Genomic DNA, 57319 nt, shown 5'->3' with positions numbered 1-57319 from the left:
CTCCTACATTTGTTGCAACGTGGCCATGCCTGATAGGCCATGGTTGTAAGCCTTGAGCGCTCGATGCGATGTTTCGGCAAGCATTGCCGCCGCCCCACCTGTCTCAAGCCTTGCGCCAAGGCAGGCAGCCATGGCCTGATAGGTTCGGTACGTTGCAAAAAATGTAGGAGCGGATTCATCCGCGATGCGCCGCGCGGGCGGCGCTCGGTTTTCGCTACTACACAAAACTGATGCCTTGCACCCTGACCCTTCTTTATCGTGTGAACATCCGTTCACCCAGCTTCCTCTCTCCCGTACACTGCGCGATTGCGACACTGTTTGTCGCATTGCCGAAAACCGCGTGAAAACTCGGTTTGGCGCTGTAACAAGTTGTCGCCTGGCAGCAAGGACAGGCGCCGATCAGTCCTTACAATCCCTTCATCGCTCGCCACTTCCAGGCCAGCGTTCCTCTTCAGGAGACTCAGATGTCCGTTGAGCAAGCCCCGGTGCAACGTGCCGATTTCGACCAGGTCATGGTCCCCAACTACTCCCCGGCGGCCTTCATTCCTGTGCGAGGCGAGGGCTCCCGAGTATGGGACCAGTCCGGGCGCGAGCTGATCGACTTTGCTGGCGGCATCGCGGTCAACGCCCTGGGTCACTGCCATCCGGCGCTGGTCAAGGCGCTGACCGAGCAGGCCAATACCCTCTGGCATGTCTCCAACGTGTTCACCAACGAGCCGGCTCTGCGCCTGGCGCACAAGCTGGTGGACGCGACCTTTGCCGAGCGCGCGTTCTTCTGCAACTCCGGCGCCGAAGCCAACGAGGCCGCCTTCAAGCTGGCCCGCCGTGTCGCCCATGACCGCTTCGGTCCCGAGAAGCACGAAATCATCGCCACTGTGAACAGCTTCCACGGTCGCACCCTGTTCACCGTCAGCGTTGGTGGCCAGCCCAAGTACTCCGACGGCTTCGGGCCGAAGATCACCGGCATCAGCCACGTGCCGTACAACGACCTGGAAGCGTTGAGGGCGCAGATCTCCGACAAGACCTGCGCCGTGGTCATCGAGCCGATCCAGGGCGAGAGCGGTGTGGTGCCGGCCGACAAGGCCTACCTGGAAGGCGCGCGCAAGCTGTGCGACGAACACAACGCGCTGCTGATCTTCGATGAAGTGCAGACCGGCGTCGGTCGCACCGGCTCGCTGTATGCCTATCAGCACTACGGCGTCACCCCGGATATTCTGACCAGTGCCAAGAGCCTGGGCGGTGGCTTCCCGATCGGAGCCATGCTGACCACCAGCGACCTGGCCAAGCACCTGGCCGTCGGCACCCACGGCACCACCTACGGCGGCAACCCGCTGGGCTGTGCCGTGGCCTGCGCCGTGCTGGATGTGATCAATACCCCGCAGACGCTGGCCGGCATCAAGGCCAAGCACGAACGCTTCAAGACCCGCCTGGAGAAGATCGGCCAGGAAACCGGCCTGTTCACCCTGGTGCGCGGTGTCGGCCTGCTGATCGGCTGTGTGCTCAGTGACGCCTGGAAGGGCAAGGCCAAGGACATCCTCAACGCCGCCGAGAAGGAAGGCGTGATGGTCCTGCAGGCAGGTCCCGATGTCGTGCGCTTCGCCCCGAGCCTGGTGGTCGAGGATCGCGATATCGATGAAGGCCTGGAGCGCTTCGAGCGCGCTGTGCGCAAACTGACCCAGGGCTGATCCTGCGGTGCTGTTGCCGGCCTCGAGCGAGGCCGGTGATACCTGATTCCAGTGCGGGCACCTGCTTGCAGGTAGTGGCGCGTGCCCGCCGTTTTTTCGTGCCGAGGTGATCGGCCCGCTTTCCCGAAAGGAGTGACACCATGCTGGTGATGCGCCCCGCGCAAATGGCTGATCTGAACGAAGTGCAGCGCATGGCTGCCGACAGCCCCATTGGTGTCACCTCGCTGCCGGACGACGCTGGGCGTCTGGGCGACAAGATCGCCGCGTCGGAAACCTCTTTCGCCGCCGAGGTCAGCTTCAACGGCGAGGAGAGCTACTTCTTCGTGCTCGAGGACAGCGCCACCGGCAAGCTGGTCGGCTGCTCGGCCATTGTCGCCTCGGCCGGCTACTCCGAGCCGTTCTACAGCTTTCGCAACGAGACCTTCGTACACGCCTCCCGCGAGCTGAAGATCCACAACAAGATCCACGTCCTGTCGCTGTGCCACGACCTTACCGGCAACAGCCTGTTGACCAGTTTCTACGTGGTGCCGGAGCTGGTGACCAGCGCCTTCGCCGAGCTCAACTCGCGTGGCCGCCTGCTGTTCATGGCCTCGCACCCGGAGCGCTTCGCCGAGTCGGTGGTGACCGAGATCGTCGGTTACAGCGACGAGCAGGGCGAGTCACCGTTCTGGGACGCCATCGGCCGCAACTTCTTCGACCTCAATTACGCCGATGCCGAGCGCCTGTGTGGCCTGAAGAGCCGCACTTTCCTCGCAGAACTGATGCCGCACTACCCGATCTATGTGCCGCTGTTGCCGGACGCCGCGCAGGAAGCCATGGGCCAGGTGCACCCGCGGGCGCAGATCACCTTCGACATCCTCATGCGCGAAGGCTTCGAGACCGAGCACTACATCGACATCTTTGACGGCGGCCCGACCCTGCATGCCCGGGCCTCGGGCATACGCTCCATCGCCCAGAGCCGGGTGGTGCCGGTCAAGCTCGACGAGTCGCCGGTCAAGGGCGGCCGTCCGTACCTGGTGTGCAACGGCCAGTTGCAGGATTACCGCGCCGTGCTGCTGGAACTGGACTGGGTTCCGGGTAAGCCGGTCAACCTCAGCGGCGAAGCCGCCGAGGCCCTGGGTGTCGGCGAAGGCGCCAGCGTGCGCCTGGTCGCGGTCTGAAACGCCGCAACAGAGAGTTTCGCGGCAGGCACAGACCGCCGCACAAGGAGATAGCATGATCGTTCGTCCTGTACGCAGCAGCGATTTACCCGCGCTGATCGAGTTGGCCCGCAGCACCGGCACCACCGGGCTGACCACCCTGCCTGCCAACGAGGATCGCCTCGGCCAGCGGGTCGGCTGGGCGGAAAAGAGCTTCCGCGGCGAAGCCGAGCGCGGCGATACCGACTACTTGTTCGTGCTGGAGAACGACGAGGGCCTGGTGGTCGGCATCAGCGCCATCGCCGGCGCCGTCGGCCTGCGCGAGCCCTGGTACAACTACCGGGTCGGCCTGACCGTCAGTGCCTCTCAGGAATTGAACATCTACCGCGAGATCCCCACGCTGTTCCTGGCCAACGACCTGACCGGCAACTCCGAGTTGTGTTCGCTGTTCCTGCGCAGTGATTACCGCAGCGGGCTCAATGGCCGTCTACTGTCCAAGGCGCGCATGCTGTTCATCGCCGAGTTCCCGCAGCTGTTCGGCAACAAGATCATCGCCGAGATGCGCGGCATGTCCGATGAAGTAGGTCGTTCGCCATTCTGGGAAAGCCTGGGCCGGCACTTCTTCAAGATGGAGTTCAGCCAGGCCGATTACCTCACCGGCGTGGGCAACAAGTCGTTCATCGCCGAGCTGATGCCCAAGTTCCCGCTGTACACGTGCTTCCTCTCGGAAGCGGCGCGCAACGTCATCGGCCGCGTGCACACCGACACCGAGCCGGCGCTGGCCATGCTCAAGCGCGAAGGCTTCAACTACCAGGGCTACGTCGACATCTTCGACGCAGGCCCCGCCATCGAGTGCGAGACCTCGAAGATCCGCGCCGTGCGTGACAGCGAGACCCTGGTGCTGGCCGTTGGTACACCAGGCGACGACGCCACCCCTTTCATCATCCACAACCGCAAGCGCGAAGACTGCCGCATCACGGCCGCGCCGGCGCGCCTGGCCGCAGGCACCCTGGTGGTCGATCCGCAGACCGCCAAACGCCTGCGCCTGGGCGCCGGTGACAACGTGCGCGCCGTGCCACTGTCCGCCGGTCGGGAGGCCCAGTAAATGAAGACGCACTACATTGCCGGCCAATGGCTGGCTGGCCAGGGCGAAGCCCTGCAGTCGCTCAACCCCGTCACCCAGGCGGTGATCTGGCAAGGGCAGGGCGCCGATGCTGCACAGGTAGACAATGCCGTGCAGGCTGCCCGTCAGGCGTTCCCCAGCTGGGCGTCGCTGAGCCTGGATGCGCGTATTGGCGTGCTGGAGGCCTTCGCCGAGAAGCTCAAGGCCAATGCCGAGGCGCTGTCGCGCTGCATTGGCGAAGAAACCGGCAAGCCGCTATGGGAATCGGCCACCGAAGTGACCAGCATGGTCAACAAAGTCGCCATTTCGGTGCAGAGCTACCGTGAGCGTACCGGCGAGAAGAGCGGCCCGCTGGCCGACGCCACTGCCGTGCTGCGCCACAAGCCCCATGGCGTGGTGGCGGTGTTTGGCCCGTACAACTTCCCCGGTCACTTGCCCAACGGCCATATCGTTCCGGCGCTGCTGGCCGGCAACTGCGTGGTGTTCAAACCCAGCGAGCTGACCCCCAAGGTTGCCGAGCTGACGGTCAAGTGCTGGATTGAGGCTGGGTTGCCGGCTGGCGTGCTCAACCTGATCCAGGGCGCCCGTGAAACTGGCGCGGCGCTGGCCGGAAATCCTGGTATCGACGGTCTGTTCTTCACCGGCTCCAGCCATACCGGCAACCTGCTGCACCAGCAGTTCGCCGGCCGCCCGGACAAGATCCTGGCCCTGGAGATGGGCGGCAACAACCCGCTGCTGGTCGACGAGGTCAAGGACTTGGACGCGGCGGTGTACACCATCATCCAGTCGGCCTTCATCTCCGCCGGCCAGCGTTGCACCTGTGCCCGCCGCCTGTTGGTGCCGCAGGGCGCCTGGGGCGACGCGCTGATCCAGCGCCTGGTCGAGGTGAGCCGCAGCATCAGTGTCGGCGCATTCGACCAGCAGCCCGCGCCGTTCATGGGTTCGGTGATTTCGCTGCAGGCGGCTCGCGCCCTGCTGGCGGCCCAGGCCGAACTGCTCGGCAAGGGCGCAGTGGCGCTGCTGGAGATGACTCAGCCGCAGGCTGACGCCGCCTTGCTTACCCCCGGCATCATCGATGTCACTGCGGTGGCCGGGCGCCCGGACGAGGAGTTCTTCGGCCCATTGCTGCAGGTGATCCGTTACACCGATTTCGATGCGGCAATCGAGGAAGCCAACAATACCCAGTACGGCCTGGCTGCTGGCCTGTTATCGGATTCCAACGCCCGCTACCAGCACTTCTGGCTGCGCAGTCGCGCCGGCATCGTCAACTGGAACAAGCAACTGACCGGCGCCGCCAGCAGCGCGCCGTTCGGTGGCGTCGGTGCCAGCGGCAACCACCGCGCCAGCGCCTACTACGCGGCGGACTACTGCGCCTACCCCGTGGCTTCGCTGGAGACCGCGAATCTCGTACTGCCGGCGACCCTGACGCCGGGCGTCACCCTATAACAACAGGTCTCGGAGCCTTGCCGATGAAATCCTTTGAAGTGAATTTTGATGGCCTGGTGGGGCCGACCCACAACTACGGTGGCCTGTCTTACGGCAACGTGGCCTCGCAGAGCAACAGCCAGCAGGGTTCCAACCCGCGCGAGGCGGCGCGCCAGGGCCTGGCGAAGATGAAGGCGCTGATGGAAATGGGCTTCAAGCAGGGCGTGCTGGCCCCGCAGGAGCGCCCGGATGTGGCCGCATTGCGCCGCCTGGGTTTCACCGGCAATGATGCCGAAGTGATCCAGCGTGCCGCCAAGGAAGCCATGCCCCTGCTGGTCGCCAGCTGCTCGGCGTCGAGCATGTGGGTGGCCAACGCCGCCACTGTCAGCCCTAGTGCCGACACTGCGGACGGTCGTGTGCACTTCACCGCCGCCAACCTGAACTGCAAGTACCATCGCAGCATCGAGCACCCGACCACCAGCCGGGTGCTGGGCGCCATGTTCAACGATGACAAGCACTTCGCTCACCACCCGGCCTTGCCGGCCGTGGCGCAGTTCGGTGACGAAGGCGCAGCGAACCATACGCGGTTCTGCCGTGCCTATGGCGAAGCGGGTGTCGAGTTCTTCGTCTACGGCCGTAGCGCCTTCGACAGCCGCTACCCAGCGCCGCAGAAGTACCCGGCGCGCCAGACCCTGGAGGCTTCCCAGGCTGTCGCCCGCCTGCATGAGCTGAGCGATGATGGCGTGGTCTACGCTCAACAGAATCCGGCAGTGATCGACCAGGGCGTGTTCCACAACGACGTGATCTCGGTAGGCAATGGCGAGGTGCTGTTCTACCACGAGGACGCCTTCCTCGAGACCGATGCGGTGCTTGGCCAGCTGCAGGCTAAACTGGCCAGCAAGGGTGGCCGCTTCCAGGGCATCTGCGTGCCGCGTGCGGCGGTGACGGTGGAGGACGCGGTGCGTTCCTACCTGTTCAACAGTCAGTTGCTCAGCCGCGAAGACGGCTCGATGCTGCTGGTGGTGCCGGAAGAGTGCCGCAACAACGAGCGGGTCTGGGCGTACCTGGGGCAATTGACCAGCCAGGGCGGCCCGGTGAAGGAGGTCAAGGTGTTCGACCTCAAGCAGAGCATGCAGAACGGCGGTGGCCCGGCTTGCCTGCGGCTGCGCGTGGCGTTGAAGGAAAACGAACTGGCGGCGGTCAACCAAGGCGTTATCATGACCGCCCCGCTGTACGACACCCTGGTGCAATGGGTCGACAAGCACTACCGCGATCGCCTCGGCGAGGCGGACCTGGCCGACCCGCAGTTGCTGGTGGAATGCCGCACGGCACTGGATGAACTGACCCAGATCCTCAAGCTGGGTTCGGTCTATCCGTTCCAACGCCAACCTTGAAGAGAGAAATTGCAATGTCCGACGCCCTGCGCCTGATCCTGGAAGATGAAGACGGCACCCAGCTGGAAACCTCGTGCACCCGTTTTGCCGTGGTCTGGCAAGGCAAGGAAGTGTGGATCCAGCAGGACGGCCGCGGCCAGCTGCTGATCGGCGTCGATGTCGAGGAAGACGACACCGAGTACGCTAACCTGCTGCTGCGCCCGATGGCCACCAACCTGGTCAGCCTGCAACTGGAAATGGAACCGGCCGATGTCGCCGGTGACGACGACCACGTCCATGGCCCGGACTGCGGCCACCACCACTAAGGAAGCGCCTATGCTCGCCCTTGGCAAACTGCTTGAGCTGACCCTGACCGATCACGAACCGGCCGAGAAGACCCAAGTGACCACCCGGGGCGTGCGTTTGCGCTGGCTGGGGGAGGGTGCGCTGGAAGTGCGCCCGCCCGAAGGTGAGGATTGCGGGCTCGACCTGCTGCTGTCGGCCGGTATCCATGGCAACGAGACAGCGCCGATCGAGTTGCTCGAAAGGCTGCTGCACGGCGTGGCCAACGGCAAGATCAAGCCGCGTGCGCGGGTGCTGTTCCTGTTCGGCAACCCGGCGGCGATCCGCAAGGGTGAGCGCTTCATCGAGCAGGACATCAACCGCCTGTTCAATGGCCGCCACGAACTCTCCAGTGGCTTCGAGGCATTGCGGGCCGCGGAGCTGGAGCAGTTTGCCCGGGTGTTCTTCAGCAAGCCCGAACGCACCCGCCTGCACTACGACCTGCATACCGCCATTCGTGGGTCCAAGATCGAGCAGTTCGCGCTGTACCCCTACAAGGAGGGGCGCCTGCACTCTCGTCGAGAGCTGGCGCGTCTGGCAGCGGCCGGCATGCAGGCGGTACTGCTGCAGAGCAAGTCGTCGATCACCTTCAGCGCCTTCACCTATGAGCAGCTCGATGCCGAAGCCTTTACCCTGGAGCTCGGCAAGGCACGGCCGTTCGGGCAGAACGAGGAGGTCAATCTCGACAGGCTCGAAGCGCGTCTGATCCAGCTCATCGAAGATACCGAACCGGTAACCGAGCAGTCCCTGGATGGCCTCAAGCTGTTCAGTGTCGCCCGCGAGATCATCAAGCACAGCGACAGTTTCCGCCTGCACCTGCCGGCGGACATCGAGAACTTCTCCGAGCTGAAAAAGGGCGATCTGCTGGCCGAGGACCTGGCCGAGACGCGTTGGGTGGTGGAGGAGGAGGGCGCACGAATCATCTTCCCCAACCCCAAGGTGAAGAACGGGCTGCGCGCCGGCATTCTGATCGTCCCGGATTCGGGGCAACGCCTGGCCTGATTCCCTTAGGCGCGGGGCAAGCCCGCGCCTGCGATTTTGGATCCCTTCGGTGATGAAATTCTTTTAATTCACCAACCTGTTAATTTTCCCTGTCCCGGGACCGTAATTGGCTTGCCAGTAGCGAAACGCTGGCGATAGCATCGCGGTCATGCCGTTTTCAATTGCTTTAGCCCTGCAAGCCGTCCAATCGACGGTTTCTATCGCATAAACACACTGCACCGAGACTGCAGGACCGATATAATGCGGCCCTTTGCCGTCGTTTCGTCGATTCGACGTGTGGCCGCCGTTTCCGTGGAAGAACCTATGAAAAGCGCAGAAATCCGTGAAGCCTTCCTCCGCTTCTTCGAAGAGCAGGGACATACTCGCGTTGCCTCCAGCTCCCTGATCCCGGGCAATGACCCGACCCTGCTGTTCACCAACGCCGGCATGAACCAGTTCAAGGACTGCTTCCTCGGCCAGGAAAAGCGCGCCTACACCCGCGCCGTGAGCAGCCAGAAGTGCGTGCGCGCCGGTGGCAAGCACAACGACCTGGAAAACGTCGGCTACACCGCCCGCCACCATACGTTCTTCGAGATGCTGGGCAACTTCAGCTTCGGCGACTATTTCAAGCGCGATGCCATCACCTTCGCCTGGACCTTCCTGACCTCGGACAAGTGGCTGAACCTGCCCAAGGAAAAGCTGTGGGTCACCGTCTACGCCAGCGACGACGAAGCCTACGACATCTGGACCAAGGAAGTCGGCGTCCCCGCCGAGCGCATGGTGCGCATCGGCGACAACAAGGGCGCCCCATACGCTTCCGACAATTTCTGGACCATGGGCGATACCGGCCCGTGCGGCCCGTGCACCGAGATCTTCTACGACCACGGCGCTGATATCTGGGGCGGCCCACCCGGCTCGCCGGAAGAAGACGGCGATCGCTACATCGAGATCTGGAACAACGTCTTCATGCAGTTCAACCGCACCGCCGATGGTGTGCTGCACCCGCTGCCCGCCCCGTCGGTAGATACTGGCATGGGCCTGGAACGCATCAGTGCGGTGATGCAGCACGTGCACTCGAACTACGAGATCGACCTGTTCCAGAGCCTGCTGGCCGCCGCCGCCGAAGCCATCGGCTGCAGCAACGACGACCAACCGTCGCTGAAGGTGGTCGCCGACCATATCCGCTCCTGCGGCTTCCTGATTGCCGACGGTGTGTTGCCGTCCAACGAAGGCCGTGGCTATGTGCTGCGCCGCATCATTCGCCGGGCCTGCCGCCACGGCAACAAGCTGGGCGCCAAGGGCAGCTTCTTCCACAAGATCGTCGCCGCTCTGGTCGCCGAGATGGGCGAAGCTTTCGCTGAGCTGAAGAGCCAGCAGGCACACATCGAGCGCGTGCTCAAGACCGAGGAAGAGCAGTTCGCCAAGACCCTCGAGCAGGGCCTGCGCATCCTCGAGCAGGACCTGGCCCAACTGCAGGGCAAGGTCGTCCCGGGCGACGTGGTGTTCAAGCTGTACGACACCTACGGCTTCCCCATGGACCTCACCGCCGACATCGCCCGCGAGCGCGAGCTGACCATCGACGAAGCCGGCTTCGAGCGTGAAATGGAAGCCCAGCGCGAGCGTGCCCGTTCCGCCAGCGCCTTCGGCATGGACTACAACAGCCTGGTCAAGGTCGACACCGCCACCGACTTCCTCGGCTACGACACCACCGAAGGGCAGGGCAAGATCGTCGCCCTGTACAAGGATGGCCAGTCGGTCGACCAGTTGGGCGAAGGCGAGGAGGGTGTGGTCGTGCTCGACCGCACGCCGTTCTATGCCGAGTCTGGCGGCCAGGTCGGCGACAGCGGCTACCTGCAGGCCGGCGCCGCGCGCTTCGACGTGCGCGATACCACCAAGACCGGTGGTGCTTTCCTGCACCACGGCGTGGTCGCCAGCGGTGCTTTGGTCATCGGCTCGCCGGTCGAGGCCAAGGTCGATGCCGAGGTGCAGCACGCCACCTCGCTGAACCACTCGGCCACTCACCTGTTGCACGAAGCGTTGCGCCAGGTGCTGGGCGATCACGTGCAGCAGAAGGGCTCGCTGGTCGACAGCCAGCGCCTGCGTTTCGACTTCAGCCACTTCGAGGCGGTCAAGCCAGAGCAGATCAAGGCCCTGGAAGACATCGTCAACCGCGAAGTGCGCAGGAACACCCCGGTCGAGACCGAGCTGACCGATATCGAAACTGCCAAGGCCAAGGGCGCCATGGCGCTGTTCGGTGAGAAATATGGCGACACCGTGCGCGTGCTGAGCATGGGCGGTGATTTCTCCGTCGAGCTGTGCGGCGGCATCCATGCCAAGCGCACTGGCGATATCAGCCTGTTCAAGATTGTCAGCGAAGGCGGCGTGGCCTCTGGCGTGCGCCGTATCGAAGCGGTCACCGGCGCCGCCGCGCTGGCCTACCTGAACGCTGCCGAAGAGCAGGTCAAGGAAGCTGCGCAGCTGGTCAAGGGCAACCGCGACAACCTGATCGACAAGCTGTCGGCTGTGCTCGAGCGCAACCGCCAGCTGGAAAAGCAGCTCGAGCAGCTGCAGGCCAAGGCCGCCAGCGCCGCCGGGGACGATCTCTCCAACGCGGCCGTTGAGGTCAAGGGTGCCAAGGTCCTCGCCGCCCGCCTGGATGGGCAGGATGGCAAGGTCCTGCTGGCGCTCGTCGATCAGCTGAAGAACAAGCTCGGCCATGCAGTGATCCTGCTGGGCAGCGAGCATGAGGGCAAGGTCGTGCTGGTGGCTGGCGTGACCAAGGACCTCTCCAGCCAACTCAAGGCTGGCGATCTGATGAAACAAGCCGCTGCGGCGGTCGGTGGCAAGGGCGGTGGTCGCCCTGACATGGCCCAGGGTGGTGGCGTCGACGTCGCCGCGCTGGACAAGGCCCTGGCCCTGGCAGTGCCGTTCGCCGAGCAGGGACTTTGAGATGAGGCGGCCGGCGGTCTATTCGCCGGCCGTTTCATGTTGGATTGTTTTTTGGGGCCCTTTAGGGCTGAGGCACCTTTGAAATGGCGTTGATCGTACAGAAATTTGGCGGTACCTCTGTCGGTTCCATCGAGCGGATCGAGCAGGTTGCCGACAAGGTCAAGAAATTCCGCGAGCAAGGCACCGACCTGGTGGTCGTGCTGTCGGCGATGAGCGGGGAAACCAATCGCCTGATCGACCTGGCGAAGCAGATCACCGACAAGCCCGAACCCCGCGAGCTGGACGTGATCGTCTCGACCGGCGAGCAGGTCACCATCGCCCTGTTGTCCATGGCCCTGATGAAGCGCGGCGTGCCGGCGGTGTCCTACACCGGCAACCAGGTGCGCATCCTCACCGACAGCGCCCACAACAAGGCGCGCATCCTGCAGATCGACGACCAGAAGATCCGCGCCGACCTCAAGGCCGGCCGTGTCGTGGTGGTCGCCGGCTTCCAGGGTGTCGATGAGCACGGCAACATCACCACCCTCGGTCGTGGCGGTTCCGACACCACCGGCGTGGCCCTGGCGGCGGCCCTGAAGGCCGACGAGTGCCAGATCTATACCGATGTCGACGGCGTCTACACCACCGACCCGCGTGTCGTGCCCCAGGCCCAGCGTCTGGAGAAGATCACCTTCGAGGAGATGCTGGAAATGGCCAGCCTCGGCTCCAAGGTGCTGCAGATCCGCTCGGTGGAGTTCGCCGGCAAGTACAACGTCCCGCTGCGCGTGCTGCACAGCTTCAAGGAGGGTCCGGGTACCCTCATTACCATCGATGAAGAGGAATCCATGGAACAGCCGATCATTTCCGGTATCGCCTTCAACCGTGATGAGGCCAAGCTGACCATTCGTGGCGTCCCGGACACCCCAGGCGTTGCCTTCAAGATCCTCGGCCCGATCAGCGCCGCGAACATCGAAGTCGATATGATCGTGCAGAACGTCTCGCACGATAACACCACCGACTTCACCTTCACCGTGCACCGCAACGAGTACGAGAAGGCGCTGAGCGTGCTGGAGAACACCGCCCGCGAAATCGGCGCGCGTGAAGTGATCGGCGACACCAAGATCGCCAAGGTGTCCATCGTCGGCGTCGGCATGCGCTCCCACGCGGGTGTCGCCAGCCGCATGTTCGAAGCCCTGGCCAAGGAGAGCATCAACATCCAGATGATCTCCACCTCCGAGATCAAGGTCTCGGTGGTGATCGAAGAGAAGTACCTGGAGCTGGCTGTACGCGCGCTGCATACCGCGTTCGAGCTTGATGCTCCCGCCCGACAGGGTGAGTAAGACGCTGCCTGGAGGGGCGCGGCTTGCCGCGCCCTTCGCGTTTCTGGCCGCTGCTGGTGTCCCTGTCCAGGCGCCTGTGGTGGTCGATTCGGGTCTGCGCCGTCGTCCCCGGCCAGGCCCTGCTTATCAAAGACTGTTGTCCCTGAAGATTCATGTGAGGAGAAAACTATGCTGATTCTGACTCGTCGGTGCGCCGAGAGCCTGATCATTGGTGACGGTGAGATCACCGTGACGGTCCTGGGTGTCAAAGGCAACCAGGTGCGTATCGGCGTGAGCGCGCCGAAAGAAGTGGCCGTTCACCGCGAGGAAATCTACCTGCGGATCAAGAAAGAGAAGGACGAGGAGCCAAGCCTTTAATTCTTTTGAAGTTTTTTTCAAAAAAAGGGTTGCAAACGAGGAAGGGTGTGTTTAATATTCGCCTCGTGTTGCGGTGAGGTGGCCGAGTGGCCGAAGGCGCTCCCCTGCTAAGGGAGTATACCTCATAAGGGTATCGGGGGTTCGAATCCCCCCTTCACCGCCATTATTTGCCTGGAGCGCTTCAAGCGATCCGAATGGCACAGCAAGACACGGACTCATAGCTCAGCTGGATAGAGTACTCGGCTACGAACCGAGCGGTCGGAGGTTCGAATCCTCCTGAGTCCGCCACTTTTGAAGTGGCTTTGCCTGCAAGGCTGCTTCAATCAACCAGTGGTAACCTGGTCTAAAACTACCCCACGGACTCATAGCTCAGCTGGATAGAGTACTCGGCTACGAACCGAGCGGTCGCAGGTTCGAATCCTGCTGAGTCCGCCACTTTTGAAGTGGTTTTGCTTGCAAAGGCACTTCAACAAGCCAGTGGTAATCTGGCCTAAAACTACCAACCACGGACTCATAGCTCAGCTGGATAGAGTACTCGGCTACGAACCGAGCGGTCGCAGGTTCGAATCCTGCTGAGTCCGCCACTTTTTGAAGTGGCTCTGCTTGCAAAGACGCTTCAACAAGCCAGTGGTAACCTGGCCTAAAACTACCACCACGGACTCATAGCTCAGCTGGATAGAGTACTCGGCTACGAACCGAGCGGTCGCAGGTTCGAATCCTGCTGAGTCCGCCATACATCAAGAAGCCCGCTCATTTGAGCGGGCTTTTTGTTTTTCCATATGCGCTGAATTGTCGCAGATGTCCATCTAAGCTACTGCTGTAGGCCTTCCTTGCAAGGGTCTGCAGCTGAAGATCGAGTCGACACAAAACGAATGTGCTTTTAACGCCAGAGCAACCGTCGCACTGATGGCTTCGAGCGTTGTCACAGCTTTAGCGCGCAAACGATTGTTCTAGCCAAAAATTTAAGCGATCCGACAGCTTGCACAGTGTATGATTGCGCCCGTCAGCCCCGCCGGGGCTTGTGGAATACCACCATGGACTTACCCAGTAGTTACTCGCTAACACGCTTCATACAGACAGATCTGACCGATTGATTCTCCCGGCGTGCTCCGCTGCTGGGAGTGGAGTTCGCCTATGACCGAAATCGAAGTAAAGAAAACCCAAGACAGCCTGCAGGATCGCCTGGCCCAGGTGATCGAACTGTTGCAGCGCCAGCGGGTGGTCGAGGACCTGACGCACCGTCAGGAAGGTCATCACCATGACCTGGTGGAAAACCTGGTCCACCGCCAGAACCTGGTCGAGCTGCAGCGCAAGCTCGACGACCTGCACCCCGCCGACATCGCCTACATCCTCGAAGCCCTGCCACTGGACGATCGCCTGACGGTCTGGCAGCTGGTGCGCTCCGACCGTGACGGCGACATCCTGCTTGAAGTCTCCGATGCCGTGCGTCAGACCCTGATCGCCGACATGGACGATCACGAGTTGCTGGCGGCCGCCAAGGAGATGGACGCTGACGAACTCGCCGACCTGGCTCCGGAATTGCCCCGCGACGTCGTCCATGAACTCATGGAGAGCCTCGATGCCCAGCAGCGCGAGCGTGTGCGCTCGGCCCTGAGCTACGACGAGGAGCAGGTCGGTGCATTGATGGACTTCGAGATGGTCACCATCCGCGAAGATGTCAGCCTCGAAGTGGTACTGCGCTACCTGCGCCGGCTCAAGGAGCTGCCAGGGCACACCGACAAGCTGTTCGTGGTCGATTACGACGGTATTCTCAAGGGCGTGCTGCCCATCAAGCGGTTGTTGGTCAACGACCCGGACAAGAAGGTCGCGGAGGTCATGGCCAATGACCCGGTGACCTTCCACCCCGAGGAAGATGCCTACGACGCGGCTCAGGCCTTTGAGCGATACGACTTGGTATCCGCTCCGGTGGTGGACAAGAAAGAGCGCTTGATCGGCCGCCTGACCATCGATGAAATGGTCGATCTGATCCGTGAGGAAAGTGAGAGCGAAGTGCTCAACATGGCCGGTCTGCGCGAAGAGGAAGACATCTTCGCCTCGGTCTGGCGCTCGCTGCGCAACCGTTGGGCGTGGCTTGCCATCAACCTGATCACCGCGTTTGTCGCGTCGCGGGTGATCGGCTTGTTCGAAGGCTCCATCGAGAAGCTGGTGGCCCTGGCGGCATTGATGCCGATCGTTGCCGGTATCGGCGGTAACTCCGGCAACCAGACCATCACCATGATCGTTCGCGCCATGGCGCTGGACCAGGTGTCACCAGGCAACACCAGCCGCCTGATGCGCAAGGAGCTGGCGGTATCGTTGATCAATGGCCTGGTCTGGGGCGGTGTGATCGGGGTGGTGGCGTTCTGGCTGTATGGCAGCTGGTCGCTGGGGCTGGTCATGACCGCCGCGATGACCTTGAACCTGCTGCTGGCAGCGCTGATGGGTGTACTGATCCCGATGACGCTGACGCGCCTGGGCCGAGATCCGGCAATGGGCTCGAGCGTGATGATCACTGCCGTGACCGACAGTGGTGGATTCTTCATCTTCCTCGGCCTGGCAACGCTGTTCCTGATGTAGGTCGACGGAGCGCCAGAAACAAGAAAGCCAGCTTACGCTGGCTTTTTTGTGTTCGCTTGGCAGGATCAGGACGCGTCGGCGGCCATTTCCACATCGTGGGCGATGAGGGCGACCAGCGCATTCTGCTGGCGGTGGGACAACTGGCGGAAGCGCTGCAGCAATTCGCGTTCGTGAAGGCTGAGCTCTGGGCTGTCCAGGCGCATGCTCAGCTCGTCACCCAGAGCACCTTCCTGGATAAGGCTCTGCTCCAGGCGGGCGATGATCTCGGAGTTCATGCTGCGGTGATGGTTGCGCGCTACCTCGGCAATGCGCTCACGCATCCCGTCTGGCAGGCGGACGACAAACTTGTCAGCGGTGCGGCTGGAGTAGATAGCCTGTTTCATTGGGCGCATATAAATTGACCGGTTGTTCTGGTTCAGGGGAGCGGTTCTCAAATTGGCCGCACGGTGGAAGTACGACCGCGGCGACGACAAAATGTTCAACCGTGATGTGATTTTGGTTCTTCATCTTGCCTCATGATCGCCGTTTCCTTGGCGTCAATTCTGTGACAAATAGTGATCTCGATAAAGGCTTTTTGCCAGTACCAATTATCAGAAATGAGCACTGGTTTGAAAAGTTTCACATTCATCGAATTGCACAGGTGTCAGACAAATGCCGTCAAAATCTGGTAAAAGACAGCAAAGGGTCAGGGAAAATCATCAAATGCGCTGGTTTCCCATACATTGAGCATAGTGGCTATGCAATATGACGCAAGCGGTGGGGTGGCCTCAAGGGGGCGCCTGATATTCCTCATGGGACCGTCTGGTTCAGGAAAAGATTCCCTGCTTGAGGCGGCCCGTGAGCGATTGTTCACCCAGGGGGTCGAAATCGCTCGGCGGGTCATCACGCGTTCGGCCGAGGCCAAGGGTGAAGCCGCGCATGGCGTGAGCGCCGAACGTTTCGAGGCAATGCGCGAAGCGGGGGCCTTTGCGTTGGACTGGCAGGCCAATGGCCTGCGCTATGGCATCCCTGCGCAACTGGATACATGGCTCGCTGCGGGGCGCTCGGTACTGGTCAACGGCTCGCGTGCGTACCTGCCGATCGCCCGGCAGCGCTACCCTGATCTCGTAGCCGTCGGGCTGGTTGTTTCCCCGCAGGTGCTGCGCCAGCGCTTGCTGGCCCGTGGAAGAGAAAGCACCGAGCAGATCGAGCAACGCCTGGCCCGCAATTTCCGACTGCAGGCCTACGATCCCGGTGTGCATGTCGTGGACAATTCCGGGCCGTTGGCCGGTGCGGTGGAAGCTTTGATCGCGCTGTTGCGCGCCGAAGGCGTGATCGCTGACACGCAGGGAAAAAGGCCGACGTGCATAATGCCCGATTGATACATGACAAATGCGCACATGCTGGTTAACATGCTCGCCGTCCCCGCCGCGCAGCGTCTGTTGTCGGCCTCTGTGTCTCAGTAGCTCAATTGGATAGAGCATCCCCCTCCTAAGGGGAAGGTTGCAGGTTCAAATCCTGCCTGGGACGCCATCTCTTTCCAATTCTCCTTCGTTTACCTTGCCTGGATGCCTTCCCGGGGCTGTCGAGCCGTTTGTCTGTGGCTCAGGGCGAGGTGTGCAGCCAGCCCGAAGATCAGCCCCCAGAATGCGGCGCCAAGGCCGAGCAAGCTCATCCCAGAGGCGGTGACCAGGAAGGTGATCAGCGCCGGTTCCCGTTGTTTTTCGTCACTCATGGCGCCCACCAGGCCGTTGGCGATCGCGCCGAATAGTGCCAGGCCGGCGAGGGCGGCTATCAGTTCCTTCGGCAGGGCGGCGAACACCGAGGCCAAGGTGGCGCCGAAGCTGCCCATCAGCAGATAGAAGGCACCGCAGGCCATGCCGGCGATATAGCGCTTGTCCGGGTTCTCGTGGGCTTCGCGACCGGTGCAGATGGCCGCTGTGATCGCCGCCAGGTTGACGCCGTGGCAGCCGAATGGCGCCAGCAGCAGCGAACCCAGGGCGGTGACCGAGACGATCGGGCGTGCCGGTACCTGGTAGCCGGAGGTGCGCAGCACGGCGATACCGGGCACCGACTGGCCGGTGAGCGACACCAGCGCCAAGGGCAGGCCGATATTGACAATGGCCTGCCAGCTCCACTGCGGGCTGGTCCAGGTGGGGACGGTCATTTCCAGCACCAGCGCCTGGGTGTCCAACTGCCCCAGGCCGGCGGCGAGGCCGCAGCCGACGATCAGCACCGAAAGAATCGCGTAGCGCGGCGACAGGCGCTTGAACAGCAGGTAACTCGCCAGCATCGACAGCACCAGCACGGGCTGCAGGCGGATCGAGCTGAACAGCTCGGCGCCGAAGCGGAACAGGATGCCGGCCAGCATCGCCGCGGCGATGGCCTTTGGCAGGCGATTCATCAACTTGTCGAAGGCGCCGCTCAGGGCGATCACCGCGATCAGCAGCGAGGCGACGATATAGGCGCCCACCGCTTGAGCCAGTGACACGCTCGGCAGCATCGATACCAGCAGCGCCGCGCCGGGCGTGGACCAGGCGGTGATCACCGGTACCCGCAGTTTCCAGCTCAGCAGCAGGCCGGTCAGGCCGCTGCCGATGGAAATGGCCCAGATCCACGATGCGGTCGCTTCGTTGCCCAGGCCGGCTTGGTCGGCGGCCTGAAACACGATGATCAAGGGGCCGGCGTAGGAGATGATCACGGCGATCAGGCCGGCGACCAGGGCGGAGAGGGAAAAATCCTTTCTGAGATTATCCATGGTGAGTCCAGATGAGTTGATTGATTCGATTGATTCGATTCAAATTGAATCTATACGGTAACGTGGCCTGAATTCAAGAGGGGCTGCTCTCACGCGGCTGCTGTTCACAACTTGAATCGCTCGGAGGATCGACTCAAGTCGGTCTGTGTGTTCAAATTTCAATCATTTAAGCCCGGTAGCCGTCTCATGTGGGTTCCACGGATCAGCGAAAGCAATCAGCCTGTCTACCTGTCCATCGCCGATGCGCTGGCGCACGATATCGCCAGTGGCGCCCTGCGACGTGGCGAGCGCTTGCCGACGCTACGCGAACTGGCGCAGGCACTGGACGTTACGCCAGGCACCATCAGCCGCGCCTACACCGAGGCGTCGCGTCGCGGCCTGACCCAGGGCGAGGTGGGCCGCGGCACCTACGTTCTTGACCGGATCGGCGACACGGGCGAGGCCCCTGCCGTTACCCGCGCGACCTCCGCCGCAGCGCCCGTTGCCCGCAGCGAAGTGCTCGACCTGTCGATCATCAAGCCCTACGGCGAAACCCTGCAGTACTGGTTGCGCAACGCGCTGACCGAACTGGCCAATACCGCGCGGCTGGAGCAGGTGCTGGACTACGCCCCCGACGGCGGCCATCCGGCGCATCGCGAGGCGGGCGCGCAATGGTTACGGCAGTGGCTGCCGGGTGCGCAGTGGCAGCAGGTGGTCATCACCAGCGGCGCCCAGCACGGGCTGATGGTGGCGATCAGCGCCTTGACCGCGGCGGGTGATCTGGTGCTGTGCGAGTCGCTGTGCTACCCGGGTATCATCTCCGTGGCTCACGGCCTGGGCCGCCGCCTGCGTGGTGTGCCGATGGACGAGCAGGGCATCATCCCCGAGGCGTTGCGCGAGATCTGCCAGCGCGAGCGGCCAGCCATGCTGGTGTGTGTGGCAACCTGTCAGAACCCGACCACGGCAATCATGTCCAACGAGCGTCGCGCCCAGATCGCGGCGCTGGCGGAGGAGTTCGACTTCCTGTTGCTGGACGACGACATCTACGGCTTCCTCGCCACCGATCCACAGGCCCGGCCGCTGGCGACTTTTGCACCGGAGCGTTCGATCTACCTCACCAGCCTGTCCAAGTCCGTCATGCCGGCGTTGCGCATCGGCTACCTGTACAGCCCGCTGAAACTGCTGTCGCGGCTGACTGCCATGGTACGCAGCACGGTGTGGATGCCTTCGCCGTTGACCGCGCAACTGGCCAGCCATGTGATCGGCGAAGGGCTGGACAGCCAGCTGATCCGCATGCACCGCGCCGAGGCTGCGGCACGCCAAGCCATCGCCCGTGAAGTCTTCACCGATGCGTCGTTGCAAAGCCAGCCGCACAGCTACCACCTTTGGCTCAACTTGCCCGAGCCATGGCGCAGCGACGAGTTCGCGATGCTGGCGAGAGCCAATGGCGTGGCGGTCATGAGCGCCAGCCAGTTCCAGGTGGAGCGCACGGGCGATCCGCGTGGCGTGCGGGTCGTACTGATGTCGCCGACCAGCCGGGAGGAGTTGCGCTTCGCCCTGACCCAGTTGGCCAGCCTGCTCGAGTCAGGGGACCCGAAACGCTTCTACTGAACCGGGGACAAAGCCCGGCTCAAAGCTTGGCGGTGTAGCGTCGCTCGGTATCATCGTCATTTGTCGAGTTCAGGACGCTTTGCGGCTGAGTGGTGGCCTGTTCTCGCTGCGCCTGCTGTTCGAGCCTGGCCTGGGTTTTGCGCTCGACCTCGTCCTGCAAGCGTTGGGCGATCAGCTGGTCGACCCTCATTTTCTGCTCGGGCGGCAACGCGTCGTACTCCTCCGGACTCAAGCCCAGCTCCTGAAACATCTTTTCCTTGATCTTCTCTGCCGGCGACTTGGCCATGTAATCGCGAAACTCCTGGAGGGCGCTGGATCCTTCCTGTTTGCCCACGCTGGCCTGTTCACGCTTGGCCGCGTCCGGATTTTGCAGCATGACCATCAGCTTGGCGAAGGCCTCCTTGCGATTGTCTTCGGCGTGCTGCTGCGAGGTGCTGCCCTGATTGTTCTGCTGCGCCGAGGTTTTCGCGCTGGCCATCAGCGGCTGGAGCGCGGGCAACTGTGCTGCAGGCTGTTCGAGAACGCTGCGTTGCTGTTGCTGCACGGTCTGCCACCCCAGGCCGTTCGCTGTGATAAGCATGTTTCCTCCGTGAACGACTGTTAAAGAGGCGACTAAAGGGGCAAAAGCTGTGCCAGCGATGGTGGAGCGGCAAAATAGGCCGTAAGGGCTATTCCGGCGACCTCTCGCTCGGAATATGCTTGCCCGGCAGAGGAACGGTATTGCCGCTAGCGGCAAAAAAATAGCAAGTGTCGGCAGCACCGGTTACGGGGCGCAGTTGCTGGGCAGCAGGGAGAGTGTCCATGAGTCAGGCAGCAAAGCCGATACCGGCCGGCTTCACCGAGCAGCAATTGCACACCTTGTTCGAGCTGATCAGCGACGGCATCTGGGACTGGGATGCCAACAGCGGCTACGTCTACCGCAACTCAGGCTGGTACGCGATGCTGGGTTACGCCAGCCACTCGCTGGACAACTCCGTGCTGACCTGGGAAAGCGTGATACACCCGCAGGACTATCCGCGGGTGATGGCGCATTTCGAGGCCTACATCACCCAGCGCAACGAGCACTACCGCATCGAGTACCGGTGCCGTTGCCACGATGGCAGTTACCTGTGGGTCGAGGACAGCGGCCATATCATCGCCCGCAACGCCGATGGCTCGGTGGCGCGCATGCTCGGGGCTCATCGCAATATCGACGCAGGCAAGCGCCTGGTGGAGGAGCTCGAACAGCGCAATCTATCGCTGGAGAGCCAGGTGGCCGAGCGAACCTGCGAGCTGTCCTGGGTCAACCAGCAGTTGCAGCGGCAACTGGATGAGAACCGCGAACTGGCCGAGCGGGATGCGTTGACCCGCACCGCCAATCGCTATCGCCTGGAGAAAACGCTTCAGCAGGAGTGCGAGCGCGCCCGGCGCTTCCGTGAGCCACTGGCATTGATCGCCATGGACCTGGACGACTTCAAGCCGATCAACGACCTGCACGGTCATGCCCGTGGCGACGCGGCGCTGATCGAGGTCACCGAGCGTATCCGTCAGTGTCTGGGCGGTCGGGGGCTGCTGGCACGTTGGGGAGGTGATGAGTTTGCCGTGGTGTTGCCGCACACGTCGCTGCAGCAAGCCTGTGCAGTGGCCTCGTCGATCCGCGTGGCGATGGCGGCGATCGAGCCTATCGGCACGTGCCGGCTGACCATGAGCTATGGCGTGGTGCAGTGGCGCGAGGGGGACGATGCCGGCGGGTTGCTGGCGCGGGCGGACCAGGCGCTGTATCGGGCAAAGGCGCAAGGCAAAAACACCGTAGCCGAGTGATGGTAAAAAAAGGACCCGCGGCGCCTGGGGCGCAGCGGGTAAAATCGGCTATTGCCGCTTCAGTGTCTTCAATCAGATGTGCAGTGCGTGCCCCAGCGCGCGCAGCGCCGCTTCCTGCACCGCCTCGCCCAGCGTCGGGTGGGCATGAATGGTCCCGGCGATGTCTTCCAGGCGCGCGCCCATCTCCAGGGACTGGGCGAAGGCGCTGGACAGTTCGGAAACCGCCACGCCCACGGCTTGCCAGCCGAGGATCAGATGGTTGTCGCGGCGAGCCACCACGCGCACGAAACCGCTCTTCGACTCCAGGCTCATGGCCCGGCCGTTGGCGGCGAAGGGGAACTGCGCGACGATGCAATCCACACCTTGCTGGCCGGCCTGCTCCGGGGTCTTGCCGACCACCACCACTTCCGGATCGGTGAAGCATACCGCGGCGATTGCGGTCGGCTCGAAGCGCCGCGTCTTGCCGGCGATGATCTCGGCGACCATTTCACCCTGTGCCATGGCCCGGTGCGCGAGCATCGGCTCGCCGGCCACGTCGCCGATGGCCCAGACGTTGCGCATGCTGGTCTGGCAGCGCTCGTCAATGGCGATGGCAGCGCCGTTCATCTTCAAGTCCAGGCTTTCCAGGCCGAAGCCTTTGGTGCGTGGGCGGCGACCCACGGCCACCAGCACCTGGTCAGCCTCCAGGCGCAGCTGGCCACCTTGGCCGTCGCTGGCCAGCAGGCAACCGTCGGCATAGCCTTCGACACTGTGGCCCAGGTACAGCGCGATGCCGAGTTTCTTGATCGAGTCAGCCACCGGCGCGGTGAGCTCCGCGTCGTAGGTCGGCAGGATGCGGTCGCGGGCTTCCACCACGCTGACCTTGGCGCCGAGCTTGCGGTAGGCGATGCCCAGCTCCAGGCCGATGTAGCCGCCGCCGACCACCACCAGGTGCTCGGGCATGGCCTTGGGCGCCAGGGCCTCGGTGGAGGAAATGATCGGCCCGCCAATCGGCAGCATCGGCAGTTCGACACTGCTGGAGCCGGTGGCCAGCAGCAGGTGTTCGCACTGGATGCGCTGGCCGTCGACTTCGATGCTCTTGCCGTCGAGGATCTTCGCCCAGCCATGGATCACCTTCACACCATGTTTTTTCAGCAGCGCGGCGACACCGCTGGTGAGGCGGTCGACGATACCGTCTTTCCACTCGATGCTGCGGCTGATGTCCAGGCGTGGCGAGGACACGCTGATGCCCAGCGGTGAGGGTTCGGTGTAGCGGCTGGCCTGGTGGAACTGCTCGGCCACATGGATCAGCGCCTTGGACGGAATGCAGCCGATGTTCAGGCAGGTGCCGCCCAGGGCCTGGCCTTCGACCAGCACGGTGGGGATGCCCAGTTGCCCGGCGCGGATGGCAGCCACATAGCCGCCGGGGCCGCCACCGATGATCAGCAGGGTGGTGTTGATGAGCTCTTGCATGATCACTCCACGAACAGGCAGGCGGGCTGTTCCAGCAGGCCGCGCACGGCCTGGATGAACAGTGCGGCATCCATGCCGTCGACCACGCGATGGTCGAACGAGCTGGACAGGTTCATCATCTTGCGCACGACGATCTGGCCGTCGATCACCACCGGCCGTTCGACCATGCGGTTGACGCCGACGATCGCGACTTCCGGGGTGTTGACCACCGGTGTGCTGACGATGCCGCCAAGGGCGCCGAGGCTGGTCAGGGTGATGGTCGAGCCGGACAGCTCTTCACGGCTGGCCTTGTTGTTGCGCGCCGCGTGAGCGACACGGGCGATCTCGCTGGCGTTGCTCCACAGGCTGCCGGCTTCGGCGTGGCGCAGCACGGGCACCATCAGGCCGTTGTCACCCTGGGTGGCGATGCCGACGTGCACCGCGCCGTGGCGGGTGATGACCTGGGCTTCGTCGTCGTAGGTGGCATTGATCTGCGGGAAGTCGCGCAGGGCGACGACCATGGCGCGCACCAGGAACGGCAGCAGGGTCAGCTTGCCGCGGCTGTCGCCATGCTTGGCGTTGAGCTGCTGGCGCAGGGCCTCGAGTGCGGTGACGTCGATTTCCTCGACGTAGCTGAAGTGGGCGACGCGACGCTTGGCGTCCTGCATACGCTGGGCGATCTTGCGGCGCAGGCCGATCACCGGTACCTGCTCGCTGTCGGTGCGCTTGCCATAGCCCCCTGGCGCCTGGCCAGTGCTGCTCTGCGGCTTGCTGATGAAGGCGTCGAGGTCTTCATGCAGGATGCGCCCGGCCGGGCCGCTACCGTGCACGTAGCGCAGCTCGATACCGGCATCCAGGGCGCGCTTGCGCACCGCCGGGGAGGCCAGTGGCTTGTCGTGGGCCTCGCGCGGCACGATGGGCGCGGTTGCGTGGGTCGCGGCAACCTGCGGCTGGGACTCGACGCGTGGCTCGGGGCGGGCCGCGGCCTGTACCGCTGCCGGTGCCGGCTCGGCCGGCTTGGCCTGGGGCGTGTCGACATGGTTGCCGCTGCCTTCGACCTCGATGCGGATCAGCTCGCTGCCGACCGCCATCACCTCACCGGGCTGGCCGCCCAGGGCCAGCACCTTGCCGCTGACCGGCGAAGGGATTTCCACGGTGGCCTTGTCGGTCATGACATCGGCCACCACTTGATCTTCGGCGATCACATCGCCGACCTTGACGAACCATTCCACCAACTCGACTTGCGCGATGCCTTCGCCAATGTCCGGCATCTTGATGACGTGCGTGCCCATTCAGACCTCCATGACCCGTTTCAGTGCCGCGCCTACCCGCGAAGGGCCGGGGAAGTAGGCCCATTCCTGTGCGTGGGGGTAGGGGGTATCCCAGCCGGTGACGCGCTCGATCGGCGCTTCGAGGTGATGGAAGCAGTGCTCCTGGACCAGCGATACCAGCTCCGCGCCGAAGCCGCAGGTGCGGGTGGCTTCGTGCACGACCACGCAGCGGCCGGTTTTCTTCACCGACTCGACGATGGTCTCCAGGTCCAGCGGCCACAGGCTGCGCAGGTCGATGACCTCGGCGTCGACGCCGCTCTCTTCGGCGGCCACTTGCGACACATATACGGTGGTGCCATAGGTCAGCACGGTGACGTCGTTGCCTGGGCGGGTAATCACCGCCTTGTCCAGCGGCACGCTGTAGTAGCCATCCGGCACGGCGCTGTGCGGGTGTTTGGACCACGGCGTCACCGGACGGTCGTGGTGGCCGTCGAACGGGCCGTTGTACAGGCGCTTGGGCTCAAGGAAGATCACCGGATCGTCGCATTCGATCGAGGCGATCAGCAGGCCCTTGGCGTCGTAGGGGTTCGATGGCATGACGGTGCGCAGGCCGCAGACCTGGGTGAACATCGCCTCGGGGCTCTGGCTGTGGGTCTGGCCGCCGTAGATGCCGCCACCGCAAGGCATGCGCAGGGTCAGCGGGGAGATGAACTCACCGGCCGAGCGATAGCGCAGGCGGGCCATCTCCGAGACGATCTGGTCGGAGGCGGGGTAGAAGTAATCGGCGAACTGGATCTCGACCACCGGGCGCAGGCCATAGGCGCCCATGCCCACGGCGGTGCCGACGATACCGCTTTCGGAGATCGGTGCGTCGAACACGCGGGACTTGCCGTACTTGGTCTGCAGGCCCTCAGTGCAGCGGAACACGCCGCCGAAGTAGCCAACGTCCTGGCCATAGACCACCACGTTGTCATCGCGCTCGAGCATGACATCCATGGCCGAGCGCAGGGCCTGGATCATGGTCATTGTGGTGGTGGACATGGCGTTTTCCAGATGGATGCTGTTGTTGTGATCGTTCATCTCAGACCCCCAGTTCCTGGCGCTGACGGCGCAAGTGGTCGGGCATTTCCTTGTACACATCTTCGAACATCGACGCGGCACTGGGGATATGGCCGTTGCTCAGGGTGCCGAACTGCTCGGCGTCCTTCTGCGCCTTGATCACCTCGGCCTCGAGCTCGGCGGTGACCGCCTGGTGCTCTTCTTCGGACCAGTGGCCAAGCTTGATCAGGTGCTGCTTGAGGCGGGCGATCGGGTCGCCCAGCGGGAAGTGGCTCCAGTCGTCGGCCGGGCGGTACTTGGACGGGTCGTCCGAAGTCGAGTGCGGGCCGGCGCGGTAGGTGACCCACTCGATCAGCGTCGGGCCCAGCCCGCGGCGGGCGCGTTCGGCGGCCCAGCGCGAGGCGGCGTAGACGGCGATGAAGTCGTTGCCGTCCACTCGCAGCGAAGCGATGCCGCAACCCACGCCACGGCCGGCGAAAGTGGTCGACTCGCCACCGGCGATGGCCTGGAAGGTCGAGATCGCCCACTGGTTGTTGACCACGTTGAGGATTACCGGGGCGCGGTAGACGTGGGCGAAGGTCAGCGCGGTGTGGAAGTCGGACTCGGCGGTGGCGCCGTCACCGATCCATGCCGAGGCGATCTTGGTATCGCCCTTGATCGCCGAGGCCATGGCCCAGCCGACCGCCTGGACGAACTGGGTGGCCAGGTTGCCGCTGATGGTGAAGAAGCCGGCCTCGCGCACCGAATACATGATCGGCAACTGGCGGCCTTTGAGCGGGTCACGGGTGTTGGACAGCAGCTGGCAGATCATGTCGACCAGCGACACATCGCGGGCCATCAGGATGCTCTGCTGGCGATAGGTGGGGAAGCACATGTCGGTGCGGTTCAGGGCCAGGGCCTGGCCGCTGCCGATGGCTTCCTCGCCCAGGCTCTGCATGTAGAAGGACATCTTCTTCTGACGCTGGGCAACCACCATGCGGCTGTCGAAGATGCGCGTCTTGAGCATGGCGTGCATGCCCTGGCGCAGCACCTGCGGCTCGATGCCCTCGGCCCACGGGCCAACGGCGTCGCCATGCTCGTTGAGCACGCGCACGAGGCTGTAGGAAAGGTCCGCAGTGTCGGCGGCTTCCACATCGATAGGGGGTTTACGGACTTGACCCGCGTCGTTCAGGCGCAGGTAGGAGAAATCGGTCTGGCAGCCTGGCCGGCCTGTAGGCTCGGGCACATGCAGACGCAGGGGGGCGTACTCGTTCATGCTTTTTACGCTCGCTCGAATGTTGTTTTTGTGAGCTTTGAAGCGGCCGCCGCTGACTGCCGGCTCGTGACTGGCAGGTCAGCGTCTTTTTACATCATAGGGGGACGGCAGGAGAATTTTTCTCTCAAGTTCGTTGCCTTTCTCCCGTGGCGCAGATAAACATTCCGTACAAACACAAAAACCAGGTCAATTTCTCTCATGCGTAAACTGGATCGAACGGATATCGGCATCCTCAACAGCCTGCAGGAAAACGCCCGCATCACCAACGCGGAGCTGGCGCGTTCGGTCAACCTGTCGCCCACGCCGTGCTTCAACCGGGTCAAGGCCATGGAGGAGCTGGGGGTGATTCGCCAGCAGGTGACGTTGTTGTCACCCGAGGCGCTGGGGCTGGATGTGAATGTGTTCATCCATGTCAGCCTGGAAAAGCAGGTGGAGCAGTCGCTGCACCGCTTCGAGGAAGAAATTGCCGAGCGCCCTGAGGTGATGGAGTGTTACCTGATGACCGGCGACCCCGACTACCTGCTGCGGGTCCTGCTGCCAAGCATCCAGGCACTGGAGCGCTTTCTCGATTACCTGACACGCTTGCCCGGGGTGGCGAACATTCGCTCCAGCTTTGCCTTGAAGCAGGTGCGCTACAAGACCGCGTTGCCGCTGCCGGCCAATGGCATGACGTTGCGCGAGCAATGATCCGGGCGCGGTGCCTGGGGTGCTTGATATTTTAAACACCCCCGGCCTATGTTGTGTGCGTCGCCATTCCCGGCATGCGAACACAACAAGAAGGACAGCGTCATGACGACCGAAGGCCCGCGCAACCAGGCAGTGCTCCTGGAGGGCATCGATGAAATCGAGTGCGTCACCCCCGACCTCAACGGCGTGCCCCGCGGCAAGGTGATGACCGCCGAGGGCTTCCTCGAGGGGCGCCGCCTGCAGATGGCCCGTGGCGTGCTGCTGCAGTGCATCATGGGCGGTTACCCGGCGGCAAAATACTATGGCAGCGACGATGGCGACCTCGCGCTGGTGGCCGAACCCTCGCAGATCCATCGCCTGCCCTGGAGCGACGAACCTCGGGCGTTGACGATCTGCGATGCGGTGGAACTCGATGGTAGCCCTTCAGGGTTGTCCAGCCGTGGCCAGCTCAAGGCGGTGATCGCCCGATATGCGCAGCGCGGGCTGGCCCCGGTGGTGGCGACGGAGCTGGAATTCTTTGTCTTTGCCGCCAACGCCGATCCGACCCAGCCGTTCCAGCCGCCGCTGGGCAAGGACGGACGCCGGGAAATGGGCCACTCGGCCTTCAGTGTCAGCTCCAACAACGGTCTGCGCCCGTTCTTCAACGAGGTATACCGCTGCATGGCGGCGCTGGGCCTGCCACGCGACACCTTCATGCACGAGATGGGTGTCAGCCAGTTCGAGATCAACCTGCTGCACGGCGATCCTTTGCTGCTGGCCGACCAGACCTTCCTGTTCAAGCACCTGCTCAAGGAGGTCGCGCTCAAGCATGGCCTGATCTTGGTGTGCATGGCCAAGCCACTGGCACACACACCCGGCAGTTCGATGCACATTCACCAGAGCCTGGTGGAGGTCGGCAGTGGGCGCAACGTGTTCAGCGACGAGCAGGGCAGGGCGACCGACACCTTCCACCATTTCATCGGTGGCCTGCAGGCCTGCCTGGCCGACTTCACCGCGCTGTTCGCGCCGAACGTCAATTCCTACCAGCGCCTGTGCCACCCTTATGCGTCACCGAACAACGCCTGCTGGTCCGAGGACAACCGTGCCGCGGGCCTGCGCATTCCGGCCAGCTCGCCTGTGGCACGGCGGGTGGAAAACCGCCTGCCGGGTGCCGATGCCAACCCCTACCTGGCCATTGCCGCGAGCCTTGCCGCTGGCCTGCACGGCATTGAGCGGCAGATCGCGCCGACGCCGGCCATCCAGGGCGAGTTCGAGGTGCCGGAATACCTCAGCCTGCCTTGCACCTTGCATGCCGCGCTTGAGCGGCTCAAGCGCAGCGACCTGGCGCGGGAACTGTTCGGCAAGGAGTTCATCGAAGGCTACATCGCCACCAAGACCCTGGAACTGAGCGATTTCTTCGATGAAATCACCCCCTGGGAGCGCCGCGTGCTGGCCGCGCAGGCCTGAGCGCGACACAACCGCTACTGGATGCGCCCCCATGGCTCTTTTTGCTGCCTGGGGGCCTGTGCCAAGATGGATTTGCTTTTATGCTTGCCTGCAACCCAACGCCACCTGGTCAAGGAGCTTGACGGGACGTATGCGAAATATCTGGAAGCCGTTTCAGTCGCTGTACTTCGCCGCCTTGATGATGCTGATCGGCTCGGGCCTGCTGAGTACCTACCTGGCCTTGCGCCTGGCCGCCGATCATGTCGACAGCCTGTGGATCGGTGCGCTGATGGCGGCCAACTACTTCGGCCTGGCGGTGGGGGGCAAGGTAGGGCACCGCTTGATCGGCCGGGTCGGGCATATCCGTGCCTATGCCACGTGTGCCGGCATTGTCGGCGCCGCGGTGCTCGGGCATGGGCTGACCAACTGGCTGCCGGCCTGGGTCGGGCTGCGTATGATCGTCGGCCTGGGCATGATGTGCCAGTACATGGTTATCGAGAGCTGGCTCAACGAACAGGCCGACGCCAAGCACCGTGGCGCGGTGTTCAGCGGCTACATGATTGCCTCCTACCTGGGGCTGGTGCTCGGCCAGTTGATCCTGGTGGTGCACCCGCAACTGGGGCCGGAACTGCTGATGCTGGTGGCGATGTGTTTTGCCTTGTGCCTGGTGCCGGTGGCGATGACCCGGCGCATTCACCCCGCACCGTTGCGCCCGGCGCCGATGGAGCCGAAGTTCTTCATCAAACGCGTGCCGCAATCGCTGTCAACTGTGCTTGGTTCGGGCCTGATCGTCGGTTCCTTCTATGGCCTGGCGCCGCTGTATGCGTCCAGCCAGGGTCTGAGCACCGAGCAGATCGGCCTGTTCATGGGCTGCTGCATCTTTGCCGGGCTGCTGGTGCAGTGGCCGCTGGGCTGGCTTTCCGATCGCTATGATCGCGCCGTGCTGATCCGCAGCGTGGCCATCGGCCTGGCCCTGGCCGCCGCGCCGCTGGCGATCCTGCCGGGGGTTCCGCTCGAGCTGCTGTTCGCCATGGGCTTTGTCATTTCGCTGTTGCAGTTCTGCCTGTATCCCTTGGCGGTGGCGTTCTCCAATGACCACGTGGAGAGTGAGCGGCGGGTCTCGCTGACCGCGATGCTGCTGGTCACTTATGGTGTGGGCGCCTGTATCGGACCGTTGGCGGCCGGGGTGCTGATGAAGCTGCTGGGCGCGCAGATGCTCTACGCCTTCTTCGTGTTCTTCGCGTTGGTGCTGGTGTGGCGCATTCGGCCCAAGGCAGTCACTGGGCTGCACCAGGTCCAGGATGCGCCGCTGGGGCACGTGGCGATGCCAGCGGCGGGCTCGCCCTTGTCGGCGGCCCTCGACCCGCGGGTGGATGAGCAGACGGTGCAGGATGTGATGCAGGCGCCGGTGGCGGCGGAAGATACCGAGGAGGATGCCGGTGCGCAGGCGCAAGGCGAGGGGGGCAAATCGATGTCCTAGGCGGCCTGCCCGGGCACCAATGAAAACGCCACCCGAGGGGTGGCGTTTTTCATGGGCTGGCGACGATCAATAGTCGTCCTTGTCGAACCGCCGCGCTTCACGCTGCAACTGATAGACGAAGCTCTCGATCTTGCGCTGGGCCTGGCCGTTGAGGTTGTGGAAGCGCACCCCGGCGAAGGTGGTGTTGATGCGCTCTTCGAAGTGCAGGTGGCGCAGTTCGACCAGGGTGTCGGTCAACCCCAGTGGGGTGCCGGCCTTGAAGCGCTCATAGACCTGGCCGAGTTGCAGGCGGTCCTCGACGTTGCCGTCGAAGCGCAGTTTGCAGCCGGTTGCCGAGATATCCAGCAGTTTGCCGCGCAACGCGCCATTGCCCTTGAGGTGGGTGCCGTCGAGGGTCACGTCGACCAGTTGCGACAGCTTCAGCGCGGCGCGGAAGGCATTGCGGCGTTGGTGATAGGTCACTTCCTCGGGCAGCGGGCCACGGTAGCAGCGGTGGCCGTCGATCTCGGTGATGGTCAGCGGTATGTTGCTTTCCCAGGCGATGCGCACGCCGTCGTGGAAGCCTTCGACGCGGAAGGGTTCGCCGCTCTCGATGTACTTCTCGCCGTCGCGAGGGATCATCTCATCCAGTGCCAGGACACCGCTTTCCCGGTCGACATGCACCACATAGCTCTGGAACCGCTGGCTGCGCTCATGGAAGCTGATGATCAGTGGGTCGTGGCTATCCAGCAGCTGGCGCAAGTTGGCCGCGATCTCCAAAGGGGTGGTCAGCACCTTTGGGGGCTGGGGAGCATCGGATTCATTGAACACGGGTTATCAATCTCCAGGCAAAACGGCACACGCAAGTTACGGCATTTTGCCAGTATGTTCCGTGCCTTGAAACAAATAATCAAACCTGGCTGATTGCCCGGGGCTTGTCCATGGGCGATGTGGCGCCACGGCTGTCATAGAGCGACGGGGAGTCGCCGCCCATGAGGATTCTGATCTGATTGGTCGTGGCGTGTTGCTGCGCCTGGATGATCCGCCCATTGGTCTCGTTGACCTGCTGGCAGTTGTCCATCAGTTGGGTCAGCACATCGAGCTGCTGCATGATGATCTCGCCATTGGGCGACAGCTCGGCGACGGCTTTCACGCCTGCACGGTCGGCGCTGAGGCCGAGCCCAGTGAGCAGGTTGTTGCGCCGCAGCCCCTGCTGCTCAAGCAGGACGATCAGGGATTGCTTGCGGGCAAGGATCTGCTCCAGCTTGGCCATGTCCCGACCGTGCAGGGCCACTGCCTCCTTTTGTAGAAGGTCGAGCAGTTCCTGCGTCGGTGCTAAATCGTCTTCGATCAGTTGCAGCAGAGTGATGTCGTGCATGGCTAACTCTTGGCGTGGTGCGTCCTTGAAGTCAGCGCGCCTGGTGGTTAGCGCTGAGCTTCGAAATCAAGCAGTTTGCTAGCGACCCGGTCGGCATCGACCTTGTAGCTGCCGTCTGCGATGGCCTGTTTCAACTCGGCCACACGGGCACTGTTGACGGTGGGCTGATCGCGCAGCTTGTCGCTGATCTTCTGCAATTGCTGGGCCTCTGGGCTCAGATGTACTGTTTCTCCGCTGGCACCGGTGTGCTTGGGCGCTTCGTTGGCCTCGCCGGCTTTAGCGGCGTTGCCGGACGCGGTGTTGCCGCGAACGCCGCCCGTGACGGACGGAGAGTTATTCAAACGACTGAAGTCGATGACCATGATCAAAACCCCTGGGAATTAGGACGCATGCCTTGTTTTCGACCAAACCGAAAAAAACTTTAGGCACGAATGCAACACGGCCTGAAGCTGGCTTGCGTATCCCGATATCTGACAGAGTTTAGGGGCCGAGGTTGCACACCGCCACCCCTCTGTCGAAATCCTGACGCAGGGTAGGTTACATGGCGACCTCGACTTGCCCGGCACCGGTTACCCGGGCCTTGATCACCCGTTTGGAATTGAGGTTGCGCACGCGGATCTGCGCTTGCATCCCGCCCTTGTCGAGGGCTTCGCCCGGCATGCGCACACTCAGGTTGCCACTGCGGGCGATGATCACTACGTGGTCGCCTTTGCGCACCACTTCGGCCTGTTCCAGGTGCTGTTGGGTCAAAACCTGGTCAAGTACCGTGGGGCGCAGCAGTTTCATGCCCACGGCCTGCTCCAGCAGGGTCAGGTAGCCGGGGCCCAGGGTGCCTACATCGCGCTCGCGCAGGGCCACATCGCTTTCATCGATGATGCTTTCGCGTTTCAGTGGCCGGGTCATTACCACGACATCGCGCAGCAGGCGCACCTGGGCGGGCACGAATACGGTCCAGGGCGCGGCACCGTCGCAACGCACCCTCACTGTTACCCGGCCCAGCGGGGTCGAGCCTTCCAGTGAGGCATCCAACTGTTGGCTGCACAGCGGCATGCGCAGGCGCGGGTCAAGCTTGTTGACTTCGATCTCGTAGCGGCCCTGAGTCTGGGTGGTTGCCAGATAATCTTCGACGGTGAATTCAAGAAAGCCTTGAGTGACACCGATAAGCTGTTCAGGCAAGGTAAAAGAGTCCGCCAGCGTACGCGCGCCGGGTGCTACCAGGCACAGCACAGCCAGGGGGCCGGTCAGCAGGCGCGTCAGTCGTCGGAAAAATGTCGTTTTCGTATGCATGACGCTCAAAAAAGCAAAGCCCGTGCCGACTTGCTGCACAGGGTAATCGTTGAAGGAGTCCGGCATGGCTGGAGTGATGGATTCGGTCAACCAGCGTACACAGCTGGTGGGGCAGAATCGCCTGGAGCTGCTGTTGTTTCGCCTCAATGGCGACCAGCTCTACGGCATCAATGTTTTCAAGGTCCGGGAAGTGCTGCAGTGCCCCGACCTGACGCTGCTGCCTAAATCCCATCCGGTGGTGCGCGGCGTGGCCAACATACGCGGGGCGACGATCCCGATCCTCGACCTGTCGATGGCGACCGGTCTGCCAGGGCTGAAGGAAGAAACACGCAAGAGTTTCGTCATCATCACCGAGTACAACACCAAGACCCAGGGCTTCCTGGTGCACTCGGTCGAGCGCATCGTCAACATGAACTGGGAAGAGATCCATCCGCCACCCAAGGGTACCGGGCGCGATCACTACCTGACTGCCGTGACGCGCGTCGACAACCGCATGGTCGAGATCATCGATGTGGAGAAGGTGCTGGCCGAGGTGGCGCCATCTTCCGAGTCGGTGTCGGAAGGTGTGATCGATGCCGAGGTACAGGACAAGGCGGTGATGCTGCGGGTATTGACCGTCGATGATTCGTCGGTGGCGCGCAAGCAGGTGAGTCGATGCCTGCAGACCGTGGGGGTCGAGGTGGTGGCGCTCAACGATGGTCGCCAGGCCCTGGATTACCTGCGCAAGCTGGTGGATGAGGGCAAGCGTCCGGAGGAGGAGTTCCTCATGATGATCTCGGATATTGAAATGCCGGAAATGGACGGCTATACCCTCACGGCGGAGATCCGCAGCGATCCGCGCATGCAAAAACTGCACATCTGCCTGCATACTTCGTTGTCCGGGGTATTCAACCAGGCGATGGTCAAGAAGGTCGGTGCCGATGACTTCCTGGCCAAGTTCAGGCCGGATGACCTCGCCCAGCGCGTGGTCGATCGGATCAAGGCGAGTCATTGAAACGGCCGGGGTTCGCCCCCGGCGCTAGCGATTTAAGAAGAGGCGGCAGCATTGTCTACGGGTAATTTGGATTTCGAACAGTTCCGGGTATTCCTGGAGAAAGCCTGTGGCATCCTGCTGGGCGAGAATAAGCAGTACCTGGTCTCCAGCCGTCTCAACAAGCTGATGGAGCAACAGGGCATCAAGTCGCTGGGCGAGCTGGTGCAGCGCATCCAGACCCAGCCACGCGGTGGCTTGCGCGAGCAGGTGGTCGATGCCATGACCACCAACGAGACGCTGTGGTTTCGCGATACCTACCCGTTCGAGGTGCTCAAGAACAAGGTGATTCCGGAGTTCATCAAGAACAACCCGGGCCAGCGCCTGCGCATCTGGTCGGCGGCCTGTTCATCGGGGCAGGAGCCATACTCGCTGTCGATGGCCATCGACGAGTTCGAGCGGACCAACCTGGGTCAGTTGAAGATGGGCGCGCAGATCGTTGCCACCGACCTGTCCGGTGCCATGCTCAACAACTGCAAGACCGGTGAGTACGACAGCCTGGCCATTGCCCGTGGCCTGTCGCAGGAGCGCCTGCAGCGCTACTTCGACACCAAGGGGCCGGGGCGCTGGGCGATCAAGCCGCCGATCCGCAGTCGCGTCGAGTTCCGTTCCTACAACCTGCTCGACAGCTATGCGCCGCTGGGCAAGTTCGACATCGTGTTCTGCCGCAACGTGCTGATCTACTTCTCGGCCCAGGTCAAGAAGGACATCCTCATGCGTATTCACGCCACGCTCAAGCCCGGGGGGTACCTGTTCCTCGGGGCGTCCGAGGCGCTCAACGGGCTGCCGGACCACTACCAGATGGTCCAGTGCAGCCCGGGGATCATCTACCAGGCCAAATGAGGCTCGACAAAAAGGCCGGTATCGCGAGATACCGGCCTTTTTTTGTGCGTTCTGGCCGAATTCGGCGATACCGCTGACTTTGAGCACAGCGGTGGACGGGGCGGTGCTGGCTGCCAGCCACATGCCCAGTGCCGAGTTGTCGGCTACCCGCAGGTTGCCGTCGAGGGTGGCGTGGAGGCTCTGCAGGCTGAATGTGGTCGGCGGCTCGCTGCGGTCGCCGACGTCGAGCCAGCCGTTGTTCGCCAGGCGGATGCTGTTGCTGCCGCGCCCGCCATGGGCAATCCCGTAGGCGCTGTCACCTTCGACTTCGATGTTGGCCAGGCCAAGGAGGTCGCCTTGGATCATGCTGCCTTTGCGCATGATCAGCTCGACAGGGCGATTGCTGCCGGTGGCATTGATGGCGACGTTGCCCCAGATCTCGCCGCTGTTGAAGATGTTCAGGTCGCCGTTGGCCTTCTGCCAGGGCGGCACGCCAGTGCCATCATGGGTGGTGTTGCCAATGCGGATGGCAGTGTCGGCCGCTACGATCCTGCCACTGTTGTCGATGTGGCGCCCCAGGCTGTCGAAGATGCTCGCGCCATCCAGCACGATGCCTTGCGCGCCTTGGTAGCCGGCGAAGATCTGTCCCTGGTTGTCGATGCCGGCCAGCACCGCCGGTCGGTTGCTGGCGTCCGTGGTGGCGTGGATGGCGATGGCGCGCGGGACGCGGATGCTACCCGATTGGTGGCCAATTGACGTGTTTGTTTTGACGTCAATTTTTTGGTTTGCCGCTTTTGCCGCCTGCCGATTGCCGCCTGGGTAGCTCAAGGCGGAAGCACATTGCCGCTTTTCTGGCATAAGGCGCGGCATGAAACAGGCAAAACCCCCGTACTCATGGGGTTCAAGATGGTTGGCACAGGGCTTGCTAAAGCCATAGCAAACGAACTCTGGTCACCTTCAAAGGTCCCCGACATGAGCATCAGCTTCGACAAGGCGCTTGGCATTCACGAAAAGGCACTGGGCTTTCGCGCTCAGCGTGCCGAAGTGCTGGCCAACAACATCGCCAACGCCGACACGCCCAACTACAAGGCGCGTGACATGGACTTCTCGTCCGTGCTCGCTGCCGAGTCCGACAAGCAGCAGAAGGGACGCATCGCCCTGGAGCGTACCGACAGCCGTCATATCGAGGCCGAAGGCCTGGCCATGATGGACGATACGCTGAAGTACCGCACGCCGATGCAGCCGTCGATCGACCAGAACACCGTGGACGCGCACCTGGAACAATCGAACTACGCGGAAAACGCCGTTGGCTTCCAGGCCAGCTTCACCCTGCTCAACAGTAAATTCAAAGGGCTGGTATCGGCCCTGCGTGGAGAGTGACCATGTCTCTTGCCAGTGTCTTCAATATTGCCGGTAGCGGCATGAGCGCGCAGAACACGCGTCTGAACACCGTTGCGTCGAACATCGCCAACGCCGAGACCGTGTCGTCGAGCATCGACCAGACCTACCGTGCGCGCCACCCGGTATTCGCCACCACCTTCCAGCAGGCCCAGGCCGGCGCCGGCCAATCGCTGTTCGAAGATCAGGGCCAGGCCGGGCAGGGGGTCGAGGTCAAGGGCATCATCGAGGATCAGAGTAATCTCGAAGCCCGCTACGAGCCAAGCCACCCGGCGGCGAACAAGGATGGCTATGTCTACTACCCGAACGTCAACGTAGTTGAGGAGATGGCTGACATGATCTCTGCCAGCCGCGCGTTCCAGACCAACGCCGAACTGATGAATACCGCCAAGACCATGATGCAGAAAGTACTGACCCTGGGTCAGTGATAAGGAATCCGGACCATGGCAGTGACCAACACCAACAATGGCGTGAACCTGAACGACGTACTCAACGCGTCCGGGGTCAGCACTGGTACCAAGAAAACCACCACCGAGCCCGTCGACAAGAACGCGCTGGGCAAGGATGCGTTCCTCAAGCTGCTGGTTACCCAGATGCAGCACCAGAACCCGCTGGATCCGCAGGATAACGGCGAATTCATTGCGCAGCTGGCCCAGTTCAGCAGCCTGGAAGGTATCCAGACCCTGAACGGCTCGGTCAACAATATCATTGGCGGCATAGCGTCGAGTCAGGCGCTGCAGGCCACCACGCTGGTGGGGCGCTCGGTGATCCTGGATACCGACAAGGCGATGGTCGACACCACCGCCAGCTTCACCGGTCAAGTTGTCGTGCCGCAGAACATCACCGACGGCAAGGTCGAGATCAAGGACAAGGACGGCAAGGTGGTCAAGACCATCAGCCTGGGCGAGCAGGCCAAAGGCACCGCCGACTTCATCTGGGACGGCACCAACGAGAAGGGTGAGAAGGTCGACCCTGGCCAGTACACCTTCACCGCCACCACGACGGTCGATGGCAAGGCGCAGACCATGTACACGCTTTTGCCGGCCAAGATCACCAGTGTCAGCTTCCAGGGCGGTAGCGAGATGATGCTCACCGTGGCAGGCGGCCAGAAGATCGGCGTCTCGAAAGTACAATCTATTGGAATCTAAGGCCGCTAGATCGGCAGAAGGAGTGAATGCATGTCTTTCAATATCGGCCTTAGCGGTCTTTACGCAGCCAACAAGCAACTGGACGTTACCGGCAACAACATTGCCAACGTCAACACCGTCGGCTTCAAGTCGTCGCGTGCCGAGTTCGCCGACGTTTATGCAGGCTCCAACCGCCTGGGCGTGGGCAAGAACCAGATCGGCAACGGCGTGCGCCTGGCCTCGGTTTCCCAGCAGTTCGGCCAGGGTGATGTCAACAACACCGGTAACGTGCTGGACATGGGTATCCAGGGGCAGGGTTACTTCGTGCTGTCCGACAACGGCTCGATGACCTACACCCGGGCAGGTGCGTTCCAGACCAACAAGGATGGCTATGTGGTCACCTCCGATGGCCTGAACCTGCGCGGTTACAGCACCGATGAGAACGGCAAGATCGTCAAGGGTGTGCTGACCGACCTGCGGATCGACACTTCGGCGCTGGCGCCGAAGGCCACCACGCTGATCGAGCAGGGCATCAACCTGAACTCCTCGGCCCCCGATATTCCGCTGGAAATCGATGATGGTTCCGGCACGATGATCCCGAACAAGCCGTTCAACCCGACCGATCAGAGCACCTACACCAAATCGTTCCCTACCAAGGTCTATGACAGCCAGGGTAACGAGCACGTCATGGAGCAGTTCTACCGCAAGACAGGTCAGAATGAATGGACCATGTACACCCTGGTCCAGGGCCGAAACCCGCTCGATCCGTCCAGCACCCAGCCGTTGACCGCCACCATGTCGTTCAATCCCGATGGTTCGGTGAAGTCCATGGCGGCCCAGAACGATGGGAGCACGCCTCCAGTACCTGGCGTGCCGGCGGGCGATTGGAGCGTGGTCAACAACACCTTCACCCTGAAGAACTGGATTCCTGCCGCCAAGGATGCGGCGGGCAATTGGGCGCCCAATGGTTCCCAGGGTAATGCTGACGGCATGCAGCTTTCGATGAAGAGCACCACGTCCTACAACACTGAAACTGCTCGTATGTCGCAGTCCCAGGACGGCTACGCCACCGGTATCCTGTCGAGCCTGTCGATCGACTCCTCCGGCGTGATGTTTGCCAGCTTCAGTAACCAGCAGTCCCGCGCCATTGGCCAGGTGGCAATCGCCAGCTTCGCCAACGAGCAGGGCCTGCAGCAGACGGGCGGCACCCGCTGGAAGGAAACCTTCTCCTCGGGCATTCCGGGTATCGACGCGCCGAAAACCGGTACGCTGGGCGAGATCGAGTCCAACTCGCTGGAAGCCTCCAACGTCAACCTGACCCAGGAGCTGGTGGAGCTGATCAAGGCCCAGAGCTACTACCAGGCCAACGCCAAGACCATCTCCACCGAAAGCACCATCATGCAGACCATCATCCAGATGACCTGATGGTCGCTGGCTGATCGCTTGTCAACGAACCCCTTTGCAAGAAGGGGTTCGTCGTTTTCAAGGAGAGTCCCCATGAAAAAGCTGCTGGCTGCTGCTGTCGCGGCGTTCTGCCTGCTACAGGCACAGGCCGCGATGGCCCCTTGGTGGCGTTGGGAAAGTCAGGCCGACGGGCGTCTGGTGTGTTCGCAATGGTCACCCGGTGATGGTTGGAAGCGCTTTGCCGGACCGTTCGACAATGCCGCTTGCAGATCCCTTTGATGCAGGGCAAAAAATGATGGTTTGAGGCCATCAATTGGCGGATTTCCTTCAGGTATTATCCGTGCCACCTCACTCGTTCGAGTGTCTGGCAAGCGTCTTGTTCCAAGGATCGGAGCTCGTGAAAAGCACTAAGGATACTGGTGCCAACGTGCTGCCGGCAGCGCTTGGCGTGGCCTTGAAAAAAGGCCTGATCGGCGTGGCCCTGTTTTCGGGCTCAGTGTCATCGGTAGTAGCCAGGACGACACCGTCATCATGCAGGCGACAGGTTTGAGCAAGCGCTTTGCCGGTGGTGCCGGTAACGACGTCTACTACCTGTACAACACCGCTGGCGTGTTCGAGCAGGCTGGCGGTGGCATCGACGAAGTGCGCACGACCCTGGCCAACTACACGCTGACCAGCGAGGTGGAGAACCTGACCTTCATCGGTACCGGCAACTTCACCGGCTATGGCAATGCCAGTACCAATGTGATTGTCGGTGGTGCTGGCGATGACACCTTGTTTGGTGGCGCTGGTGCCGACCGATTCGTCGATGGGGTGGGTATCGACACCGTTTCGTATGGCGACAGCAGTTCAGGCATCCTCCTGAATCTCAAGACCGGCCAGCACGGTGGCATCGCCGAAGGCGATACCTTCGAGGGCATCGAGAAGTTCGTCGGATCATCCTTGGGTGATGTCTTCGTGGCCAACGACCAGGCTAATGACTTCAATGGCGCTGGCAGCGTCGATCTGTTGACGTTCGCGGGTGGGGGGTGGCATCACGCTCGATTCTGAACGCAACCGGCCATGACCTGTTCACCAGTATCGAGAGCTTCGAGGGCGCGGCCTTCAATGACACGTTCATCGGGACTGCCGCGAGCGAGAACTTCATCGGCGGCGCTGGGGCGGATGTGATCAATGGCGGTGCCGGGCGGGATTCGGCCTGGTACATCTCGAGCAATGCCGGCAACCTGGATTACGGTGTGATGCTCAGTAACTGGTACGCCGGCTCGAACACTATCGAGTCGTTCCAGGCCAACAACGGAGATACCTTCACCATCACCTGACAGCCAAGTGTCGCCCGTAGCGTCGAGGGCGGCCAGCCCTTGCCGCTGCCGGCTACCCGCCGCCGAGATTTTGTCTCGCGCGCGCCGGGCTTTTCAGCAAAGGCCCCGTAAACCGGGGTCTTTGCCGTTTCTATGGTAGTTGGCGCGAAACTTGCTCAACGCTTGCCACAGCCACGGCGACCGGCAATCGATCGCCCGTGCAGCGGAGGATGACTGTGGACAAGATGCTTTACGTGGCCATGACCGGCGCCAGCCAGAACGCACTGGCGCAGAAGGCCCATGCCAACAACCTGGCGAACGTTTCCACCAACGGTTTCCAGCGCGACCTGGAGCAGGCGCGCTCGATGCCGGTATTCGGTGACAGCTTTCCGGCGCGTGCTTTCGCCATGAGCGAGCGCCCGGCCACCGATTTCAGTGCCGGCCCGTTGGTTGAAACCGGTCGTGAACTGGATGTGGCGGTCACCGGTGATGGTTTCATCGCCGTGCAGGCACCCGACGGCAGCGAAGCGTATGTGCGTACCGGCAGCCTGAACATTGACGCGCTCGGCGTGCTGCGGGCCGGCAATGGCATGGCGGTCATCGGTAACGGCGGCCCTATCGCCATTCCACCAGAGCAGAAGGTCGAGGTCGGTGACGACGGCACCATCAGCATCCGCGCCATGGGCGAAGACCCGCGGGTAATGGCCGAAGTGGACCGTATCAAGCTGGTCAACCCGGACACCAAGGGCATGACCAAGGGGCTGGATGGTCTGATCCATACCGCCAGCGGCCAACCCGCAGACGCCGATGTGAATGTGCGTGTGGTGTCGGGTTTCCTCGAGGGCAGCAACGTCAATGCCGTCGGCGAGATGACTTCGATGCTGGCGCTGTCCCGTCAATTCGAACTGCACGTCAAGATGATGAGCGCGGCCAAGGAAGGCGACGAAGCCATGGCGCGTGTTTTGCAAATCGGCTAATCACATTTGAACGAGTGCCGTAAAACAGGCGCACGAGGAGAACACTAAATGCTTCCGGCTCTTTGGGTCGCTAAAACCGGCCTGTCCGCCCAGGACACCAACCTGACGGTCATCTCCAACAACCTGGCCAACGTTTCGACCACCGGCTTCAAGCGTGATCGCGCCGAGTTCCAGGACCTGCTGTACCAGATCAAGCGCCAGCCTGGCGCGCAGTCCACCCAGGACAGCGAGCTGCCTTCGGGCCTGCAGGTCGGTACCGGTGTGCGCGTGGTCGGCACTCAGAAGAACTTCCAGACTGGCGGGTTGCAGAACACCGAGAACCCGCTGGACATGGCAATCAATGGCCGCGGTTTCTTCCAGGTGCTCCAGCCTGATGGCACCGTGTCGTACACCCGTGACGGCACCTTCCACCTGAACTCCGATGGCCAGGTGGTCACCGCCAACGGTTTCGCGCTGGAACCTGCCATTGTCGTGCCGCCGGATGCCCAGACCTTCACCGTGGGCCAGGACGGCACCGTGTCGATCACCACCCAGGGCAACCCGGCTGCGCAGATCATCGGCAACATCCAGACCGCCGACTTCATCAACCCGGCCGGCCTGCAGGCCATGGGCAACAACCTGTTCCTCGAAACCGCCGCCAGCGGTGCGCCACAGGTCGGTACCCCGGGGCTGAACGGCTTCGGTCTCACGTTGCAGCAGACCCTGGAAAACTCCAACGTCAGCACGGTCGAGGAGATGGTGAACATGATCACCACCCAGCGCGCCTACGAGATGAACTCCAAGGTCATCTCCGCCGCAGACAAGATGCTGTCGTTCGTCACTCAGCAACTGTAAGCCCTGGCGGCCCAGCCACTTCGGGCCGCCGATAAACCGCACGCTGCTACAGCGCCTGCCAGAGGTAAGAGTCATGTATCGTCTGTTGTCCGTTTTCGCCCTGGGGGGGGCGGTGTTGCTGGCTGGTTGCGTCGCACCGACGCCCAAGCCCAACGACCCGTACTACGCGCCGGTTCTGCCGCGCACCCCGCTGCCGGCAGCGGCCAATAACGGCTCGATCTACCAGGCCGGTTTCGAACAAGGCTTGTATACCGACCGCAAGGCGTTCCGGGTGGGTGACATCATCACCATCACCCTCAACGAGCGTACCTCGGCGAGCAAGAACGCAGGTTCCCAGATCCAGAAGAACAGCAAGGCCAATATTGGCCTCACCTCGCTGTTCGGTACCGTGCCCAACACCAACAACCCGCTGGGCAGCGGGGACCTCAGCCTTGACGCAGGCTACAGCGGCGATCGCAGCACCAAGGGCGACAGCAAGGCCACCCAGGGCAACACGCTCACCGGTTCGATCACCGTTACCGTGGCCGAAGTGCTGCCCAACGGCATCATTGCCGTGCGTGGCGAAAAATGGATGACCCTGAACACCGGCGAAGAGCTGGTGCGCATTGCAGGCCTGGTACGTGCCGATGACATCGCCACCGACAACACCGTGCCGTCCACCCGTGTGGCCGATGCGCGCATCACCTATTCGGGCACCGGCTCCTTCGCCGATGCCAGCCAGCCCGGTTGGCTGGACCGTTTCTTCATCAGCCCGCTCTGGCCCTTTTGAGTACGGATGACCATGTTCAACGCTAGGCGGTTGATTGCCGCGACACTTCTTTTGTCCTGCGCGTTCGGCGCTCACGCCGAGCGCCTGAAAGACATCGCCAGCATTTCCGGCGTGCGTGCCAACCAGTTGATTGGCTACGGCCTGGTGGTCGGCTTGAATGGCACCGGTGACCAGACGACGCAAACGCCGTTCACCCTGCAGACGTTCAACAACATGCTGTCGCAGTTCGGCATCAAGGTGCCGCCTGGGTCTGGCAACGTGCAGCTGAAAAACGTGGCGGCGGTGTCGGTGCATGCCGACCTGCCGGCCTTCGCCAAACCTGGCCAGGTGGTCGACATTACCGTGTCGTCGATCGGTAACTCCAAGAGCCTGCGTGGCGGTAGCCTGTTGATGACCCCGTTGAAGGGGATTGATGGCAATGTCTACGCCATCGCCCAGGGCAACCTGGTTGTAGGTGGTTTCGATGCCGAGGGCCGTGACGGCTCGAAGATCACCGTCAATGTTCCGTCGGCGGGCCGCATCCCGGGTGGTGCGTCCGTCGAACGTGCCGTACCCAGCGGTTTCAACCAGGGCAACAGCCTTACCCTCAACCTCAACCGCCCAGACTTCACCACGGCCAAGCGGATCGTCGACAAGGTCAATGAGCTGCTCGGCCCTGGCGTGGCCCAGGCCCTTGATGGCGGTTCGGTACGGGTGACCGCACCCATGGACCCAAGCCAGCGCGTCGACTACCTGTCGATCCTGGAGAACCTCGAAATCGATCCGGGCCAGGCAGTGGCCAAGGTCATCATCAATTCGCGTACCGGTACCATCGTCATCGGCCAGAACGTCAAGGTTTCGCCGGCGGCCGTCACCCACGGCAGCCTGACCGTGACCATCACCGAAGACCCTATCGTCAGCCAGCCGGGGCCATTCTCCAATGGCCAGACTGCGGTCGTGCCGCGTTCGCGGGTCAATGCCCAGCAGGAAGCCAAGCCGATGTTCAAGTTCGGCCCCGGTACCACGCTGGATGAAATCGTCCGTGCAGTGAACCAGGTGGGTGCGGCGCCAGGCGACCTGATGGCGATCCTCGAAGCCTTGAAGCAGGCCGGCGCATTGCAAGCCGACCTGATCGTGATCTAAGGGGGCGTCTGATGAATCCAAAAACTCAGGTGTCCAGCCAGATCGACAGCGGCGCCTACACCGACCTCAATCGCCTGAGCGCGCTCAAGCATGGTGATCGGGATAGCGAGGGCAATGTTCGCAAGGTAGCCCAGGAATTCGAGTCGATGTTCATCAGCGAGCTGCTCAAGGCATCGCGCAAGGCCACCGATGTCATGGCCGATGAAGACAGCCCGATGAACAGCGACACGGTCAAGCAGTACCGAGACATGTACGACCAGCAGCTGGCTGTGAGCATGTCCCGCGAGGGTGGCGGTATTGGCCTGCAGGATGTGCTGGTGCGCCAGTTGTCCAAGAACAAGGCCGCTTCTGTGAACACCAGCCCGTTCCCACGTATCGAAGGGCGTGCCCCAGCGTTGTGGGCGTCGAAAGTCGCCGCGCCAGTGCATGCCGAGGCAGGCGCGGGTGTGCGCAATGACGTGGCGGCGCTCAACTCGCGGCGCCTGGCACTGCCGGGCAAGCTCACCGATCGCCTGCTGGCCGGTATCGTGCCGTCTGCCGGCAGCCCGGCCACAGCGACCAACACGGCGGCGTTGCCGCGCCGTGGCGACATCCCGGTCGGTGGCGTTGCAACTGGCGACTGGGAGCCGGCCAGGGCGTTCGCGGCCCCGAGCGGCAACCTGCAGATTCTCGGGCGCGCTGTGGCTCAGCCCCCGCTGGCACCGAAAAAGGCTTTCGCCGACAGCGACGCCTTCGTCGAGACCATGCTGCCGATGGCCGAACAGGCTGCCAAGCGCATTGGCATCGACCCGCGCTACCTGGTGGCGCAGGCAGCGCTGGAAACCGGCTGGGGCAAATCGGTCATGCGTAATGCCGATGGCAGCAGCAGCCACAACCTGTTTGGCATCAAGGCTACTGGCAGTTGGCAGGGTGGTGAGGCGCGTGCGATCACCAGCGAGTTCCGCAATGGTGCGTTCGTCAAGGAGACGGCTGCGTTCCGTTCCTACGACAGCTATCAGGAAAGTTTTCACGACCTGGTAACTTTGCTGCAGAGCAATTCACGCTATCAAGATGCCGTGAGCGCCGCCGATAAACCAGAACAGTTTGTGCGAGAGCTGCAAAAGGCCGGTTACGCCACCGACCCCAATTACGCCAGCAAGATCTCGCAGATCGCCAAGCAGATGAAGTCGCAGCAGAGCTACGCAATGCTCGGTACCAGTACACAACTTTAAGGGCAGGGAACCATGGCGAGTTTGATCAATATCGGTATGTCGGGGCTGGGTGCCGCCCAGTCCGGGATGTACGTCCTGGGTAACAACATCGCCAACGCCGATGTTGAAAGTTACTCTCGCCAACAAATGGTGCAAAAGACCAAGGGTGCCCAGCAGGTTGGCCAGGTATTCATGGGGACCGGCACCACCCTGGCCGATGTGCGACGGGTGTACAACGCCTTCATCGAGAACCAGTTGCGTACCACCACGTCGCTCTCCAGTGACGCCAACACTTATCTTAATCAGATCGGCCCGCTCAACACTGCCCTGTCGGGCGCCGACACCGGTATCACTGCCGCACTCAAAAGCTTCTTCAGCGCCATGCAGGATGCTTCTGCCAAGCCCACCGAAGATGCCTCGCGCCAGTTGCTGCTGACCAGCGCACAATCACTTGCCAAGCGTTTCAATACGCTGTCGGCGCAGTTCACCCAGCAGAACGCCAACATCAACGGCAGTCTGGGGTCGATGGCCGAACAGGTGAACAACATCACCAAGACCATCGCCGACCTCAACCAGCAGATCGCCAAGCTCGGTGTTGTCAATGGTCAGCCCAATGACTTGCTTGACCAGCGTGATGGCGCGGTGCGCGAGCTGAACAAGCTTGTCGGCGTGGACGTGGTGGAGCGCGAAGGCAGCTACGACATCTATCTGAAAAATGGCCAGTCCCTGGTGCTGGGCAACTCCACCCAGACGCTGGGTGTGGAACCCGCCCCGACCGACCCGACGCGCATGAACCTGGTGCTCAACCGCGGTTCGACCAAAATGGACATCACCGACAACACTACCGGTGGCGAAATCGGTGGCTTGTTGCGCTACCGCAAGGACACCCTCGACCCTGCGCTCAACGAGCTGGGCCGTGTGGCACTGGTGGTCGCCGATGCGATCAACAGCCAGCTGGCCCAGGGTATCGACAAGAATGGCCAGTTCGGTGCGACCCTCTTTGGCGATATCAACAGCGCGGCGGCCGTTGCCGGGCGCAGCATCCCCAAGCTGGGCAACAGTGCCGGCTCCGGCAACCTCGATGTGCACATCAAGGACAGCGGCAAGCTCACCACCAACGACTATCAAGTCGTCTTCACCAGCGCCACCGAGTATTCCGTGCGGCGTCTGCCCGATAATTCCGAGATGGGTACCTTTGACATCACGGCCGACCCACCTCCTGTGATCGACGGTTTCACGCTCAACCTCAATGGGGGCACCCCGGTTGCCGGCGACAGCTTCAAGATCACCCCGACCCGCAACGCGGCGGCCAGCATGGAAACCGTGCTGACCGACCCGAGCCGCCTGGCCATGGCCAGCCCGCTGAACGCCACCAGCGGTTCGGGCAACAAGGGGACCGGGCAGATCTCCCAGCCGAACCTGACGTCCATGATGGATATCTACGACGCCAAGCAACGCTCGGACATGCAGACGGGGCTGAAGTATTCGACCCCGGTCAAGCTGGTGTTTGGCGACGATTCCGTATCGCCTCAGGCGTACACCATGTACGACTCCAAAGGTAACCCGCTTGGCAGCGGTACGGTCATCCCTGGCCAGGAAAACAAGCTGCAGCTGTCTGTGCCAATGGTCGATGGCAGCGGCAACCCGATCAATGACGCCAGTGGCGCTCAAATGAACTTCTCGTTCGAGATGAGCATATCCGGTGCGCCCAAGAATGGTGACAACTACACCGTATCGCTGACCAAGGCCGGTTCTGCAGACAACCGCAATGCACAGTCGGTGATCGACCTGCAAACCAAACCCACGGTCAATACCGGCGATGGCAGCAAGGGCATCAGCTTCACCGATGCCTACGCCAAGCTGGTATCCAATGTCGGCGGCAAGACCAACCAGGCATCGATGGACAGCGACGCCACCAACGCGCTGCATGGCTCCGCGCTGACCAGCCGCAACTCCAGCTCGGGGGTGTCGGTGGATGAAGAGGTCGGCAACCTGGTCAAGTTCCAGCAGTACTACACCGCGTCGTCGCAGATCATCAAGGCGGCCCAGGAAACCTTCGCAACCTTGATCAACAGCCTTTAAGGAGCCGTAGGCCATGCGCATCTCCACTCCGCAGTTCTACGCCAGCAGCAGCGCCAACTACGAGCGTACTTTTGGCAATCTCAACAAGACCCAGCAAGAAGCCAGCGACTTCATCCGCGTGCGCACCGCCGCCGATGATCCGGTTGGCTATGCGCGTCTGTTGCAGCTCGAACAGCAGCAGAACATGCTCGACCAGTTCAAGGGCAACATCACCAACGTGCGCAACGCGCTGGGCTCCAGCGAAAGCGCGCTCAATGCCATTGGCGCGGTGCTGCAGCGGGTCAACGAGCTGGCCATGAGTTCCGGCAACGGCAAGTTCACCGACGCTGATCGCAAGGCCAACGCCGAAGAACTGGCATCGCTGGAAGACCAACTTTTCTCGCTGATGAACAGCAGAGATGAGAACGGTAAGTACCTGTTCTCGGGTTCCAAGGGCGACACCCAGCCCTATGTGCGCAACTCTGATGGCACCTACAGCTATCAAGGCGACCAGAGCAATCTCATGCTGCAAGTGGGTGACATGCTCAGCCTGGCGGCCAACGAGACTGGCTACAGCGCCTTCGAGCAAGCGCTCAACACCAGCCGCAGCGAAACCAGGCAGACTGCCCCGCTGCCCAATGACGGCCGTGTCAGCCTGTCCAACGGCCAGGTGTCCGGTAGCGCAACCTACAACGACCGTTTCCGCAGCGGCGAGCCCTACAGCATCGAGTTCACCAGCAGTACCGAGTTCAAGATCCTCGACGCTGCTGGCAACGATGTCACCCTGGAAGCCAGCCAAGGGGGCAAGTTCGACCCTAAAGGGGAGAACAGCAGCATCAGTTTCCGCGGTGTGGATCTGCGCTTGAAGATCGATTTCAAGCCGGGGGATGAAGCCAACCCGGACGCAGCCATCGCTGGCCATACCTTCAGCCTCAGCTCCAAGGCCGACTCGATCTCCGGTAGCCGGAGTCCGGGCAACACGTCGTCGTCGCAGGTCACCGATGCCAAGATCACCGACCCGACCGCCTACAAGGCCGCGTTCCCGGGTGGTGGTGCCGTGCTCAAGTTTACCAGCGCTACCGACTTTGAACTGTACGCCGCGCCAATGACTGCCGACAGTCGCCCGGTTTCCTCGGGGACCCTCAGCGGGACCACGGCCACCGCAGCCGGTGTGAGCTTCGAGCTGTCCGGCCCGCCGAGTGCAGGTGATTCGTTCGGCATCAAGGTGGATACCCACCAGAACCAGAACGTCCTCAATACCATCAGCCAGTTGCGCACTGCGCTGAACACGCCGCAGGACAATGACCCGGCTGCGCGCCAAGCCTTCCTGGCCTCGTTGGACTCTGCGATAGGTAATATCGCCAGTGCCACCAACCAGGTGTCGTCCTCCATTTCGGCGATCGGTGGTCGCGGTCAGGCCCTTGATGTACAGGCTGAAACCAACGAGGCGCTGGGTATCGAGAACACCAAGACCCAGGGCTCGATCCGCGACAGCGACATCGGTGAAGTGATGATGCGTCTGGAGATGCAGAAGAACCAGCTGACAGCTTCGATGCAGTCTTTTGCCAAGATTTCCAGCCTGTCTCTGGTCAACTACATCTGATCGCTATGCCACAAGGCGGCTTGCTTTTGCTGCCGCCTTGCTCTCTGCCTGGCGCGATGCCGGGCAACGGGCCGGTCCAGGCCCGTGCCCTGGCCTTGCGGACCTGCCTGGCAATTCGAACCATCGCTTGAGTGACTTTCTGTGAACGCACAACCCCTCGTCAGTATCGCCATCCCAGCGTTCAACCCCGACTTCTTCCGCACCACGCTGAACAGCGCGTTGACCCAAGATTATCCCAATCTGGAAATCGTGGTCTGCGATGACAGTGCTGGAGGTGAAATCGAGGCGATCTGCCAGGAGCTGGGTGAGGGTTCGAGTAAGCCCCTGCATTACGTGCGCAACCCTCGCAGGCTTGGATTTGCCTGCAACCTGATGGCGTGTCTGGAGCGCTCGTCTGGAGACTTCATCAAGTTCCTTTGCGATGACGATACGTTGCTTGGGTATTGCATCAGCTTGCAGGTCAAGGCAATGGAAGGCCGGCCGGGGGTCAGCATGGTTACGGGCCAGCGGCTGATCTGCGCCGCAGACGATGTGCTCCTGCCATCGCGCCCGCTCAACTTCATCATCTCGCCCGAAAGCGCGGTACTCAAAGGGACTGACCTGCTCGACAGCATCGCCGATAACGTCCCCAACCTGTTTGGTGGTATCAGCCATGCGTTGTTTCGCAGGGCACAGGTCGAGGAGTACCTGCCTACGCTGGTGCAGGATGGCCAAGGCTTCGTAGCGCGCCTTGATCTGGCACTTTTCAGCTGCCTGCTGCGCCGTGGCGATTTGTGCAGCCTTGAGCAGATTCTCAGCCTTGAGCGCGTTTACCCCGGGCGCCTGAGTCATCAGTCCACCATCATCGAGGCGGCCAAGGTCGAAACCGAGTGGCTGCGCCAGATGCTTGCGGCCCGTACAGGCGAGGCGGCGCCCTCTGCAGGTTGGGTGCGTTACCTTCCGCTGGCCTCTTATGCGGGAGGGGAGGGGCAGACGTGGGAAGAGGTGGACATGCGAGCCGCTTTTTCCAAGCAGATGGCCAACTACAACCAGCAAGTCGGTACTTACAGCCTTGATTTCACCGAGCTGTATGAGCAGTGGCTCGCGCACCGTGAGCTGTCGCCTGGCCAGGTGCGCTTGCTGCCCAAGCGTCTGGAGCAATGGCCTGCCATGCCGCGTATCGTTGTCGTCGTGTCGTGCAGCGAGGGCGAAGAGGACGCATTGCGTACCACTTTGGATAGCCTGGCAGTGCAGTCCTATGCGGCGAGTCGCATCCTGGTGGTCGCTGCTGCGGATGTCGAAGGGCTGGCGACAGAAGTGCAGTTCATCCGACCGCGTGGGCATGGGTTTGCCGAGCTTGAGCAATGGCTTGACGCTAACGATCAGGCAGAGTGGGTCTACCTGCTGCGTGCCGGTGATCGACTGCATCCTCACGCGCTGGTGATCATGGCTGAGCGTATGGCGCTGCGTGCCGAATGTGCCTGCTTGTACAGCGACGAAGGTAGCCATGATGGTCTGGCGCCTTCCCACCCGATCCTGAAGCCTGATTTCAACCTCGACCTGATGCGTAGCCTGCCCTATGTGGGGCGGATGTTGGCCTTCAGATGTTCGACGTTGCGTGCCTTGGGTGGTTTTGATGAGCGTTTCGCCGCACTTGCGCCACATGACCTGTTGTGGCGTGTGGTCGAGCAGCAGGGGCTGCAGGCCGTGGAGCACATTGCCGAGGTGCTGGTTCATTGCAAGCACACTTACGCCGACTGGCTGGGTGATGAACAGTGGCGAGAGCAGGCTGTCGGTGTGGTGCAGGCGCATCTGCAGCGCCTTGGGGTCGGGGCACAGGTGGACGCAATCGCGGGGGGTATGGTGTCCCGTGTCACCTACCAGCACGACCATGCTGCGAGCGTATCTATCCTGATCCATGTCGGGGCGTCGCTGCCGCTGTTGACCCGTTGCGTCGAGTCGCTGCTGGCCAATACCGCCTATGGTAGCTTCGAAGTGTTGCTGGTGGCGGACGAGCAGACGCCGGTTGATGTGCTTGCCTGGCTGTCGGCAATGGCTGGCATGGGTAGCGATCAGTTGCGTGTGGTTCAGGTGGCCGGCCACGGCCGGGCATCCGGCCTGAACCTTGCCAGCCAGCAGGCGCGCGGCGACTATCTGTTGTTGCTCGACAGCGACTGCGTGTTGTTCGACCGGCAATGGCTGCAGGAGTTGATGCAGCACGCCCAGCGTCCGGAAGTCGGCGTGGTAGGCCCCAAGCTCTTTTCCAATGATGGCAACGTTGTTTCTGCGGGCCTCGTGCTGGGACTCAACGGCCTGGTCGGCAGTGCGTTCGTTGGCTGTGGGGTGAATGCCGACAGCTACATGAACCGCTTGGGCATGGTCCAGAACTGGAGCGCCTTGAGCCTCGATTGCCTGGTTGTGCGCAGTGAACTGTTTGCCGAGTTGGGCGGCCTGGATACGGCAGCCTTGCAGGCGTCCCTGTTCGATGCAGACCTGTGCCTGAGAGCACGTGAAAAGGGGTATCTGGTTGTCTGGACACCATTTTCCAGGGTGGTCAAGTTCCCGTCGGCGGTGCCGGACGCGCAAGTGGCGCAACCCGGATCTTGCGATGGTGACGTCTTTTTTGACCGCTGGTTGCCCTGGATTGCCTGGGACCCGGCCTACAACCGGAACTTGAGCCTGAAGCTTGCGAACTTCAACTTCGAGCCTGGGTTGCGCGCAGGGTGGGACCCGTTCATGGCCCGTGCCATGCCTTCGGTGCTTGGGTTGCCGAGCAATACCTCGGCCATTGGTCACTATCGCGTGGTTCAGCCGTTCACAGAGCTGGAACAACGCGGCTGGATTCAGGGGCGTATCAACTACAGCACGCCTGGCCTGATCGAGCTGGAGCGGGAGAAGCCTGATGTGCTTATCCTGCAATGTCGCTACATGCCGCACAGTATCAGGGAGTTGAGCCAGCTCAAGCGTTACTCGAATGCCCGGCGCATCTACGAACTCGATGACTATGTGATCGAGCCATCGCAGAAGAACGACCATGTGCGCAACTTGCCGACCAACATCCGCGAGCTGGTCAGCGAGGGCGTAGGCTTGTGCGATCGGGTCGTGGTGTCCACCGAGCCGTTGGCCGATGCGCTTTCGAGCATGCACCATGACATCAGGATCGTTCCCAACATGCTCTCGGCTTCCTTGTGGACGGGCCTGGCCAGCGAGCGCCAGACCAGCGCCAGGCCGCGTGTCGGTTGGGCCGGCGGAACCAGTCATCGCGGTGACCTCGAGTTGCTGCTGGAGGTCATCAAGACCCTGGCCAATGAAGTGGACTGGGTGTTCTTTGGTATGTGTCCGGAAATGCTGCGGCCCTACATCAAGGAGTTTCACCCGGGGATTTCGTTCGCCGAATACCCGCGCAAACTGGCCAGCCTGAATCTTGATCTCGCGCTGGCGCCGCTTGAGCAGAATCTGTTCAACGACTGCAAGAGCAACCTTCGCCTGCTGGAGTACGGTGCTTGCGGTTTCCCGGTGATCTGCACCGACACCAAAGCCTATGCCGGCTACCTGCCGTGTACGCGGGTGAAAGACAACAGTACGGCGCAGTGGCTGGAGGCGATTCGCATGCACCTCGCCGATCCGCAGGCCAGCTATCGACAGGGTGATGCCCTGCGTGAGGTGGTGCTGCGAGACTACTTATTGACATCGCACCACCTGCAGCATTGGGCCAATGCCTGGTTGGCGGACTGAGTCTGGTAGCAGCCCGATACCCGGGCTGCAAAACGAAATTTTTGAAGAGGGCGCTATGGCCGAAATCACAACCGCACCATGCACCGAGGTGACTGTCATACTGCTGGGGCAGGGGCTGGCGGACTACCGGGCCCGTGCGCGCCATCATTACCAGCGGGCCGGTGTCCCGTGCCTGGCGCTCGACGCGTTGCAGCATTACCGCGAGCACCTTGTGCGGTTGCTGCAACAGGTCACTACGCCCTACGTGGTGCTCACCCATGAGGCTGACTTCGCGCTGCCGCCGGCCTTGCAGCGTGCTGCCACTTGCCTGGGCGAGCAACCCCAGGTTTGTGCAGCTCAGGGCCATGCCCTGGGTTTCGATGTGGGTAATGCCCAACTGACCTACCACAAGCTGGGTGGTGCGATGCCTGCGCGGGAAGGTGAGGGAGGGCTGGCCCGCCTGCGCCAGTATGGCCTTGCCGGCCGTCAGGCGTGGCGTGCAGTCACGCGCCTGCCAGCCCTGCAGGCTGCCCTGATGCAGGCGCCGGCTGATGCCGATCTGGCTGATTTTTGCCTTGGGTTGTCTTATGCGATCCTCGCTCAGGGAGAGGTTGCTGCCCTCGAGCAGACCGATGTGCTGTGCGCAATGCAGACTGAGGGTCGCGAGCAGGTGCAGCGCGAGGAGCGCCTGAACCGGGCGCTGTTCGACCTGCGCCAGCGGGATGCCCAAGGGGAGGCGTTGTGCGTTGGCGACGCGGAGTTCGCCGTGCTCCATCGCTTTGTTCGTGAGACTTACGACCAGGGTGACGCACCGTTGCTGTTCACCTCCACCTGGACCAGCGTGATCGATGACCCGGAGCGGCTTTTCGAGCCCCGCCAGTACGTCGAGATGCCTTACTACAACAGCGCCCTGTTCACTCAGCTGGTGGCGCTGGAGTTTCTTTGCCATGCGTTGCCGGCAGGCAAGGCGCAGCATGCGGCGCTGGAAGGGAGTTGGGTGCGTCAGCGGGACCTGGTGCAAGTACATCCTAATGACACGCCTGCAAGCCTTCAGTTACGTTACATGCAGGCGTTGGCGCTCGGCTTGTTCGATCCGCAGCTCTGCCACAAGCTCGTGGAATCGATGGGGGCAGAGCACGATAGTGATCAGGTCCGCGAAATGCGCAATTGGCTGGAGCGCTTGCAGCAGGTGTCGGGTATCGACCTTCAGCCGCGGCTGCAGGCCACCGCTTCCGGGCAGTTGCTGGCAAGCCTGGCGCAGGCGACACCGGACACTGCAGCACGCGAGCAGGTGCTGAAGTACCTGTCCGCTCACCCCGCAGGGCAGATTGCGTTCGTGGTGCTGGACCTGAAGAACGACGACGCGGCGTTGCAAGCCACCTTCGACAGTCTCCTGGCCAGCGGTATCCGTGACTTCAAACTGGTAGTGCTCAAGGGGGGCAAGCCTCCGGTCATCACTACGGCGCGCGACACCTTGCACTTCGTTCAGGTCAACGACGGTAACTGGTTGGCGCACCTGAACCAGGTGGTACGCCAGTTGCCGAGCGAATGGCTGATGCTCCTGCAGGCCGGCGACGAACTGCAGGCCGGTGGGTTGCTGCACTTGCTGGTGGAGTTGGCCGAGTCGCCTGCCTGTCAGGCGATCTGTGCCAATGAGGTACAGCGAGACGAGGAGGGGCGGTTGCACGCGGTGGTGCGCCCCGGTGCGGATCTGAACCTGTTGCGCAGCCAGCCTGGCCTGATGTCCCGGCACTGGTTGCTGCGCCGCCAGGCAGTCATCGAGCTGGGAGGTTACAGTGAGGCTCACCAGCAGGCACTGGAGTTCGACCTGTTGCTGCGTCTTGTCGAGTCGCACGGCGTTGGCTGCATGGCGCACCTGGATGACTATCTGGTTGTCGCGCAGCAGGCCTCGGCGGCGTTGATGCAGGCATCCCAAGGGGCGCTCAATCGTCATCTCGCCCAGTTGGGCTATCGTGCCCAGTTGAGCGAGCAGCAAGGCGAAGGGCAGCGTATCGATTTCCGACATGCGGCAACGCCGATGGTGAGCATTCTGCTCGCCAGCACAGGTGATCATGCCCAGCTCGACGCATGCCTGACCAGCGTGCTGCAGCGTACGCGATACCCTCGTTACGAAGTGCTGGTGGTATGCGCTGAAGAGGAAGTGGGTGCCTTGCAGCACCTGGGTGGACGTGTCCAGGTGCTGGTGGGCGAGCCTGGCGTGTCGCGCAATGCCTGGCTGAACCAGGCGGCGGAGCAGGCGCGGGGCGAGTACCTGGTGCTGCTCTCGGCGCAATGCCAGGTAATCGCGCCTGCCTGGATCGAAGGGTTGCTCAATGAAGCGCAGCGCCCCGAGGTGGGGGTAACCGGGGCGGCCTTGTATGCGCCCGATGGCACCCTGGCACATGGCGGATACGCCCTTCTGGAAGGTCCGCAGGTGGTAGCGCCATGGCAGGGGCTGTCGGCAGAGGAGTGCCGCATTGCCCGTTGGCCAGAGGCCGTGCGTGGTTGTGCGGCCGTCTCGGCAGATTGCCTGATGGTGCGTCAGGATGTCTTCGCCCATTGTGGCGGCCTGCAGATGGCGGAGGGGGCGGACCTTGATCTGTGCCTTGCAGCCGCGCAAGCCGGGCAACTTGTGGTGTGGACGCCTCAGGCGCAGTTGCAGGTGAGCGCGCAGCCGGTGCTGGGCGAGCGCCTGGCGCTTGACCTGCAGACTCGTTGGCCGTCGGCGTTCAGCGGCCGCAGCCTGCAGGCCCCCGCCATGGCCTGGCTCGAGCAGGTCCGCCAAGCTCGGTAAGTCAGGCGATTTATTGACGGGTTGCGGCGCCAGTCGTCGCAACCCTGCTTTGCCCCCCCTTTCCCTTCCGCATGCGTCATGCCTTGCCGTGCGGTCCGCACTTCCCGCCCATCGCCCAAATGAGCCAAAAACACTGGCGTAACCGAGCGCTTGCGAAATTGGCAATCTTTTTGCTTTGAAAGCCCAAGTTGCTGAATTGGTCAGTATTTTGTCAGCCCGTCCGGGGCAGCGGCCTCTCAAGGTAAGTCGACAATGAAAACAGTCATCCTGGCCGGCGGCCTGGGTACACGCATCAGCGAAGAGTCCCATCTTCGTCCCAAGCCAATGATCGAGATCGGCGGCAAGCCCATCATCTGGCACATCATGAAGATCTACTCGCACTACGGGATCAACGACTTCGTGATCTGCCTCGGTTACAAGGGCTACGTGATCAAGGAATACTTCGCCAACTATTTCCTGCACATGTCCGATGTCACCTTCGACATGTCGGAAAACCGTATGCATATCCACAACCGCAACGCCGAGCCCTGGCGCGTAACCTTGGTGGATACCGGCGAGAACACCGCGACTGGCGGGCGGATCAAGCGTGTGCGCGACTATGTGGGCGACGAGACCTTCTGCCTGACTTATGGCGATGGCGTGGCCAATGTCGACATCGGCGCACTGGTCGACTTCCACAAGCATCACGGCAAGCTATCGACGGTCACGGCCGTGCAACCACCAGGGCGCTATGGCGCACTCGACGTGCGTGGCGAGCAGGTGCATGGTTTCCAGGAAAAACCATTGGGTGACGGTGGCTGGATCAATGGTGGCTTCTTTGTACTTGAGCCTGGCATTTTCGATTTCATCGAGGGCGACGACACCACCTGGGAATATGAGCCGATGCGCGCGCTGGCCCAGAGCGGCCAGCTGATGAGCCATACCCACCGTGGATTCTGGCAGGCGATGGACACCCTGCGTGATCGCAATTACCTGGAAGAGCGCTGGAAGTCGGGAGAGGCGCAATGGCGGGTATGGTCGTAAGCCGCAGCTTCTGGAGCGGGCGTCGGGTCTTCTTGACCGGGCACAGCGGCTTCAAGGGCGGTTGGCTGGGGTTGTGGCTGAGCGAGCTGGGCGCCCAGGTGTATGGCTACTCCCTGGCGCCGGGCACATCGCCGGCGTTGCATGACTGCCTGGGATTGAGCGAGCGGATGGCTGGCGAGTTTGCGGACATCCGTGACGCGGCACAGTTGGCGCGCAGCCTGGCGGCGTTCCGTCCGGATGTGGTGCTGCACCTTGCTGCACAGCCGTTGGTGCGTGAGTCCTACCGCACTCCGGCCGAAACCTATGCGACCAATGTGACCGGTACCCTGAACCTGCTTGAGGCGGTGCGTCAGTGCGACAGCGTGCAAGCGGTACTGGTGGTGACCAGTGACAAGTGCTACGAAAACCGTGAATGGCAGTGGCCCTATCGCGAGCAGGATGCCCTTGGCGGGCATGACCCCTACAGCAGCAGCAAAGCCTGTGTCGAGCTGCTGTGCGCCTCGTGGCGCGATTCATTCTTGCGCGAGCGTGGTGTTGCACTGGCAACGGTCCGTGCTGGCAACGTGATCGGCGGCGGCGACTGGTCGGCCGATCGCCTGCTGCCCGACATCCTGCGTGCCTGGGATGCCAATGAGTCGCTGGTGCTGCGCTATCCGGGCGCGGTGCGTCCCTGGCAGCACGTGCTTGACCCGTTGCAGGGCTATCTGCTGCTGGCTCAGGCGCTGGTGGAGCAAGGCCAGGCCATGGCTCGGGCGTGGAACTTCGGCCCCGACAGCGAAGGCACCGCCACCGTCGGCGAGGTGGTGCAGACCATGGCCTCGTTGTGGCCAGGCGAGGCGCGCTGGTCGGTAGAGGCACTTGCGCAGCCGCACGAGGCCGGCCTGCTCACCCTTGACTCCTCCAGGGCCCGCCAGCTATTGGGCTGGCGCCCGGTCTGGGGGTTGCAGCAAGCCTTGCACCAGACCCTTGAATGGCATCGTGCCTGGCGCGATGGCCAAGACATGCAGCACTACAGCCGCGCGCAGATCGCGGCTCATGAAGGCGAAATCCAATGACTGATCAAACGGCGCAGCAGTTGCGTCAGCAAATTGCCGAGCTCGTAGGCCGTTATGCCGAGCTTGAGCTCACCGCGCCATCGTTCGTGCCAGGGCAGCATGCCGTGCCGCCATCGGGCAAGGTTATCGGAGCGCCCGAGCTTCAGGCCATGACCGAGGCGGTGCTCGATGGCTGGCTGACCACTGGGCGCTTCAACCAGGCGTTCGAAAAGCGCCTGGCGCGCTACCTTGGACGGCGCGGCGTGCTGACGGCCAACTCCGGCTCTTCCGCCAACCTGTTGGCGTTCTCGGCCCTGACCTCGCCACGATTGGGCGACCGGGCGATCATGAAGGGCGATGAGGTCATCGGCGTAGCTGCGGGCTTCCCCACCACGGTCAACCCGATCCTGCAGTTCGGTGCGGTGCCGGTGTTCGTCGATATCGAGATGGGCACCTACAACATCAACCCGGACTTGATTGAAGCCGCG

50 protein-coding genes and 6 tRNA genes (1 of these 56 only partly in view) are annotated in these 57319 nt (G+C 62.5%); 45 read left to right on the top strand and 11 right to left on the bottom strand.

The genetic code is table 11. The features are described from left to right. Positions 1–464 precede the first annotated feature (464 nt). The 16 genes from ACVWY1_RS16655 (at position 465) to mgtE (ending at position 15270) form a co-directional block, all read left to right on the top strand. Complete coding sequence (locus ACVWY1_RS16655; protein ID WP_457378519.1) at positions 465–1685, top strand: aspartate aminotransferase family protein; 1221 nt, start codon at positions 465–467, stop codon at positions 1683–1685. A gap of 140 nt (positions 1686–1825) precedes the next feature. Beyond that, positions 1826–2845, top strand: a complete 1020-nt coding sequence (aruF, locus tag ACVWY1_RS16650) for an arginine/ornithine succinyltransferase subunit alpha (RefSeq protein ID WP_139673403.1) — start codon at positions 1826–1828, stop codon at positions 2843–2845. 55 nt (positions 2846–2900) lie between these two features. Further along, on the top strand, positions 2901–3929 hold the full coding sequence (gene astA / locus ACVWY1_RS16645) for an arginine N-succinyltransferase (protein ID WP_102683090.1): 1029 nt from the start codon (positions 2901–2903) through the stop codon (positions 3927–3929). Continuing rightward, the gene (astD, locus tag ACVWY1_RS16640) at positions 3930–5393 is read left to right on the top strand and encodes a succinylglutamate-semialdehyde dehydrogenase (RefSeq protein WP_277505299.1); all 1464 of its coding nucleotides are present in this window, start codon (positions 3930–3932) and stop codon (positions 5391–5393) included. 23 nt (positions 5394–5416) lie between these two features. Next, positions 5417–6766 carry an N-succinylarginine dihydrolase gene (astB, locus tag ACVWY1_RS16635; protein ID WP_277505298.1) on the top strand — a complete coding sequence of 450 codons (1350 nt, stop codon included), beginning with the start codon at positions 5417–5419 and terminating at the stop codon, positions 6764–6766. Positions 6767–6780: 14 nt separating this feature from the next. Next, positions 6781–7071 (top strand): hypothetical protein, encoded by a 291-nt coding sequence (locus ACVWY1_RS16630; protein ID WP_011534960.1) that lies wholly within the window; start codon positions 6781–6783, stop codon positions 7069–7071. 10 nt (positions 7072–7081) lie between these two features. After that, entirely contained in the window at positions 7082–8089 is a 1008-nt protein-coding gene (gene astE, locus ACVWY1_RS16625) for a succinylglutamate desuccinylase (RefSeq protein WP_139673394.1), read from the top strand. Positions 8090–8392: 303 nt separating this feature from the next. Beyond that, positions 8393–11017, top strand: a complete 2625-nt coding sequence (gene alaS, locus ACVWY1_RS16620) for an alanine--tRNA ligase (protein WP_277505296.1) — start codon at positions 8393–8395, stop codon at positions 11015–11017. Positions 11018–11100: 83 nt separating this feature from the next. Then, positions 11101–12336 carry an aspartate kinase gene (locus tag ACVWY1_RS16615; RefSeq protein WP_028691060.1) on the top strand — a complete coding sequence of 412 codons (1236 nt, stop codon included), beginning with the start codon at positions 11101–11103 and terminating at the stop codon, positions 12334–12336. Positions 12337–12504: 168 nt separating this feature from the next. Further along, a complete protein-coding gene (gene csrA / locus ACVWY1_RS16610) occupies positions 12505–12693 on the top strand; it encodes a carbon storage regulator CsrA (RefSeq protein WP_003254503.1) in 189 nt (62 codons plus the stop codon). Between the two features lie 72 nt (positions 12694–12765). Then, positions 12766–12856, top strand: a tRNA-Ser gene (locus ACVWY1_RS16605). 48 nt (positions 12857–12904) lie between these two features. Further along, a tRNA-Arg gene (locus ACVWY1_RS16600) sits at positions 12905–12981 on the top strand. Between the two features lie 70 nt (positions 12982–13051). After that, positions 13052–13128: transfer RNA gene (locus ACVWY1_RS16595), tRNA-Arg, on the top strand. A 72-nt stretch (positions 13129–13200) separates the two neighbouring features. Continuing rightward, positions 13201–13277 (top strand) — tRNA-Arg (locus ACVWY1_RS16590). Positions 13278–13349: 72 nt separating this feature from the next. Beyond that, positions 13350–13426, top strand: a tRNA-Arg gene (locus ACVWY1_RS16585). 401 nt (positions 13427–13827) lie between these two features. Then, complete coding sequence (mgtE, locus tag ACVWY1_RS16580) at positions 13828–15270, top strand: magnesium transporter (RefSeq protein WP_023629439.1); 1443 nt, start codon at positions 13828–13830, stop codon at positions 15268–15270. 65 nt (positions 15271–15335) lie between these two features. Here the strand turns inward: mgtE and ACVWY1_RS16575 are convergent, their stop codons facing one another. Further along, positions 15336–15662, bottom strand: coding sequence for an Arc family DNA-binding protein (locus ACVWY1_RS16575; RefSeq protein WP_003254499.1), 327 nt, complete (start codon positions 15660–15662; stop codon positions 15336–15338). Positions 15663–16007: 345 nt separating this feature from the next. Here ACVWY1_RS16575 and phnN point away from each other — a divergent pair, with 345 nt between their 5' ends. Together phnN and ACVWY1_RS16565 are read left to right on the top strand one after the other, a co-directional pair. Next, positions 16008–16631 (top strand): phosphonate metabolism protein/1,5-bisphosphokinase (PRPP-forming) PhnN, encoded by a 624-nt coding sequence (gene phnN, locus ACVWY1_RS16570; protein ID WP_457378518.1) that lies wholly within the window; start codon positions 16008–16010, stop codon positions 16629–16631. A gap of 74 nt (positions 16632–16705) precedes the next feature. Beyond that, positions 16706–16782, top strand: a tRNA-Arg gene (locus ACVWY1_RS16565). A 22-nt stretch (positions 16783–16804) separates the two neighbouring features. Here ACVWY1_RS16565 and ACVWY1_RS16560 read toward each other — a convergent pair. Then, positions 16805–18007, bottom strand: coding sequence for a benzoate/H(+) symporter BenE family transporter (locus ACVWY1_RS16560; protein WP_198754048.1), 1203 nt, complete (start codon positions 18005–18007; stop codon positions 16805–16807). Positions 18008–18193: 186 nt separating this feature from the next. On the opposite strand from ACVWY1_RS16560, the gene ACVWY1_RS16555 reads away from it, so the two are divergent. Next, positions 18194–19597: an aminotransferase-like domain-containing protein gene (locus ACVWY1_RS16555; protein ID WP_277505292.1), complete on the top strand. Its 1404-nt coding sequence runs from the start codon at positions 18194–18196 to the stop codon at positions 19595–19597. A 19-nt stretch (positions 19598–19616) separates the two neighbouring features. Here ACVWY1_RS16555 and ACVWY1_RS16550 read toward each other — a convergent pair whose 3' ends face one another. Further along, the gene (locus ACVWY1_RS16550) at positions 19617–20141 is read right to left on the bottom strand and encodes a hypothetical protein (RefSeq protein WP_177486058.1); all 525 of its coding nucleotides are present in this window, start codon (positions 20139–20141) and stop codon (positions 19617–19619) included. Positions 20142–20398: 257 nt separating this feature from the next. Between ACVWY1_RS16550 and ACVWY1_RS16545 the strand changes: the two genes are divergently transcribed. Further along, positions 20399–21397 carry a sensor domain-containing diguanylate cyclase gene (locus tag ACVWY1_RS16545; RefSeq protein ID WP_457378517.1) on the top strand — a complete coding sequence of 333 codons (999 nt, stop codon included), beginning with the start codon at positions 20399–20401 and terminating at the stop codon, positions 21395–21397. Between the two features lie 72 nt (positions 21398–21469). On the opposite strand, the gene lpdA is transcribed toward ACVWY1_RS16545, so the two are convergent. Genes lpdA through ACVWY1_RS16525 form a run of 4 tightly spaced genes read right to left on the bottom strand, consistent with a single transcriptional unit; the run spans position 21470 to position 26413 of the window. Further along, a complete protein-coding gene (gene lpdA, locus ACVWY1_RS16540; protein ID WP_457378516.1) occupies positions 21470–22849 on the bottom strand; it encodes a dihydrolipoyl dehydrogenase in 1380 nt (459 codons plus the stop codon). Between the two features lie 2 nt (positions 22850–22851). Beyond that, a complete protein-coding gene (locus ACVWY1_RS16535) occupies positions 22852–24120 on the bottom strand; it encodes a dihydrolipoamide acetyltransferase family protein (protein ID WP_139673372.1) in 1269 nt (422 codons plus the stop codon). Next, a complete protein-coding gene (locus ACVWY1_RS16530; protein WP_038706568.1) occupies positions 24121–25179 on the bottom strand; it encodes an alpha-ketoacid dehydrogenase subunit beta in 1059 nt (352 codons plus the stop codon). A 1-nt stretch (position 25180) separates the two neighbouring features. Continuing rightward, positions 25181–26413, bottom strand: a complete 1233-nt coding sequence (locus ACVWY1_RS16525; RefSeq protein WP_094011875.1) for a 3-methyl-2-oxobutanoate dehydrogenase (2-methylpropanoyl-transferring) subunit alpha — start codon at positions 26411–26413, stop codon at positions 25181–25183. 198 nt (positions 26414–26611) lie between these two features. Here ACVWY1_RS16525 and bkdR point away from each other — a divergent pair, with 198 nt between their 5' ends. The 3 genes from bkdR to ACVWY1_RS16510 all read left to right on the top strand — a co-directional run bounded on the left by bkdR (position 26612) and on the right by ACVWY1_RS16510 (position 30005). After that, a complete protein-coding gene (gene bkdR, locus ACVWY1_RS16520) occupies positions 26612–27100 on the top strand; it encodes a Bkd operon transcriptional regulator BkdR (protein WP_028691050.1) in 489 nt (162 codons plus the stop codon). Positions 27101–27304: 204 nt separating this feature from the next. Further along, positions 27305–28546, top strand: coding sequence for a glutamine synthetase family protein (locus ACVWY1_RS16515; RefSeq protein ID WP_457378524.1), 1242 nt, complete (start codon positions 27305–27307; stop codon positions 28544–28546). Between the two features lie 130 nt (positions 28547–28676). Further along, on the top strand, positions 28677–30005 hold the full coding sequence (locus ACVWY1_RS16510) for an MFS transporter (protein ID WP_277505288.1): 1329 nt from the start codon (positions 28677–28679) through the stop codon (positions 30003–30005). 66 nt (positions 30006–30071) lie between these two features. On the opposite strand, the gene ACVWY1_RS16505 is transcribed toward ACVWY1_RS16510, so the two are convergent. The 4 genes from ACVWY1_RS16505 to flgA all read right to left on the bottom strand — a co-directional run bounded on the left by ACVWY1_RS16505 (position 30072) and on the right by flgA (position 32649). Then, positions 30072–30815: a flagellar brake protein gene (locus tag ACVWY1_RS16505; RefSeq protein ID WP_102683074.1), complete on the bottom strand. Its 744-nt coding sequence runs from the start codon at positions 30813–30815 to the stop codon at positions 30072–30074. A gap of 79 nt (positions 30816–30894) precedes the next feature. Continuing rightward, positions 30895–31362 carry a flagella synthesis protein FlgN gene (locus tag ACVWY1_RS16500; protein WP_102683073.1) on the bottom strand — a complete coding sequence of 156 codons (468 nt, stop codon included), beginning with the start codon at positions 31360–31362 and terminating at the stop codon, positions 30895–30897. A 47-nt stretch (positions 31363–31409) separates the two neighbouring features. Then, entirely contained in the window at positions 31410–31724 is a 315-nt protein-coding gene (gene flgM, locus ACVWY1_RS16495) for a flagellar biosynthesis anti-sigma factor FlgM (RefSeq protein WP_046854639.1), read from the bottom strand. A 175-nt stretch (positions 31725–31899) separates the two neighbouring features. Then, positions 31900–32649 (bottom strand): flagellar basal body P-ring formation chaperone FlgA, encoded by a 750-nt coding sequence (gene flgA, locus ACVWY1_RS16490; protein ID WP_102683105.1) that lies wholly within the window; start codon positions 32647–32649, stop codon positions 31900–31902. 64 nt (positions 32650–32713) lie between these two features. On the opposite strand from flgA, the gene ACVWY1_RS16485 reads away from it, so the two are divergent. The 22 genes from ACVWY1_RS16485 to rfbH all read left to right on the top strand — a co-directional run. Beyond that, a complete protein-coding gene (locus tag ACVWY1_RS16485; RefSeq protein WP_046854640.1) occupies positions 32714–33643 on the top strand; it encodes a chemotaxis protein CheV in 930 nt (309 codons plus the stop codon). 51 nt (positions 33644–33694) lie between these two features. Then, positions 33695–34522, top strand: a complete 828-nt coding sequence (gene cheR / locus ACVWY1_RS16480) for a protein-glutamate O-methyltransferase CheR (protein WP_046854641.1) — start codon at positions 33695–33697, stop codon at positions 34520–34522. A 171-nt stretch (positions 34523–34693) separates the two neighbouring features. Next, positions 34694–35257 carry a hypothetical protein gene (locus ACVWY1_RS16475; RefSeq protein WP_457378515.1) on the top strand — a complete coding sequence of 188 codons (564 nt, stop codon included), beginning with the start codon at positions 34694–34696 and terminating at the stop codon, positions 35255–35257. A 216-nt stretch (positions 35258–35473) separates the two neighbouring features. Further along, the gene (gene flgB, locus ACVWY1_RS16470) at positions 35474–35881 is read left to right on the top strand and encodes a flagellar basal body rod protein FlgB (RefSeq protein ID WP_046854642.1); all 408 of its coding nucleotides are present in this window, start codon (positions 35474–35476) and stop codon (positions 35879–35881) included. A 2-nt stretch (positions 35882–35883) separates the two neighbouring features. Then, entirely contained in the window at positions 35884–36327 is a 444-nt protein-coding gene (flgC, locus tag ACVWY1_RS16465; protein WP_046854643.1) for a flagellar basal body rod protein FlgC, read from the top strand. Between the two features lie 15 nt (positions 36328–36342). Then, positions 36343–37047: a flagellar hook assembly protein FlgD gene (locus ACVWY1_RS16460; protein WP_139673359.1), complete on the top strand. Its 705-nt coding sequence runs from the start codon at positions 36343–36345 to the stop codon at positions 37045–37047. Between the two features lie 30 nt (positions 37048–37077). Then, a complete protein-coding gene (flgE, locus tag ACVWY1_RS16455; RefSeq protein ID WP_102683070.1) occupies positions 37078–38451 on the top strand; it encodes a flagellar hook protein FlgE in 1374 nt (457 codons plus the stop codon). Positions 38452–38523: 72 nt separating this feature from the next. Then, positions 38524–38709 (top strand): hypothetical protein, encoded by a 186-nt coding sequence (locus ACVWY1_RS16450; RefSeq protein ID WP_102683069.1) that lies wholly within the window; start codon positions 38524–38526, stop codon positions 38707–38709. A gap of 252 nt (positions 38710–38961) precedes the next feature. Then, positions 38962–39480 carry a calcium-binding protein gene (locus ACVWY1_RS16445; RefSeq protein ID WP_277505278.1) on the top strand — a complete coding sequence of 173 codons (519 nt, stop codon included), beginning with the start codon at positions 38962–38964 and terminating at the stop codon, positions 39478–39480. Then, on the top strand, positions 39459–39752 hold the full coding sequence (locus ACVWY1_RS16440; RefSeq protein ID WP_277505276.1) for a calcium-binding protein: 294 nt from the start codon (positions 39459–39461) through the stop codon (positions 39750–39752). Before ACVWY1_RS16445 ends, ACVWY1_RS16440 begins: the two co-directional genes overlap by 22 nt. A 215-nt stretch (positions 39753–39967) precedes the next feature. Beyond that, positions 39968–40708, top strand: a complete 741-nt coding sequence (gene flgF / locus ACVWY1_RS16435; RefSeq protein WP_046854648.1) for a flagellar basal-body rod protein FlgF — start codon at positions 39968–39970, stop codon at positions 40706–40708. 48 nt (positions 40709–40756) lie between these two features. Further along, on the top strand, positions 40757–41542 hold the full coding sequence (gene flgG, locus ACVWY1_RS16430) for a flagellar basal-body rod protein FlgG (protein ID WP_046854649.1): 786 nt from the start codon (positions 40757–40759) through the stop codon (positions 41540–41542). Positions 41543–41615: 73 nt separating this feature from the next. Continuing rightward, the gene (gene flgH / locus ACVWY1_RS16425) at positions 41616–42311 is read left to right on the top strand and encodes a flagellar basal body L-ring protein FlgH (RefSeq protein ID WP_046854650.1); all 696 of its coding nucleotides are present in this window, start codon (positions 41616–41618) and stop codon (positions 42309–42311) included. Between the two features lie 12 nt (positions 42312–42323). Next, positions 42324–43433: a flagellar basal body P-ring protein FlgI gene (locus tag ACVWY1_RS16420; RefSeq protein WP_046857711.1), complete on the top strand. Its 1110-nt coding sequence runs from the start codon at positions 42324–42326 to the stop codon at positions 43431–43433. A gap of 11 nt (positions 43434–43444) precedes the next feature. Continuing rightward, the gene (flgJ, locus tag ACVWY1_RS16415) at positions 43445–44644 is read left to right on the top strand and encodes a flagellar assembly peptidoglycan hydrolase FlgJ (RefSeq protein ID WP_198755353.1); all 1200 of its coding nucleotides are present in this window, start codon (positions 43445–43447) and stop codon (positions 44642–44644) included. 12 nt (positions 44645–44656) lie between these two features. Further along, positions 44657–46705: a flagellar hook-associated protein FlgK gene (gene flgK / locus ACVWY1_RS16410; RefSeq protein ID WP_457378514.1), complete on the top strand. Its 2049-nt coding sequence runs from the start codon at positions 44657–44659 to the stop codon at positions 46703–46705. A gap of 13 nt (positions 46706–46718) precedes the next feature. Then, positions 46719–48287, top strand: coding sequence for a flagellar hook-associated protein 3 (locus ACVWY1_RS16405; RefSeq protein ID WP_102683066.1), 1569 nt, complete (start codon positions 46719–46721; stop codon positions 48285–48287). Positions 48288–48428: 141 nt separating this feature from the next. Then, positions 48429–52001, top strand: a complete 3573-nt coding sequence (locus ACVWY1_RS16400) for a glycosyltransferase (RefSeq protein ID WP_457378513.1) — start codon at positions 48429–48431, stop codon at positions 51999–52001. Between the two features lie 55 nt (positions 52002–52056). Next, a complete protein-coding gene (locus ACVWY1_RS16395) occupies positions 52057–54774 on the top strand; it encodes a glycosyltransferase (RefSeq protein ID WP_277505266.1) in 2718 nt (905 codons plus the stop codon). Between the two features lie 252 nt (positions 54775–55026). Further along, positions 55027–55797: a glucose-1-phosphate cytidylyltransferase gene (rfbF, locus tag ACVWY1_RS16390; protein ID WP_102683063.1), complete on the top strand. Its 771-nt coding sequence runs from the start codon at positions 55027–55029 to the stop codon at positions 55795–55797. Continuing rightward, positions 55779–56852, top strand: a complete 1074-nt coding sequence (gene rfbG / locus ACVWY1_RS16385; protein WP_277505264.1) for a CDP-glucose 4,6-dehydratase — start codon at positions 55779–55781, stop codon at positions 56850–56852. Before rfbF ends, rfbG begins: the two co-directional genes overlap by 19 nt. Beyond that, positions 56849–57319: the start of a lipopolysaccharide biosynthesis protein RfbH gene (gene rfbH, locus ACVWY1_RS16380; protein ID WP_277505262.1), read on the top strand. It continues 852 nt past the right edge of the window; only the first 471 of its 1323 coding nucleotides appear in the window; it begins with the start codon at positions 56849–56851; its stop codon lies off the right edge, out of view. Before rfbG ends, rfbH begins: the two co-directional genes overlap by 4 nt.

It is taken from the genome of Pseudomonas sp. TE6288 (assembly GCF_054062095.1).
This window is presented reverse-complemented; position numbering and strand designations above follow the sequence as displayed.

Excerpts from the sequence above, each read along its gene's own strand:
- ACVWY1_RS16655 (WP_457378519.1), top strand. The coding sequence starts at position 465 with ATGTCCGTTGAGCAAGCCCCGGTGCAACGTGCCGATTTCGACCAGGTC.
- aruF (WP_139673403.1), top strand. The coding sequence starts at position 1,826 with ATGCTGGTGATGCGCCCCGCGCAAATGGCTGATCTGAACGAAGTGCAG.
- astA (WP_102683090.1), top strand. The coding sequence starts at position 2,901 with ATGATCGTTCGTCCTGTACGCAGCAGCGATTTACCCGCGCTGATCGAG.
- astD (WP_277505299.1), top strand. The coding sequence starts at position 3,930 with ATGAAGACGCACTACATTGCCGGCCAATGGCTGGCTGGCCAGGGCGAA.
- astB (WP_277505298.1), top strand. The coding sequence starts at position 5,417 with ATGAAATCCTTTGAAGTGAATTTTGATGGCCTGGTGGGGCCGACCCAC.
- ACVWY1_RS16630 (WP_011534960.1), top strand. The coding sequence starts at position 6,781 with ATGTCCGACGCCCTGCGCCTGATCCTGGAAGATGAAGACGGCACCCAG.
- astE (WP_139673394.1), top strand. The coding sequence starts at position 7,082 with ATGCTCGCCCTTGGCAAACTGCTTGAGCTGACCCTGACCGATCACGAA.
- alaS (WP_277505296.1), top strand. The coding sequence starts at position 8,393 with ATGAAAAGCGCAGAAATCCGTGAAGCCTTCCTCCGCTTCTTCGAAGAG.
- ACVWY1_RS16615 (WP_028691060.1), top strand. The coding sequence starts at position 11,101 with ATGGCGTTGATCGTACAGAAATTTGGCGGTACCTCTGTCGGTTCCATC.
- csrA (WP_003254503.1), top strand. The coding sequence starts at position 12,505 with ATGCTGATTCTGACTCGTCGGTGCGCCGAGAGCCTGATCATTGGTGAC.
- mgtE (WP_023629439.1), top strand. The coding sequence starts at position 13,828 with ATGACCGAAATCGAAGTAAAGAAAACCCAAGACAGCCTGCAGGATCGC.
- ACVWY1_RS16575 (WP_003254499.1), bottom strand. The coding sequence starts at position 15,662 with ATGCGCCCAATGAAACAGGCTATCTACTCCAGCCGCACCGCTGACAAG.
- phnN (WP_457378518.1), top strand. The coding sequence starts at position 16,008 with ATGCAATATGACGCAAGCGGTGGGGTGGCCTCAAGGGGGCGCCTGATA.
- ACVWY1_RS16560 (WP_198754048.1), bottom strand. The coding sequence starts at position 18,007 with ATGGATAATCTCAGAAAGGATTTTTCCCTCTCCGCCCTGGTCGCCGGC.
- ACVWY1_RS16555 (WP_277505292.1), top strand. The coding sequence starts at position 18,194 with ATGTGGGTTCCACGGATCAGCGAAAGCAATCAGCCTGTCTACCTGTCC.
- ACVWY1_RS16545 (WP_457378517.1), top strand. The coding sequence starts at position 20,399 with ATGAGTCAGGCAGCAAAGCCGATACCGGCCGGCTTCACCGAGCAGCAA.
- lpdA (WP_457378516.1), bottom strand. The coding sequence starts at position 22,849 with ATGCAAGAGCTCATCAACACCACCCTGCTGATCATCGGTGGCGGCCCC.
- ACVWY1_RS16535 (WP_139673372.1), bottom strand. The coding sequence starts at position 24,120 with ATGGGCACGCACGTCATCAAGATGCCGGACATTGGCGAAGGCATCGCG.
- ACVWY1_RS16530 (WP_038706568.1), bottom strand. The coding sequence starts at position 25,179 with ATGAACGATCACAACAACAGCATCCATCTGGAAAACGCCATGTCCACC.
- ACVWY1_RS16525 (WP_094011875.1), bottom strand. The coding sequence starts at position 26,413 with ATGAACGAGTACGCCCCCCTGCGTCTGCATGTGCCCGAGCCTACAGGC.
- bkdR (WP_028691050.1), top strand. The coding sequence starts at position 26,612 with ATGCGTAAACTGGATCGAACGGATATCGGCATCCTCAACAGCCTGCAG.
- ACVWY1_RS16515 (WP_457378524.1), top strand. The coding sequence starts at position 27,305 with ATGACCGCCGAGGGCTTCCTCGAGGGGCGCCGCCTGCAGATGGCCCGT.
- ACVWY1_RS16510 (WP_277505288.1), top strand. The coding sequence starts at position 28,677 with ATGCGAAATATCTGGAAGCCGTTTCAGTCGCTGTACTTCGCCGCCTTG.
- ACVWY1_RS16500 (WP_102683073.1), bottom strand. The coding sequence starts at position 31,362 with ATGCACGACATCACTCTGCTGCAACTGATCGAAGACGATTTAGCACCG.
- flgM (WP_046854639.1), bottom strand. The coding sequence starts at position 31,724 with ATGGTCATCGACTTCAGTCGTTTGAATAACTCTCCGTCCGTCACGGGC.
- flgA (WP_102683105.1), bottom strand. The coding sequence starts at position 32,649 with ATGCATACGAAAACGACATTTTTCCGACGACTGACGCGCCTGCTGACC.
- ACVWY1_RS16485 (WP_046854640.1), top strand. The coding sequence starts at position 32,714 with ATGGCTGGAGTGATGGATTCGGTCAACCAGCGTACACAGCTGGTGGGG.
- flgB (WP_046854642.1), top strand. The coding sequence starts at position 35,474 with ATGAGCATCAGCTTCGACAAGGCGCTTGGCATTCACGAAAAGGCACTG.
- flgC (WP_046854643.1), top strand. The coding sequence starts at position 35,884 with ATGTCTCTTGCCAGTGTCTTCAATATTGCCGGTAGCGGCATGAGCGCG.
- ACVWY1_RS16460 (WP_139673359.1), top strand. The coding sequence starts at position 36,343 with ATGGCAGTGACCAACACCAACAATGGCGTGAACCTGAACGACGTACTC.
- flgE (WP_102683070.1), top strand. The coding sequence starts at position 37,078 with ATGTCTTTCAATATCGGCCTTAGCGGTCTTTACGCAGCCAACAAGCAA.
- ACVWY1_RS16450 (WP_102683069.1), top strand. The coding sequence starts at position 38,524 with ATGAAAAAGCTGCTGGCTGCTGCTGTCGCGGCGTTCTGCCTGCTACAG.
- ACVWY1_RS16445 (WP_277505278.1), top strand. The coding sequence starts at position 38,962 with ATGCAGGCGACAGGTTTGAGCAAGCGCTTTGCCGGTGGTGCCGGTAAC.
- flgG (WP_046854649.1), top strand. The coding sequence starts at position 40,757 with ATGCTTCCGGCTCTTTGGGTCGCTAAAACCGGCCTGTCCGCCCAGGAC.
- flgH (WP_046854650.1), top strand. The coding sequence starts at position 41,616 with ATGTATCGTCTGTTGTCCGTTTTCGCCCTGGGGGGGGCGGTGTTGCTG.
- ACVWY1_RS16420 (WP_046857711.1), top strand. The coding sequence starts at position 42,324 with ATGTTCAACGCTAGGCGGTTGATTGCCGCGACACTTCTTTTGTCCTGC.
- flgJ (WP_198755353.1), top strand. The coding sequence starts at position 43,445 with ATGAATCCAAAAACTCAGGTGTCCAGCCAGATCGACAGCGGCGCCTAC.
- flgK (WP_457378514.1), top strand. The coding sequence starts at position 44,657 with ATGGCGAGTTTGATCAATATCGGTATGTCGGGGCTGGGTGCCGCCCAG.
- ACVWY1_RS16405 (WP_102683066.1), top strand. The coding sequence starts at position 46,719 with ATGCGCATCTCCACTCCGCAGTTCTACGCCAGCAGCAGCGCCAACTAC.
- ACVWY1_RS16395 (WP_277505266.1), top strand. The coding sequence starts at position 52,057 with ATGGCCGAAATCACAACCGCACCATGCACCGAGGTGACTGTCATACTG.
- rfbF (WP_102683063.1), top strand. The coding sequence starts at position 55,027 with ATGAAAACAGTCATCCTGGCCGGCGGCCTGGGTACACGCATCAGCGAA.
- rfbG (WP_277505264.1), top strand. The coding sequence starts at position 55,779 with ATGGCGGGTATGGTCGTAAGCCGCAGCTTCTGGAGCGGGCGTCGGGTC.